General features: G+C 72.9%; 52 protein-coding genes, 1 tRNA gene and 1 pseudogene (1 of these 54 only partly in view). 14 read left to right on the forward strand and 40 right to left on the reverse strand.

Annotated features, from left to right (window positions below; genetic code table 11):
- Positions 1-141: 141 nt before the first annotated feature.
- From ACGFIG_RS07425 to ACGFIG_RS07435, 3 genes are all read right to left on the reverse strand, one after another.
- Positions 142-519 (reverse strand): DUF742 domain-containing protein, encoded by a 378-nt coding sequence (locus tag ACGFIG_RS07425; RefSeq protein WP_393001361.1) that lies wholly within the window; start codon positions 517-519, stop codon positions 142-144.
- 96 nt (positions 520-615) lie between these two features.
- Positions 616-1,020: a roadblock/LC7 domain-containing protein gene (locus tag ACGFIG_RS07430; RefSeq protein ID WP_007455462.1), complete on the reverse strand. Its 405-nt coding sequence runs from the start codon at positions 1,018-1,020 to the stop codon at positions 616-618.
- Positions 1,017-4,550 (reverse strand): nitrate- and nitrite sensing domain-containing protein, encoded by a 3,534-nt coding sequence (locus ACGFIG_RS07435; RefSeq protein WP_393000216.1) that lies wholly within the window; start codon positions 4,548-4,550, stop codon positions 1,017-1,019. The genes ACGFIG_RS07430 and ACGFIG_RS07435 overlap by 4 nt, the downstream gene beginning before the upstream one ends.
- A 502-nt stretch (positions 4,551-5,052) precedes the next feature.
- On the opposite strand from ACGFIG_RS07435, the gene ACGFIG_RS07440 reads away from it, so the two are divergent.
- Positions 5,053-5,349: a hypothetical protein gene (locus ACGFIG_RS07440; RefSeq protein ID WP_393000218.1), complete on the forward strand. Its 297-nt coding sequence runs from the start codon at positions 5,053-5,055 to the stop codon at positions 5,347-5,349.
- Between the two features lie 24 nt (positions 5,350-5,373).
- Here the strand turns inward: ACGFIG_RS07440 and ACGFIG_RS07445 are convergent, their stop codons facing one another.
- The 4 genes from ACGFIG_RS07445 to ACGFIG_RS07460 all read right to left on the reverse strand — a co-directional run bounded on the left by ACGFIG_RS07445 (position 5,374) and on the right by ACGFIG_RS07460 (position 8,114).
- A complete protein-coding gene (locus ACGFIG_RS07445) occupies positions 5,374-6,453 on the reverse strand; it encodes an adenosine deaminase (RefSeq protein WP_393000220.1) in 1,080 nt (359 codons plus the stop codon).
- A gap of 64 nt (positions 6,454-6,517) precedes the next feature.
- Positions 6,518-6,931 carry a PPOX class F420-dependent oxidoreductase gene (locus ACGFIG_RS07450; RefSeq protein WP_393000222.1) on the reverse strand — a complete coding sequence of 138 codons (414 nt, stop codon included), beginning with the start codon at positions 6,929-6,931 and terminating at the stop codon, positions 6,518-6,520.
- A complete protein-coding gene (locus ACGFIG_RS07455; RefSeq protein WP_393000224.1) occupies positions 6,928-7,497 on the reverse strand; it encodes an NADPH-dependent FMN reductase in 570 nt (189 codons plus the stop codon). Before ACGFIG_RS07455 ends, ACGFIG_RS07450 begins: the two co-directional genes overlap by 4 nt.
- Positions 7,485-8,114, reverse strand: a complete 630-nt coding sequence (locus ACGFIG_RS07460) for a YitT family protein (protein ID WP_393000226.1) — start codon at positions 8,112-8,114, stop codon at positions 7,485-7,487. The genes ACGFIG_RS07455 and ACGFIG_RS07460 overlap by 13 nt, the downstream gene beginning before the upstream one ends.
- A gap of 59 nt (positions 8,115-8,173) precedes the next feature.
- Between ACGFIG_RS07460 and ACGFIG_RS07465 the strand changes: the two genes are divergently transcribed.
- From ACGFIG_RS07465 to ACGFIG_RS07485, 5 genes are all read left to right on the forward strand, one after another.
- Entirely contained in the window at positions 8,174-8,647 is a 474-nt protein-coding gene (locus ACGFIG_RS07465) for a MarR family winged helix-turn-helix transcriptional regulator (RefSeq protein WP_393000228.1), read from the forward strand.
- A 116-nt stretch (positions 8,648-8,763) separates the two neighbouring features.
- On the forward strand, positions 8,764-10,953 hold the full coding sequence (locus tag ACGFIG_RS07470) for an MMPL family transporter (protein ID WP_393000230.1): 2,190 nt from the start codon (positions 8,764-8,766) through the stop codon (positions 10,951-10,953).
- The gene (locus tag ACGFIG_RS07475) at positions 10,950-12,167 is read left to right on the forward strand and encodes a sensor histidine kinase (RefSeq protein WP_393000232.1); all 1,218 of its coding nucleotides are present in this window, start codon (positions 10,950-10,952) and stop codon (positions 12,165-12,167) included. Before ACGFIG_RS07470 ends, ACGFIG_RS07475 begins: the two co-directional genes overlap by 4 nt.
- Entirely contained in the window at positions 12,155-12,799 is a 645-nt protein-coding gene (locus ACGFIG_RS07480; RefSeq protein ID WP_393000234.1) for a response regulator, read from the forward strand. The genes ACGFIG_RS07475 and ACGFIG_RS07480 overlap by 13 nt, the downstream gene beginning before the upstream one ends.
- 1 nt (position 12,800) lies before the next feature.
- Positions 12,801-13,664: a putative RNA methyltransferase gene (locus ACGFIG_RS07485; protein WP_393000236.1), complete on the forward strand. Its 864-nt coding sequence runs from the start codon at positions 12,801-12,803 to the stop codon at positions 13,662-13,664.
- 70 nt (positions 13,665-13,734) lie between these two features.
- On the opposite strand, the gene ACGFIG_RS07490 is transcribed toward ACGFIG_RS07485, so the two are convergent.
- The 12 genes from ACGFIG_RS07490 to ACGFIG_RS07545 form a co-directional block, all read right to left on the reverse strand.
- Positions 13,735-14,415: a DUF4272 domain-containing protein gene (locus tag ACGFIG_RS07490; RefSeq protein WP_393000238.1), complete on the reverse strand. Its 681-nt coding sequence runs from the start codon at positions 14,413-14,415 to the stop codon at positions 13,735-13,737.
- A 111-nt stretch (positions 14,416-14,526) separates the two neighbouring features.
- Positions 14,527-15,807 carry a thymidine phosphorylase gene (locus tag ACGFIG_RS07495; RefSeq protein ID WP_393000240.1) on the reverse strand — a complete coding sequence of 427 codons (1,281 nt, stop codon included), beginning with the start codon at positions 15,805-15,807 and terminating at the stop codon, positions 14,527-14,529.
- Between the two features lie 136 nt (positions 15,808-15,943).
- Entirely contained in the window at positions 15,944-16,648 is a 705-nt protein-coding gene (locus ACGFIG_RS07500; protein WP_393000242.1) for a cytidine deaminase, read from the reverse strand.
- A gap of 14 nt (positions 16,649-16,662) precedes the next feature.
- Positions 16,663-17,943: an ABC transporter permease gene (locus tag ACGFIG_RS07505; RefSeq protein WP_393000244.1), complete on the reverse strand. Its 1,281-nt coding sequence runs from the start codon at positions 17,941-17,943 to the stop codon at positions 16,663-16,665.
- A gap of 3 nt (positions 17,944-17,946) precedes the next feature.
- Positions 17,947-19,308 carry an ABC transporter permease gene (locus ACGFIG_RS07510; RefSeq protein WP_393000246.1) on the reverse strand — a complete coding sequence of 454 codons (1,362 nt, stop codon included), beginning with the start codon at positions 19,306-19,308 and terminating at the stop codon, positions 17,947-17,949.
- Positions 19,305-20,948 carry an ABC transporter ATP-binding protein gene (locus ACGFIG_RS07515; RefSeq protein ID WP_393001363.1) on the reverse strand — a complete coding sequence of 548 codons (1,644 nt, stop codon included), beginning with the start codon at positions 20,946-20,948 and terminating at the stop codon, positions 19,305-19,307. Before ACGFIG_RS07515 ends, ACGFIG_RS07510 begins: the two co-directional genes overlap by 4 nt.
- A 171-nt stretch (positions 20,949-21,119) precedes the next feature.
- Positions 21,120-22,184 carry a BMP family protein gene (locus tag ACGFIG_RS07520; protein ID WP_393001365.1) on the reverse strand — a complete coding sequence of 355 codons (1,065 nt, stop codon included), beginning with the start codon at positions 22,182-22,184 and terminating at the stop codon, positions 21,120-21,122.
- A 277-nt stretch (positions 22,185-22,461) separates the two neighbouring features.
- Positions 22,462-22,803 (reverse strand): hypothetical protein, encoded by a 342-nt coding sequence (locus ACGFIG_RS07525; protein ID WP_393000248.1) that lies wholly within the window; start codon positions 22,801-22,803, stop codon positions 22,462-22,464.
- Between the two features lie 53 nt (positions 22,804-22,856).
- Positions 22,857-24,668 carry a glycoside hydrolase family 13 protein gene (locus tag ACGFIG_RS07530; RefSeq protein ID WP_393000250.1) on the reverse strand — a complete coding sequence of 604 codons (1,812 nt, stop codon included), beginning with the start codon at positions 24,666-24,668 and terminating at the stop codon, positions 22,857-22,859.
- A gap of 131 nt (positions 24,669-24,799) precedes the next feature.
- The gene (locus tag ACGFIG_RS07535; protein WP_393001367.1) at positions 24,800-25,717 is read right to left on the reverse strand and encodes a sugar ABC transporter permease; all 918 of its coding nucleotides are present in this window, start codon (positions 25,715-25,717) and stop codon (positions 24,800-24,802) included.
- Positions 25,718-25,722: 5 nt separating this feature from the next.
- Positions 25,723-27,363 (reverse strand): ABC transporter permease subunit, encoded by a 1,641-nt coding sequence (locus ACGFIG_RS07540; RefSeq protein WP_393000252.1) that lies wholly within the window; start codon positions 27,361-27,363, stop codon positions 25,723-25,725.
- Positions 27,363-28,616 (reverse strand): extracellular solute-binding protein, encoded by a 1,254-nt coding sequence (locus ACGFIG_RS07545; RefSeq protein WP_393000254.1) that lies wholly within the window; start codon positions 28,614-28,616, stop codon positions 27,363-27,365. Before ACGFIG_RS07545 ends, ACGFIG_RS07540 begins: the two co-directional genes overlap by 1 nt.
- 202 nt (positions 28,617-28,818) lie before the next feature.
- On the opposite strand from ACGFIG_RS07545, the gene ACGFIG_RS07550 reads away from it, so the two are divergent.
- From ACGFIG_RS07550 to ACGFIG_RS07560, 3 genes and pseudogenes are all read left to right on the forward strand, one after another.
- Positions 28,819-29,907, forward strand: a complete 1,089-nt coding sequence (locus ACGFIG_RS07550) for a LacI family DNA-binding transcriptional regulator (RefSeq protein WP_393000256.1) — start codon at positions 28,819-28,821, stop codon at positions 29,905-29,907.
- 187 nt (positions 29,908-30,094) lie between these two features.
- Positions 30,095-31,729: a glycoside hydrolase family 13 protein gene (locus tag ACGFIG_RS07555; protein ID WP_393000258.1), complete on the forward strand. Its 1,635-nt coding sequence runs from the start codon at positions 30,095-30,097 to the stop codon at positions 31,727-31,729.
- Positions 31,730-31,832: 103 nt separating this feature from the next.
- A pseudogene (locus ACGFIG_RS07560) lies at positions 31,833-31,928 on the forward strand (hypothetical protein); the annotation flags it as partial.
- A 22-nt stretch (positions 31,929-31,950) separates the two neighbouring features.
- Here ACGFIG_RS07560 and ACGFIG_RS07565 read toward each other — a convergent pair.
- The 6 genes from ACGFIG_RS07565 to ACGFIG_RS07590 all read right to left on the reverse strand — a co-directional run bounded on the left by ACGFIG_RS07565 (position 31,951) and on the right by ACGFIG_RS07590 (position 36,563).
- Positions 31,951-32,394, reverse strand: coding sequence for a hypothetical protein (locus ACGFIG_RS07565; protein WP_393000260.1), 444 nt, complete (start codon positions 32,392-32,394; stop codon positions 31,951-31,953).
- A gap of 161 nt (positions 32,395-32,555) precedes the next feature.
- Positions 32,556-32,942, reverse strand: a complete 387-nt coding sequence (locus ACGFIG_RS07570; protein WP_393000263.1) for a GntR family transcriptional regulator — start codon at positions 32,940-32,942, stop codon at positions 32,556-32,558.
- Positions 32,939-33,862 (reverse strand): YihY/virulence factor BrkB family protein, encoded by a 924-nt coding sequence (locus ACGFIG_RS07575; RefSeq protein WP_393000265.1) that lies wholly within the window; start codon positions 33,860-33,862, stop codon positions 32,939-32,941. The genes ACGFIG_RS07570 and ACGFIG_RS07575 overlap by 4 nt, the downstream gene beginning before the upstream one ends.
- An 11-nt stretch (positions 33,863-33,873) precedes the next feature.
- Positions 33,874-34,431: a 2'-5' RNA ligase family protein gene (locus tag ACGFIG_RS07580; protein ID WP_393000267.1), complete on the reverse strand. Its 558-nt coding sequence runs from the start codon at positions 34,429-34,431 to the stop codon at positions 33,874-33,876.
- A 47-nt stretch (positions 34,432-34,478) separates the two neighbouring features.
- On the reverse strand, positions 34,479-35,504 hold the full coding sequence (trpS, locus tag ACGFIG_RS07585; protein WP_393000269.1) for a tryptophan--tRNA ligase: 1,026 nt from the start codon (positions 35,502-35,504) through the stop codon (positions 34,479-34,481).
- 33 nt (positions 35,505-35,537) lie between these two features.
- The gene (locus tag ACGFIG_RS07590) at positions 35,538-36,563 is read right to left on the reverse strand and encodes a hemolysin family protein (protein WP_393000271.1); all 1,026 of its coding nucleotides are present in this window, start codon (positions 36,561-36,563) and stop codon (positions 35,538-35,540) included.
- Between the two features lie 175 nt (positions 36,564-36,738).
- Between ACGFIG_RS07590 and galE the strand changes: the two genes are divergently transcribed.
- Both galE and galK read left to right on the forward strand, forming a co-directional pair.
- Positions 36,739-37,722 carry a UDP-glucose 4-epimerase GalE gene (galE, locus tag ACGFIG_RS07595; protein WP_393000273.1) on the forward strand — a complete coding sequence of 328 codons (984 nt, stop codon included), beginning with the start codon at positions 36,739-36,741 and terminating at the stop codon, positions 37,720-37,722.
- Positions 37,719-38,879 (forward strand): galactokinase, encoded by a 1,161-nt coding sequence (gene galK, locus ACGFIG_RS07600; protein ID WP_393000275.1) that lies wholly within the window; start codon positions 37,719-37,721, stop codon positions 38,877-38,879. The genes galE and galK overlap by 4 nt, the downstream gene beginning before the upstream one ends.
- A gap of 85 nt (positions 38,880-38,964) precedes the next feature.
- On the opposite strand, the gene ACGFIG_RS07605 is transcribed toward galK, so the two are convergent.
- From ACGFIG_RS07605 to ACGFIG_RS07645, 9 genes are all read right to left on the reverse strand, one after another.
- Entirely contained in the window at positions 38,965-40,302 is a 1,338-nt protein-coding gene (locus tag ACGFIG_RS07605) for a sulfate adenylyltransferase subunit 1 (protein ID WP_393000277.1), read from the reverse strand.
- Entirely contained in the window at positions 40,302-41,213 is a 912-nt protein-coding gene (gene cysD, locus ACGFIG_RS07610; protein WP_393000279.1) for a sulfate adenylyltransferase subunit CysD, read from the reverse strand. Before cysD ends, ACGFIG_RS07605 begins: the two co-directional genes overlap by 1 nt.
- An 80-nt stretch (positions 41,214-41,293) precedes the next feature.
- Complete coding sequence (locus ACGFIG_RS07615; RefSeq protein WP_393000281.1) at positions 41,294-42,124, reverse strand: inositol monophosphatase family protein; 831 nt, start codon at positions 42,122-42,124, stop codon at positions 41,294-41,296.
- A gap of 102 nt (positions 42,125-42,226) precedes the next feature.
- Positions 42,227-42,817 carry an aminoacyl-tRNA hydrolase gene (pth, locus tag ACGFIG_RS07620; protein WP_393001369.1) on the reverse strand — a complete coding sequence of 197 codons (591 nt, stop codon included), beginning with the start codon at positions 42,815-42,817 and terminating at the stop codon, positions 42,227-42,229.
- Between the two features lie 105 nt (positions 42,818-42,922).
- A complete protein-coding gene (locus tag ACGFIG_RS07625) occupies positions 42,923-43,612 on the reverse strand; it encodes a 50S ribosomal protein L25/general stress protein Ctc (protein ID WP_366640891.1) in 690 nt (229 codons plus the stop codon).
- Positions 43,613-44,035: 423 nt separating this feature from the next.
- A complete protein-coding gene (locus tag ACGFIG_RS07630) occupies positions 44,036-45,016 on the reverse strand; it encodes a ribose-phosphate diphosphokinase (protein ID WP_334605438.1) in 981 nt (326 codons plus the stop codon).
- Between the two features lie 55 nt (positions 45,017-45,071).
- On the reverse strand, positions 45,072-46,607 hold the full coding sequence (gene glmU / locus ACGFIG_RS07635; protein WP_393000283.1) for a bifunctional UDP-N-acetylglucosamine diphosphorylase/glucosamine-1-phosphate N-acetyltransferase GlmU: 1,536 nt from the start codon (positions 46,605-46,607) through the stop codon (positions 45,072-45,074).
- A gap of 74 nt (positions 46,608-46,681) precedes the next feature.
- Positions 46,682-46,752: transfer RNA gene (locus ACGFIG_RS07640), tRNA-Gln, on the reverse strand.
- 45 nt (positions 46,753-46,797) lie between these two features.
- Positions 46,798-47,553 (reverse strand): helix-turn-helix domain-containing protein, encoded by a 756-nt coding sequence (locus ACGFIG_RS07645; RefSeq protein ID WP_393000285.1) that lies wholly within the window; start codon positions 47,551-47,553, stop codon positions 46,798-46,800.
- Between the two features lie 134 nt (positions 47,554-47,687).
- Here ACGFIG_RS07645 and ACGFIG_RS07650 point away from each other — a divergent pair, with 134 nt between their 5' ends.
- Both ACGFIG_RS07650 and ACGFIG_RS07655 read left to right on the forward strand, forming a co-directional pair.
- A complete protein-coding gene (locus tag ACGFIG_RS07650) occupies positions 47,688-48,644 on the forward strand; it encodes an acyl-CoA desaturase (RefSeq protein ID WP_393001371.1) in 957 nt (318 codons plus the stop codon).
- A gap of 95 nt (positions 48,645-48,739) precedes the next feature.
- Entirely contained in the window at positions 48,740-49,429 is a 690-nt protein-coding gene (locus ACGFIG_RS07655) for a TetR family transcriptional regulator (protein WP_393000287.1), read from the forward strand.
- A gap of 9 nt (positions 49,430-49,438) precedes the next feature.
- On the opposite strand, the gene ACGFIG_RS07660 is transcribed toward ACGFIG_RS07655, so the two are convergent.
- The 6 genes from ACGFIG_RS07660 to ACGFIG_RS07685 form a co-directional block, all read right to left on the reverse strand.
- On the reverse strand, positions 49,439-49,915 hold the full coding sequence (locus ACGFIG_RS07660) for a DUF4383 domain-containing protein (protein ID WP_393000289.1): 477 nt from the start codon (positions 49,913-49,915) through the stop codon (positions 49,439-49,441).
- A gap of 224 nt (positions 49,916-50,139) precedes the next feature.
- The gene (locus tag ACGFIG_RS07665) at positions 50,140-50,595 is read right to left on the reverse strand and encodes a DUF4383 domain-containing protein (protein WP_393000291.1); all 456 of its coding nucleotides are present in this window, start codon (positions 50,593-50,595) and stop codon (positions 50,140-50,142) included.
- A gap of 113 nt (positions 50,596-50,708) precedes the next feature.
- Positions 50,709-52,514 (reverse strand): ABC-F family ATP-binding cassette domain-containing protein, encoded by a 1,806-nt coding sequence (locus tag ACGFIG_RS07670; protein WP_393000293.1) that lies wholly within the window; start codon positions 52,512-52,514, stop codon positions 50,709-50,711.
- A 172-nt stretch (positions 52,515-52,686) separates the two neighbouring features.
- Positions 52,687-53,643, reverse strand: coding sequence for a 4-(cytidine 5'-diphospho)-2-C-methyl-D-erythritol kinase (locus tag ACGFIG_RS07675; RefSeq protein WP_393000295.1), 957 nt, complete (start codon positions 53,641-53,643; stop codon positions 52,687-52,689).
- Positions 53,644-53,652: 9 nt separating this feature from the next.
- Positions 53,653-54,522, reverse strand: a complete 870-nt coding sequence (gene rsmA, locus ACGFIG_RS07680; RefSeq protein WP_393000297.1) for a 16S rRNA (adenine(1518)-N(6)/adenine(1519)-N(6))-dimethyltransferase RsmA — start codon at positions 54,520-54,522, stop codon at positions 53,653-53,655.
- A 51-nt stretch (positions 54,523-54,573) separates the two neighbouring features.
- Positions 54,574-55,491 (reverse strand): TatD family hydrolase, encoded by a 918-nt coding sequence (locus tag ACGFIG_RS07685; RefSeq protein WP_393000299.1) that lies wholly within the window; start codon positions 55,489-55,491, stop codon positions 54,574-54,576.
- Positions 55,492-55,902: 411 nt separating this feature from the next.
- Between ACGFIG_RS07685 and ACGFIG_RS07690 the strand changes: the two genes are divergently transcribed.
- On the forward strand, positions 55,903-56,277 hold the start of the coding sequence (locus ACGFIG_RS07690; RefSeq protein ID WP_393000301.1) for an alpha/beta fold hydrolase. Its footprint extends 477 nt past the window's final position; 375 of the gene's 852 nt are visible here — the first part of the coding sequence; it begins with the start codon at positions 55,903-55,905; its stop codon lies beyond the right edge, outside the window.

A 56,277-nucleotide genomic window follows, 5' to 3' on the forward strand; every position in this document is an offset into this window, starting at 1 on the left:
GTCATGATGGCCTCGGTGGTCAGCGGCGTGATCTCCGAGACCGAGCCGACCAGCGTCGTCTTGCCGACGCCGAATCCCCCGGCGATAACGATCTTCGCCGACGTCACGCGCCCACTCGGGGTCGGCGGGCGGTGCGACATGTCAGAGCCTGCGAAGTCCACTCAGCACCCTCTCCAGCAGTTCAGTGCCCACCGCGTCGTCCGAGTCGTCCAGGATGGTCGGCTCGTGGACCGCGACCAGGCCGTCCGTCGCCATGTCGGCGATGAGCACCCGGGCCACACCGAGCGGGAGCTGCATCCGCGCCGCGATCTCGGCGAGCGACTGCACACGTCCGTCACACAGCGCGGCGATGTACTGGTGCTCGCGACCCTGACCGCCGTTGCCGTTGGCAGCGGCGCGGCCGCGCACCGTCGTCTCGACGAGCGCCTCCAGAGCGATGTCGAGACGAGGGCGGGTACGACCACGGGTCACGGCGTATGGACGGACCAACGCTCCGGTCGGTTCGTCACGATCGAGCATGTCGCCGCTCACCTCCCTCGTACCCGGCACCGGCTCCGGATGGAGCCCGTCGTCGTTGTCAATGTCACCCCGCCGACCTCACGGGTCAACGGGTCGTCAGCCCAGCATTCCCGCAGCCGCGCGTGGCTGCGGGGTCAACGCGTCGCCCACCCGGTCGACCAGCAGGGCCATCTCGTAGCCGACCTGTCCCACGTCGCTGCTGCGGGCGGCGAGCACCGCGAACGACGACCCGTCCGAGATGGACATCAGGAACAGGAAGCCATTGTCCATCTCCACCACTGTCTGCAGCACCGCGCCTCCCTCGAAGCAGCGGGCCGCACCCTGGGTGAGGCTGACCAGCCCGGACGCGATCGCGGCCAACTGGTCGGCCCGGTCACGCGGGAGGTCCCGTGACGACGCGAGGAGCAGTCCGTCCGCGGAGACGGCGACCGCGTGCGCGACACCGGGTACCCGGTCGGCGAAGTTGGCCAGCAGCCAACCGAGATCCTGCGTAGTTGTCATCGTTCTTGCTCCTTCTGCCCGCTCCCGGCCACCGGGCCTGAGCCAGACTGCGAGGATTGCTGCCCTCCCGGAGTCCCCTCCGGGTTGGTCGGGTTGCTGTCCGACGGGTTCGTACGCCCCCGCTGCACGCCCCGATGGTAGGCCGAGAGGAGGCCGCGCACACCCTCCGGCGTACGCCGCTGCACGGAGGTGGTGGGCTTCTCCACCGCGCCGGGCACGAGTTGCGCCATCGGAGTGCGCTTGGGCAGGCCCGTCGAGGTGGTCGCCGCGACGGGCACCTCGGTCGCCGCGGAGGCGGCGCGCCAGCCGTCGTCGGCCGCCGTCTGCCAGCCGCCACCCGCCTGCTGCTGCGCCGACCGTCGGTGACCGAAGCTGTCGGCGAGGCCGGGTCGGGTACCCCCGCCGGCCGTCGGTCCGTTCTCGCGCGGCGCTCCTCCGGCCGCCGGAGTGTCTGCCATCGGTGCGTTACCTGTCGTCCCGGGTGGTGTCGGCTGCACGGCCCGACCACTGGCGTCGACCCGGGCGAACTGCTGGGTCGGTCCGCCGTCGGTCGGCGTATTCGCGGCGGCGGCCGCCGCCTCCTCCGGCCCCGGGCGGCGGGTACGGAACCAGGCCGACTCGAGCTCCCGGAAGATCGGCAGCTCCATCGTCTCGTCCGCGTACCGCTGCCGGGTCTGGGCCGGCGGCGTGGTGGGCCGCGTCTGCGGGGCGGCCGGGGCGGGGGCCTGGGCTGCCGGGGTCGGTGCGGTGGGGCGCGGCACCCGCGGCAGTTCGGTCGTCATGTCCAGCGCGGCGGCCAGCCGCTCGGGCACCGGCGGGGTCGCCGCGTCCCGGTCCGCACCGGGGACCGGCGGCCAGGCCGGCGGCGCCGGCGTGCTCGGACCCGGCACCCCGGGAGCCTGCCGCTGGGGCAGCGGGCCGGTCGGCGGCGCCGAGACCGGCGGACCCGAGTACGGCGCGGCCGACACCGGCGAGCCGGAGTACGGCGGACCCGAGTACGGGTGGCCGGAGACGGGCGACGCCGAGACCGGCATGCCCGACACCGGCGAGCCGGACACCGGCGGCGCGGAGTAGGGCACCGGCGGGGTCGACACGGGCGGGCCCGCGTAGGGCGCCGGCGGGGCCGAGTACGGCCGCTCGGGGCTGCTGGGCAGCTGGCGCGGAACGGCCTGCTGCTGACCCGTGGCGTCCTCGTCGTCGGCCGACCGCCGCTGCGGCAGCGGGTCGACCGACTGGCTGTTCGACGTGCGCGGCTGGAATGCCTCGCCGCCGCTGAACCCGCTGGCGCCGGTCAGGTCGGACCAGGCCGGCATGGACCGGGCCGCAGCGGCCGAGGCCGGCGTGCCGGCGCCGTTGCGCGACGCCGGGTCGAACGGCCGGCCGCCCAGCGTGACCTGGTTGCCGGACTCGCTGGAGCGCTGCGCCGGCACCGGGTTGGCCGGGCCGTTGCCGAGCGCCGGCAGCGCGCCGAAGGCCGGGGCCGGGCCGGACGACTGCGGGCCGGGCGGGGGCAACGCGGGCGACGACTGCGGGCGGCCGGAGAGCGCCCGGGGCACGAGCACCGAGGTCGGCATGACCACCTCGGCGACGGTCCCCCGGTCGGTGCCCGGACGCAGCTCGACCTTGACGCCGTGGCGGGACGCCAGCCGGGCGACCACGACCAGGCCCATCATCCGCGAGACGGCCACGTCCACCTGCGGCGGCGTCGCGAGCCGCTCGTTGAGGTCGTGGAGCTGGTCGGGGCTGATCCCGATGCCCCGGTCCTCCACGTAGAGCGACGCGCGGTCGCCGACGCGCCGGGCCTCCACCATGACGTGCGAGTCCGGCGGCGAGAAGGCGGTGGCGTTGTCGAACAGCTCGGCCACCAGGTGGACCAGGTCGTTGACGGCGTGCGCGGCGACCTCGATGTCCCGGTCGATCACCCCGAACTCGATCCGGGTGTAGTGCTCGACCTCGGACTGGGCCGCCCGGAGCACGTCGATCAGCGCGGCCGGCTCCCGCTGCACGCGGGTGGAGTCGGCGCCGGCCAGCACCAGGAGGTTCTCGTCGTTGCGGCGCATCCGGGTCGCCAGGTGGTCGAGCTGGAACAGCTCGGCCAGCCGGTCCGGGTCCTCCTCGCCGCGCTCCAACCGGTCGAGGTGACCGATCAGGCGGTCGACCAGGATCTGCGACCGACGGGCCAGGTTGACGAACATCGTCGCGACGGACGCGCGCAGCGCGGCCTGCTCGGCGGCGGTACGGACGGCCTCCAGGTGAACCGCGTTGAACGCCTCGGTCACCTGGCCGAACTCGTCCTTGCTGCGCACCGGCAGCGGCTCGGCGATCTGGTTGGCGAGCTGCACCGGGGAGAGCTGACCGGTCACCTTGGGGTCGCGCAGCCGCGCCACGGCCTGGGGCAGCCCGTACTGGGCGATGGAGAGGGCGCCCTGGCGCAGGTCGCGCAGGGACCGCGCCATCGAGCGGGCGACCAGGTAGGCGAAGAGGATCGCCAGCAGCAGCATGCTGAGCAGCAGGCCGGTCTCCAGGAACACCTGGCGCTGCACGTCCGAGCGCAGTTCCTCGGCGAGGCCGACGACGTCGCGGTCGATCTTGGCCTCGACCGTACGGATCAGCTTGGCGTTGGCCACCATGGCCGCGTCCCACTGGTCGGCGTCGAACGGGGCGCCGGCGAGGGTGTCCGCGGTGGTGATGCCGTTGAGCCAGCTGTTGTAGGTGTTCGCCTCCCGCAGGTCGGGGCCGGCGACCACCTGGGCGTAGTACTCCTGGTCCGGCTGGCTGGCCACCACCTGGAAGCTCTGCAGCCACTGGCTGGAGCCGGTGCTGGTGGCGATGTACTCGTTGCGCAGGTTCGGGGTGAGCCGCTGCTGGATGAACGCCCGGTGCACCACGTCACGCCGGCGGGAGAGGAACTCCTTGTTACGGGCGGTGGCGGTGGCGGCGCGCATCCTGTCGCTGAGCTCGTTGTCTCCGGCGAGCTGGGTGGCGGAGTCGCGGATGCTGATCAGGTCGTCGATCAGGCCGTCGTACGCCTGCATGGCCGGGACGAGCCCGAGCTTGCCGTTGAAGACCTGGCTGCGGGTGCCGGGAAGGTCGGTCAGCGTCTGGTCGATCTCGCGGAGCAGGGTGTCGAGGTTCCCCGGGAGGTCCTCGACCTCGGCCCGCTGCTGCGAGTACGGCCCTTTCGCCTTGTCGACGCTGGCGTTGGCCTGCTCGTACGCCTGCTTGTAGCGGGCGTTGTCCTGGCCGCGGGGCACGCCCAGCAGACGCAGCGCGTTGGTCCGCTCGTTCTGCAGGGTGTCGACCAGCTCACCCGAGTAGCCGACGAGGTTGGTCAGGTCGCCGGCCCGGTTGGCGTTGTTGAGGGTCTCCAGGTGGTCGATGAGACCGCTGGTCCCGACGACCACCGTGGCGATGGTCGGCACGATCATGATGAGACCGAGCTTGGACCAGATCGGCATGTCGCGGAGCCGACCGGTCGGCCGGCGCAGACGCGACAGGAAGGAGCCCGCCGCCTTCGGCCGTTTGCTCACGTCACCGCCCTCGCGATTTCTGGAACTGCGTTGCCCCTGGACAACGCCCAGCGGCCGACCTCGTAGGTCGGACCATCCGAGATTCCATCACGCCACCCCTGAAAGAGAAAGCCCAGGCTGGCCGCAGCCGGAGGTGTGATGAGATGTTGATGCCATTTGATAGCAATCCGTCTGGCCGGAGTTACTGAACGTAATGAAGCACCCCCATCGCGTTGTCCTGCTCGCGGGCCCTTCTGGGTCCGGAAAGTCGTATATAGCGCAGCGAACCGGTCTCCCGGTGCTCTGCCTGGACGACTTCTACAAGGACGGTGACGACCCTACGTTGCCACGACAAAACGGCCTGGTGGATTGGGAGTCTCCCCACTCCTGGGACGCCGCGGCAGCCGTGGAGACGATTGTCCGACTGGCCAGGGAAGGCAGGGCCGATGTGCCGGTCTATGCGATCGGTGCGGACCGCCGGGTGGCCACCCGGCCATTCGAGGTCGCCGATTCGCCACTTTTCGTGGCTGAGGGGATCTTCGCGGCCGAGATCGTCGAGGAGTGCCGTCGGCGCGGGGTCCTCGCCGGGGCGTACGCGCTGCGGCGGCCCCGGGGCGCGACCTTCGTCCGCCGGCTGGCCCGCGACCTCGCCGAACAGCGCAAGGCGCCCCGGGTGCTCGTGCGCCGCGGCCTGGCGCTGCTGCGCTCCGAGCCGGCGGTGCTGCGGCGGCAGACCGGGCTGGGCGCCGAGGCCGCCCGGGCGGGTGAGGTGCTGCGTGCGGTGGCCGGCATGCTCGCCGGCCACCCGCACCGCTCCTGAACCCGCCGCGCGGCGGCGTCGAGGTCAGCCCAGCAGCTTGCCGTACGCGGGCTTGATCACTTCGTCGATGATCTTCAGCCGCTCGTCGAACGGGATGAAGGCGCTCTTCATGGCGTTGATGGTGAACCACTGGAGTTCCTTCCAGCCGTAGCCGAAGGCGTCCACCAGCAGGGCCATCTCCCGCGACATCGACGTGCCGCTCATCAGCCGGTTGTCGGTGTTCACCGTCACCCGGAACCGCAGGTCCCGCAGCAGCCCGATCGGGTGCTCGGCGATCGAGGGCGCGGCGCCGGTCTGCACGTTCGAGGACGGGCAGAGCTCCAGCGGGATCCGCTTGTCCCGCACGTACGCGGCCAGCCGGCCGAGCACCGGCTCCGGCCCGGGTGTGATGTCGTCCACGATCCGCACCCCGTGGCCGAGCCGGTCCGCCCCGCACCACTGGATCGCCTGCCAGATCGACGGCAGGCCGAACGCCTCGCCCGCGTGGATGGTGAAGTGGAAGTTCTCCCGCTGGAGGTACTCGAAGGCGTCCAGGTGCCGGGTGGGCGGGAAGCCCGCCTCGGCGCCGGCGATGTCGAAGCCGACCACCCCGGCGTCCCGGTGCCGTACGGCCAGCTCGGCGATCTCCTGCGACCGGGCGGCGTGCCGCATCGCGGTGAGCAGGGTGCCGACCCGGATCCGCCGGCCCGCCTCGGCGGCGAGCGCGCTGCCCTCGGCGAAGCCGGCCAGCACCGCCTCGACCACGTCGTCCAGGGTCAGGTCCCGCTCCAGGTGCTGCTCGGGGGCGAACCGCACCTCGGCGTAGACCACCCCGTCGGCGGCCAGGTCCTGGGCGCACTCCCGGGCCACCCGCCGCAGTGACGACGCGGTCTGCATGACGGCGACGGTGTGCGCGAACGTCTCCAGGTAGCGCTCCAGGGAGCCGGAGTCGGCCGCCTCGACGAACCACCGGCCGAGCGCCTCGGGGTCGGTGGTGGGCAGCTGGTGGCCCACCTCGGCGGCCAGCTCGACGATCGTCGCCGGCCGCAGGCCGCCGTCGAGGTGATCGTGCAGCAGCGCTTTCGGGACCTTGACGATGTCCTCGTAACGGATAGTCGCGACCATGCACAGACCCTAGTCGGCGCCGCCGGGCCCGACCCACGCGACCGGTCCGGGAGCGGCGGGCCGGTCAGGGACGCCAGCCGTACACCCGGTCGACGGCGAGCCGGAGCACCAGCCGGCGGTCCGCGACCATCGCCGCCCGGTAGTCGGCCCAGTCGGGGTGCTCGCCGCGGATCCGCCGGTAGACCTCGACCAGCTCCTCGACGCACGCGTCGTCGGTCGCCGCCGCCGGCGGGGTCAGCGTGACCGTCCCCTCCGCGACCGCGTACGCCCCGCCGTCGGCGGTGCTGACGTGCAGGCTGGCCCGGGGATCGCGGCGCAGGTTGCGTACCTTGGCCCGGTCGGCGGTGGTGGAGCAGCGGATCAGGCCGGGCTCGGCGAGGAAGTCGAGGTTGGACAGCTGGGGCCGCCCGTCGCGCCGGAGGGTCACCAGCACGCCCCGGCCCCGCTCGCCGAACAGCTCCCACAGCCGGGCGTTCACGCCGGCACCCGCAGCGGGGCGAGGGCGGCGGCCAGCCGGGCCAACTCGTCGAGCATCACCTCGGCGGCGGCGTCGCGCGCCGGGTCCGGCACCAGCTCGCCGGCGTCGTCGAGCGCCTGCCGCAGGAACACGGTCACCGCCTCGTTGGCCGGCATCATCCTGAGCGTGGTCACCACCTGCTTGATCATCTGGACGGCGCGCAGGCCGCCGGAGGTCATGCCGTAGCTGACGAAGCCGACCGGCTTGTACTGCCACTCCGCGTAGAGATGGTCGATCGCGTTCTTCAGCGGCGCGCTGAAGCCGTAGTTGTACTCCGGCATGACGAAGACGAAGGCGTCCCCGGCGGCGACCGTGGCGCTCCACCTGCGGGTGTGCGGGTGCAGGTAGCGCCCCTCGGCGGGGTGGTGCGGCTCGTCGTGGAAGGGCAGGGCCACCTCGGCGAGGTCGACGAGGCGTACGTCGTCGAAGGCGTCGGACGCGGTGGCGACGGCGGTGAACCAGTCGCCGATCCGGCGGCCCACCCGGCCGGGCCGGGTGCTGGCGACGATGACGGTCAGGCAGGGCATGGCGAGGTCGCTCCTGTGGTGGCGGGCCGACCCGGGGCCGGCACGGTGAACTTCGGGATGAGGTGCTGCGCCAGCGGCCCGATGCTGACGGCGAAGACGAGGGTGCCGGGGCCGACGGTGCCGCCGAGCGCCCAGCCCAGCGCGAGTACGCCGAGCTCGATGGCCGTACGCACCCGCCCGACCGGCAGGCCGCGGGCGGCCAGCCCGGTCATCAGGCCGTCGCGCGGCCCGGGTCCGAGGCGCGCCCCGAGGTAGAGGGCCGTGGCGAGCCCGTTGAGCAGGATGCCGGCGACCAGCAGGCCGATCCGGCCGGCGGCCGGGGCCACGGGCGGCAGGACGGCGAGCGCGGCGTCGGCGGCGATCCCGACCACGACCGCGTTCGCGAGGGTGCCGAACCCGGGTCGCTGCCGCAGCGGGATCCAGAGCAGCAGCACGGCCACGGCGACCAGGTTCACGACCTGGCCGAGGGGCAGCCCGGTCCGCTCGGCGAGCCCCTGGTGCAGCACGTCCCAGGACGCGAGGCCCAGGTCGGCGCGGACCATCAGGGCCACGCTGACGCCGAACAGCACGAGGCCGCCCAGCAGACGGGCCAGCCGGCCCGGCAATCTGGTTGACATGTCACTCACATTAGGAGGCGAGTTGATGACATGTCAACCAGATCGCTAGGATGGCCGGCATGGAGCAACCACGCTGGCTCGACGAGCGGGAGCAGCGCGCCTGGCGGGGCTACCGGCGGATGCGCCGCCTGCTCGACCTGGAGTTGGCCCGCGAGCTGATGCGCGACGCCGGCCTCTCCGAGCCGGACTACGACGTCCTGTCCGACCTCTCGGAGACACCCGACCAGCGGCTGCGGCTCAGCGAGCTGGCCGACCGGATGCTCTGGTCGCGCAGCCGGCTCTCCCACCACCTGACCCGGATGCAGCAGCGCGGCCTGGTCACCCGAGAGGAGTGCGCGACCGACGGCCGGGGCGCTGTCGTCGTACTCACCGCCGAGGGCCGGCGCGCGGTCGAGGCCGCCGCCCCGGGCCACGTGGCGGCCGTCCGTCGGCACCTGATCGACCTGCTGACCCCCGACGAGGTCGCCGCGCTCGACGCGCTGACCCACCGCGTGGTCGACCACCTCACCGGCCCGGACGGCGCGCGGGGCTGACCCGATGGTGGTGCGGGCACCACCAGCCGACCGGCGTGCGCGCACCATCGAAGTGACCCGTCCGGCTGCCTAGCGTCAGCGGCACACGGAAAAAGCCGACGCGGGGAGAGTTGCACGTGTTCACGACATTGGCCACTGCGGTGGTCCGCCGGCCCGGGCGGGTGATCGCCGGCTGGCTGCTCGCCATCGCCGCGCTGACCGCCGCCACCTTCGCCGTCTACGGGCCGGCGGGACCACGCCCCGCCGACAGCCAGGCCGACTTCCTACCGGCCCGCTACGAGTCCGCGCGGGCCGCCGGCATCGCCGCACGGATCTTCCCCGCGCCTGCCGGCACCAGCGCGGTGCTGGTCGTCCGGCGGGCCGACGGGGCGCCGCTGACCCCCGACGACAGCGCCCGGATCGACCGGCTGCCGCAGGAGCTGCGGGTCGCCGGCGTGACCGGGGTGACCCCCGGCGCGGTCGCCCCGGACGGACGGCTGCGCCTGGCCGAGGCGCGCCTGACCGGCGAGCCGCACGCGGAGACCACCATCCAGGCGGTCGGGCGGCTGCGGGACGCCACCGACGACGCGCTGGCGGGCAGCGGCCTGGTCGCCGGCTGGACCGGGGAGGCGGCCGGCGCCGCCGACGGCTTCCTGCTCGACATGATCGTCAACGGGGCCATGGTGCTGGTGATCCTGGTCCTGCTGCTCGTCGTCTTCCGCAGCCCGACGATCGCGCTGCTCAACCTGTTCCTGGTGCTGCTGGTCGCGCAGGCCGCCACCGGCCTGCTCGCCCTGGGCGCGAAGGTCTTCGGGTACGCCCTGGACGCCTCCACCACGGGCCTGCTCCCGGTCGTGCTGCTCGGCATCGGCACCGACTACGCGGTGTTCCTGCTCTTCCGCTACCGGGAACGGCTCCGGACCGGCGAGGACCGGCGCGCCGCGATGGTGCACGCGGTCGGCCGGATCGGCGGCGCGGTCACCGTGTCCGCGCTGGTCGTGGCGGTGGCGTTCGGCGCGCTGGTGCTCTCCCGGCTCGCCTCGTTCCGGGTGCTCGGGCCGGCCCTCGCCGTCGCCGTCCTGCTCATGGTGGCCGCCGCGCTGACGCTGTTCCCCGCCGTCTACTCGCTGCTCGGCCGCCGGGCGTACTGGCCGGCGAAGCTGGCGGCACCGGACGACGGCGACGCCGCCCCGGCCGGCGCGGCGGCCCGCGCCGGCCGGCTGGTCGCCCGCCGGCCCACCCGGGTCGTGCTGGCCACCCTGGCCGCCCTCGTGCTCCTCGGCCTCGGCGCGCTGCACCACCGGCCGAGCTACGAACTCGACGCGCTGCCGCCCGGCTCCGAGTCGGCCCGGGCCCTCGACTGGCTCCGCTCGGGGCTGCCCGCCGGGACCCTCTCCCCCACCGACGTCTATCTCACCGGCGCCGGGGTGGACGCGGTCGCCGCCGAACGGTTCGCCGAACAGCTCGCCGAGGTGCCGATCGTGGCGGCCCCGGCCGGGGTCGAGATCGTCGACGGCGTGGCCCGGGTGCGGCTGCTGCTCGCCGAGCCGCCGTACTCGCAGCGGGCCATCGACGCCGTGGAGACCGGGCTGCGACCCGCCGCGCACGCCGCGGCGCCGCCCGGCACCCGCGCGTACGTGGGCGGGGAGACCGCGACCTTCGCGGACGTCCGCGCGGTGCTCGACGAGGACCTGCGGCTGGTCCTCCCGGTGGCCGCCGGGCTGATCGGGCTGCTCCTGCTGCTGATGCTGCGCGGGTTGCTCGCCTCGCTCGGCCTGCTCGCCGCCGTCGCGCTCGGTTTCACCGCCACCCTCGGCACCAGCGTGCTGGTGTTCCAGATCCTCGGCGGCCAACCCGGGCTCAACTTCCAGCTGCCGCTGGTCGTGTTCCTCTTCGTCACGGCGATCGGCACCGACTACAACATCCTGATGATCGCCCGGCTGCGGGAGGAGCTCCGGGCGGGGCGCCCGCCCCGCCAGGCCGCCGAGGAGGCGGTACGCCGCGCCGGCCCGGCCGTCGCCGCCGCCGGGGTGATCCTGGCCGGCAGCTTCGGGGTGCTGGTCGCGTCGCCGATGATGGCCCAGATCGGGCTCGCCGTCGCCGTCGGCGTACTGATCGCCACGTTCGGCCTCTCCTGGCTGCTGGTGCCGGCGACGGCCGCGCTCACCGGCCGGGTGGCCTTCTGGCCGGCCCGGATCCGCCCCGAGCCCGCACCGGCGGGCTTCGTGCCGGGCGCCGTGGACACCCCGGCGGGCGTGGACTCCCCGGCCGCCACGTGCACCACGCCCCCGGAGGCCGTCGTGCCGGCTGGGACAATGCCCCGATGAGCGGGGTGCGGCGGGCAGGGCGCGAGCTGAACCAGCTGGCCGTCGCGGCGGGGCTGGCCTGCGCGGGCATCGGGTACGCGCTGGCCACGCTGCTCACCGCCGGGCTCAGCCTGCTCGGCGTCGGCCTGCCCCTGCTCGACCGCACCCTCGCCGGCACCCGGGCGCTGCTGGACCGGCAGCGCCGCCGGCTGCCCGGCCCGCCGGTCCGGTCCCCGTACCGGCCGATGAGCGGGACGCTGACGGCCCGGCTGCGGACGGCGGCCGGCGACCCGGCGACCTACCGGGACCTGGCGTTCCTCTTCGCGCACTTCTGCTTCGCCCCGGCCGCCCTGGTGCTGGCCGTGGGGCTCTGGCTCGGCGCCGCGCAGGGCCTCGCCATGCCGCTGATCCACGCGGTGGCGCCCGGCGCGGTCGACAACTACCTCGGCCTGCCGATCGACTCGCTGCGCAACGCCGCGCTGGCCGTGGTGCCCGCGCTGCTGGTGGGCCTCGGGTCGTACTGGCTGCCCCGGGGGCTGGTCCACCTGGACGACCGGCTGACCCGGGCGCTGCTCGCGCCGACCGCCCGCGCGGCCCTCACCGAGCGGGTGGAGGAGCTGACCGACACCCGGGCGCAGACCGTCGACGCGCAGGCGGCCGAGCTGCGCCGGATCGAGCGGGACCTGCACGACGGCGCGCAGGCGCGGCTGGTGGCGATGGCGATGAACCTCGGCCTCGCCGAGGAGCTGCTGGCCCGCGACCCGGAGGCGGCCCGCGGGCTGGTCACCGAGGCCCGCTCGGCCGCCGGCACGGCCCTGTCCGAGCTGCGCGACGTGGTACGCGGCATCCACCCGCCGGTGCTGGCCGACCGGGGGCTCGCCGGCGGCGTCGCCGCCCTCGCCCTCGGCGCGGCCCTCCCGGTCGACCTGGACGTCGACCTGTCCGAGCGGCTGGCCCCGCCGCTGGAGTCGGCGCTCTACTTCACCGCCGCCGAGCTGATCACCAACGCCGCCCGGCACAGCGGGGCCGACCGGGTGGCGGTGCGGCTGCGCCGCACGGCCGGCACGGTGCGGCTGACCGTCTCCGACGACGGCAGGGGCGGCGCCGACCCGGAGCGGGGCACCGGGCTGGCCGGCATCCGGCGGCGGCTCGCCGCCTTCGACGGAAGGGTCCGGATCGACTCGCCGACCGGTGGGCCTACGGTGGTCGACGTGGAGCTGCCGTGCGAGTCGTGATCGCCGAGGACCTGGCGCTGCTGCGCGACGGGCTGATCCGGCTGCTCACCGCGTACGGCGACGAGGTGGTCGCCGCCGTGGAGACCGGCGACGAACTGCTCGCCGCCCTGCTGGAGCACCGCCCCGACGTGGCCGTGGTGGACGTCCGCCTCCCCCCGACCCACACGGACGAGGGGCTGCGCGCCGCGCTGGCCGCCCGCCAACGGATCCCCGGCCTGCCGGTGCTGGTCCTCTCCCAGTACGTCGAGCAGCTCTACGCCCGGGAGCTGCTCTCCGACGGCGCCGGGTCGGTCGGCTACCTGCTCAAGGACCGGGTGGCCGACGTGACGCAGTTCGTCGACGCGGTGCACCGGGTCGCCGACGGGGGGATGGCGATGGATCCGGAGGTCGTCTCGCAGCTGCTGGCCCGGCCGGCCCGGGCCGCGCCGCTGCGCCGGCTGACCCCGCGTGAGCACGAGGTGCTGGCGCTGATGGCCGAGGGGCGCTCCAACGGCGCGATCGCCCAGCGCATGGTGGTCACCGAGAAGGCCGTGAGCAAGCACATCAACTCGATCTTCGCCAAGCTCGACCTGCGCGACTGCGACGACGACCACCGCCGCGTACGCGCGGTGCTGACCTACCTGGACGCCTGACGTGGACCCCCGCATCGTCGACCGGCTCCGCTGCCCGGTCTGCGCCGAGCCGCTGGCCGAGGTCGACACCGGCGGAGCCCGCGCGCTGCGCTGCGCACGCCGGCACAGCTTCGACGTGGCCCGCCAGGGCTACGTCAACCTGCTCGCCGGCCGCGCCCCGCACGCCGGGGACACCGCCGAGATGGTGGCCGCCCGCGCCGACTTTCTCGCCGCCGGGCACTACGACCTGATCTCGGCCGCCCTCGCCGCCGCCGCGACCGAGGCCGTGGACCGGGCCGCCGGGGCGTACCCCCTGGTGGTGGATGCCGGGGCGGGGACGGGCCGGCACCTCGCGGCGGTGCTGGCGGCGCTGCCGGACGCCACGGGTCTCGCCCTGGACGTGTCGAAACCGGCGCTGCGCCGGGCCGCCCGGGCGCACCCGCGCGCGGCGGCGGCGCTCGCCGACACCTGGCAGCGGCTGCCCCTGGCCGACGGCGCCGCCACCGTGCTGCTGAACGTCTTCGCGCCGCGCAACGGCGCCGAGTTCCACCGGGTCCTCGACCCGGCCGGCTCCCTGCTGGTGGTCACGCCGGCCGCCGACCACCTCACCGAACTGGTCAGCACCCTCGGCCTGCTGCGGGTGGACCCGGCCAAGGCGGACCGGGTCGCCGAGAGCCTGGGCGGGCGCTTCGCCCCCGCCTCGGCCAGCGAGCACCGGCGGGAGCTGGCGCTGACCGGCCCGGAGGTCGCGACGCTGGTCGGGATGGGTCCCAGCGCCTGGCACACCGACCCGGCGGGGCTCGCCGCCCGGGTCACCGCCCTCGCCGAGCCGGTCCGGGTGACCGTCGCGGTCCAGCTGACCGTCTGGCGGCCCGTAGAGGTATGAGGAAGGGGTCCTTCCTCATACCTCCGGCGTCAGGAAGGTGCCCTTCCTTACTCCTCAGGCGAGCGGCCGGTCAGGTGGAGAGGTCGACCTCTTCCCAACCGGGGGGCTCGTCGTGGTACGGCCCGCGCAGCATCACGGCCCACTCCAGGGCCCACCGGCGCTGGCCGATCGCGTTCGCGTCGACCATCCCGGGCGGCGTCCGGCCGGCCCGCTCCGTCTCCAGGTACGCCCAGTCCAGGCAGTAGTGCAGGTCCAGCAGGGCCGCCGCGTCGGCGGGATGCTGCGGGGCGGTGAGGATCCGGGCCCGCCACTGGCCGAAGGTCTCCCCCTCGGGGATGTGCGGCATCCGCTCCACCAGCCGCTCGTCCACCGGCAGCGTCGGGTCGAGCTGCTTGGTCAGGCCGAGCACCCAGGCCAGGGCGAAGAGCGCGTCGTGGTGCAGCACGAACGACCGGTGGTCGCCCTTGCCGCCGGTCACGAACTGGAACTCCGGCGGCGTGACCATCTCCACCAGGTGCGAGGCGAGCAGCCAGCTCATCGCCGCCTGCGGTGGCATCCCGAAGCAGCGGGCCAGGATCAGGTGCAGCACGGCGATGCGGGCCTCGATCTCCACCGTGGGGCGGAGCTCGATCTGGTCGCCGGGCTCCCACACGAGCGGGAACTGGGCGGGCGGCAACGGGAGACCCAGCCGGGACAGTTCGTCCAGGCTCGCCTCACGCACCTCACGTGGGTCGGGGGCAGGTACGGCCACGGCGAAAGTTCCTGTCTGCTCGCGACGACTCGGCGCCGGTTTTCCCCCCTTGGCCAGGGAGGATAGCGGCCCGAGCGGGCCGGCACCATGCCACCCCGGCGGCCGTCGCGCTCAGCCGATCCGCTCGATCACCAGCGGCGTCGCGGCGGGCGCGACCGGCGCGATCCGTACCGCCCGCGCGGCGTCGTCCCGCGCCGCCGGGATCCGGGCGGCGTCCTGCGCGCGCAGCTCGTAGAGCGGGTCGCCCGCCCGCACCGCCTGGCCCGGGCGCTTGTGCAGCACGACCCCCGCCGGCACGCTGACCGGGTCCTCCTTGCGGGCCCGTCCGGCGCCGAGCCGCCAGGCGGCCACCCCCATGGCGTACGCGTCGACCGCGGCGACGAAACCGTCCGCCTCGGCGCGCACCACCTCGACCTCGTCGGCGGTCGGCAGCGGGGCGTCCGGGTCCCCGCCCTGGGCGCGGATCATCGCCCGCCAGGAGTCCATCGCCCGGCCGTCGCGCAGGGCGGCCTCCGGGTCGGCCTCGGGCAGCCCGGCCGCGTCGAGCATCTCGCGGGCCAGGGCCAGGGTCAGCTCGACCACGTCGGCGGGGCCGCCACCGGCCAGCACCTCGACGGACTCGGTCACCTCGACGGCGTTGCCGATGGCCAGGCCGAGCGGGGTGGACATGTCGGTGAGCAGGGCGACGGTCCGCACGCCGTGCGCCCCGCCCAGCTCGACCATCGTCCGGGCCAGCTCGCGGGCCTGTTCGACGGACTTCATGAACGCGCCGGAGCCGACCTTCACGTCGAGCACCAGCGCCCCGGTGCCCTCCGCGATCTTCTTGCTCATGATGGAGCTGGCGATCAGCGGGATGGCCTCGACGGTCCCGGTCACGTCGCGCAGCGCGTACAGCTTGCGGTCGGCGGGGGCGAGGCCCGCCCCGGCCGCGCAGACCACCGCCCCGACGTCCTGGAGCTGGGCGGTGAACTCGTCGTTGCTCAGCGCCGCCCGCCAGCCCGGGATCGACTCCAGCTTGTCCAGCGTGCCGCCGGTGTGCCCGAGGCCCCGGCCGCTGAGCTGCGGCACGGCGGCGCCGCAGGCCGCCACCAGCGGGGTGAGCGGCAGGGTGATCTTGTCGCCGACGCCGCCGGTGGAGTGCTTGTCGACGGTCGGCCGGTCGACGGCGGAGAGGTCGAGCCGCTCCCCGCTGGCGATCATCGCGGCGGTCCACCGGGCGATCTCGGGCGCGGTCATGCCGCGCAGCAGGATCGCCATGGCCAGCGCCGACATCTGCTCGTCGGCCACCACCCCCCGGGTGTACGCGTCCACCACCCAGTCGATCTGCGCGTCGGAGAGCACACCCCCGTCCCGCTTGGTCCGAATGACATCAACCGCCGCAAACCCACTCATCACAAGTTTCTTTCTCGTCGTTATGGCGATACCGGCACGCGGACCACGACCACCGAGGGCTCGGGCCGACCGTGCCCGGCGGAGGGATCAAGCCTGACCGCCCGGAGCCGGGCACGGTCGGCCCGAGCCCCGAAGCTCAACCAACCCAGCGGGCAGGGATCTCCATCGGCGGCTCACCCTCGCCGGCCCAGAAGATCGCGCCCGAGGCGTCCACGACCACCACCCGGGGCGTACGGGCCAGCCCCCAGGCGATCGCCTCCGCCGGGTCGTCCCAGCTCGGGCCCTCCTCCAGCACTCCGGTCTCGGCGCTCTCGTTGTCGCCCGCCGACCGCTCCCAGTAGCCCGTCCAGACCTGCTGGCCGGCCGAGAGGTCGGGGTGCACGAAGACCGTTCCCCGCCCGCGCCAGGACGCCAGCCGGTCCGGCACCACGGGCACCGGGGCCTCCCCGGTCACGGCCTCCAGGTCGGCCACGTCGAAGGCGTGCGGCAGCAGCTCCGCCATCCGCAGCGGGCCGCCCTTCGCCTCGATGAGGCACTCCGGCCCGCCCTGCTCCCAGAGCAACTGGCGGCACCGGCCGCACGGCATCAGCGGCTCGCCGGTCGCGTCGACGCAGGACAGGGCCACGATCCGGCCGCCGCCGGTGGCGTGCAGCGAGGAGACCACCCCGCACTCGGCGCAGAGCACCACGCCGTACGCGGCGTTCTCCACGTTGCAGCCGACCACCACCCGGCCGTCGTCGACCAGCGCGGCCGCCCCGACCGGGAACTTCGAGTACGGCACGTACGCGTGCCGCATCACCTCGGTGGCGGCGGCCCGCAGCCGCTCCCAGTCGATCTCCATGTGGTACTCCCCCGTCAGCCCTTGATGTACGGCTTGCCGTCGGCGGCGGGCGCCCGGACCCGACCGACCAGCCCGGCCACCGCCAGGATCGTCGCCAGGTAGGGCAGCATGGCCAGGAACTGGTTCGGGATCACGCTGTTGATGGCGCCCAGGTAGGTGGCGAGCTGGTCGGCGAAGCCGAAGAAGAGCGCCGCGAGCAGCGCCCCCGTCGGGCTCCACCGGCCGAAGATGAGCGCGGCCAGGGCGATGAAGCCCTTGCCGCCGATCATGTTCTTGGTGAACGAGTAGAGCGCCAGCGTGTAGGAGGCGCCGCCGATGCCGGCCACCACCCCGGCGAGCAGCACGTTGCGGTAGCGCAGCCCGAGCACCTTGACGCCCAGGGTGTCGGCGGCGGTCGGGTGCTCGCCGACCGAGCGGGTGCGCAGGCCCCACCGGGTGTGGAACAGCGCGATGTGGATGACCAGCACCAGCAGCAGGCCGAGGTAGAGGAAGATGTTGCCCCGGAACAGGGCCGGGCCTAGCAGCGGGATGTCCGACAGCCCCGGGATCTCCCAGTTGCTGAACCGGGGAGCGCTGTTGTACTTCTGCGCGTTGGTCTGCATCAGCCGCTCGTAGAGGAAGCCGGTGACGCCGACCGCGAGCAGGTTGAGCACGATACCCATGACCACCTGGTCGACCAGGTAGCGGATCGAGAAGACGGCCAGCAGCAGCGAGATGAACGCGCCGCCGATGGCCGCCGCGACCAGGCCGACCCAGACGCTGCCGGAGAGGCTGCCGAAGAGCGCGCCGCTGAAGGCGCCCATCAGCAGCTGCCCCTCGATGGCCACGTTGACCACGCCGGAGCGCTCGCAGAGCACGCCGGCCAGCGCCCCGAAGACCAGCGGCAGGGCCAGGATGAACGTGCCCCGGATGATGTTGACCAGCGGCATGAAGTTCTGCCCGGTCGGCGCGTCGGAGACCTGCCAGCAGAGGAACGACAGCACGAAGCCGACCAGGCCGACACCGAGCACGAGGGTGAACCAGCGCTTCGGCAGCCCGGCCAGCATGGCGACGCCGGCCGCGACCGCGACGAGGCCGAAGAGGATCGCGCCGACCGTACCGTGGATCTCGAGCGCGGCGCCGGCCGCGTCCTCGCTGAGGGTGAAGCGGGCCTGCTCGCCGGTGGCGAGCGCCCCGAACAGCACCGTCGCCAGCAGGCCGAGGGCGAGCAGCACGGCGCCGACCTTGCGGGTACGCGTCCAGAAGCCCTGGTCGACGGGGGCGACCGCGACGTCTTCGACAGCCATGGTGGACATGAGTTACCAGCCCTTCGCCAGGCTCGTCTGCAACCGGGCGGCGCGGGCGGCCCGGAGCTGGAAGATCGCCTTCACCAGGGCCGGCGCGGCGATGAAGATGACGATCAGCGCCTGGAGCACGGTGACCAGCTCCAGCGAGATCCCCGAGTAGGACTGCATCCGGTTGCCGCCGGCCTGGAGCGCGCCGAAGAGCAGCGCGGCCAGGGCCACGCCCCACGGCTTCACCCGGCCGAGCAGCGCCACCAGGATGCCGTCGAAGCCGATCTGCGCGACCACCAGCGGGGTCAGCGCGCTCGCGGTGGAGCCGAGCACCATGTTGGAGCCGCCGAGGCCGGCCAGGATCCCGGCGAAGACCATGATCAGGACGTACGTCCGGGTGACGCTGATGCCGGCGGTCCGCGCGGCGTCCGGGTTGGCGCCGACGGCGCGCAGCTCGAAGCCGAGCGTGGACCGGTTGAGCAGCCACCAGACCGCCCAGGTCGCCAGCACCGCCAGGATGATGCCGGCGTGCACCCGCAGCCCGTCGCCGAGCAGCCGGGGCAGCTGGGCCGAGCCGTCGACCGGCTTGCTGATCGCGTCCGTACGGTTCGGGTCCTGGATGCCCTTCTGCACGATGATCCAGGTCAGGAAGTACGTGGCGATGTAGTTGAGCATGATCGTGTTGATCACCTCGTGGGCGCCGGCACGCGCCTTGAGGATGCCCGGGATGAAGCCCCAGATGGCACCGCCGAGCGCGCCGGCGAGCACCGCGACGAGCAGGTGCAGGCCGGGCGGGAGCGGCAGCAGGAAGCCGGCCAGCGCGGCCAGGATCACGCCCATGGTGGCCTGCCCCTGGGCACCGATGTTGAACAGGCCGCCCCGGAAGGCCAGCGCCACCGACAGGCCGGTGAAGACCAGCGGCGCGGTGTAGGTGAGCGTCTCCGAGATCGGGCTCATCACCGCCTGGAAGCCGACCGCGTCCGGGTCGAAGACCGCGCCCTTGAAGAGGTTCCCGTACGCCTCGCTGACCAGCGTCCAGCTCGCGTTGAGCGCGTCGGACGGCCGGGCCGTGATGTAGCTGTAGGTGGCGAGCACCTCGGGGTCCGACACGATCATCAGCACCGCGCCGACGACCATCGCCAGCACCAGCGACAGCAGGGTCACGGTGAAGGTGTTCGCCGCCCAGAGGTTGTCCAGGAACAGCCGGCCCAGCGAGGGCTTCGCCTCCGGGGCGGGGACCTTCCGGGTGGTGGCCGTCTCGGCGCGCTCGGTGTTGCCGAGCGCGGTCTGCGCGGCCTGCGCCTCGGTCGCCGGCTCCTTGTCGGGGGAGCCCGACGGCGGGTTCGGGTTACCCGGGGAGCCCGACTCCGGGTTCGGGTTCGTCATGCCTCGTCCTCGCTACCAGGGCTGTCGGCGGCGGGTTCCGCCGCACCGCCGTCGGCCGTCGGCGCGGCCGGGGTCGTGCCGTTCGCCGCGGCGGACGCCGCGTCGGGGCTGATGCCGGCCATCAGCAGGCCGATCTCCTCGCGGGGGGTGTCCGGGCCGACGATGCCGATGATCCGGCCGCGGTACATCACCGCGATCCGGTCGGCCAGGCCGATCACCTCGTCGAGTTCGCTGGAGACCACCATGACGGCGGTGCCGATGTCCCGCTCGCGGATGACCTGGCTGTGGATGAACTCGATCGACCCGACGTCGACGCCGCGGGTCGGCTGGGCGGCGATGAGGAGCTTCAGCGGCCGGGACAGCTCCCGGGCCACGATCACCTTCTGCTGGTTGCCGCCCGAGAGGGTGCCGACGGGCGCGTCGGCCGAGGAGGTACGGACGTCGAACTGCGCGATCCGCTCCTTGGCCGACTTCGCGACGGCCTCCGGCTTGAGCGCCAGGCCCTTGCCGAAGGGCGGCCGGTCGTAGATGTCGAGCACCAGGTTCTCCGCGACGGAGAACTCCTTGACCAGGCCGTCGACGCTGCGGTCCTCCGGCACGTAGCCGACGCCCGCGCGGAGCACCTTCTTGGTCGACCAGCCGTCGACCTGCTGCCCGTCGAGCGTGATGGTGCCGGCGAGCGTCGGGCGCAGGCCCATGATCGCCTCGATCAGCTCCGTCTGGCCGTTGCCCTGCACGCCCGCGACGCCGAGCACCTCGCCCGCGCGTACGGTCAGGTCGACCCCGTCGACCGCGCGGATCTGCCGGTCGTCGTCGACGACCAGGCCGGCGATCTCCAGGACCGGCTTGCCGGGGGTGGCGGGCTCCTTCTCGACGGTGAGCCGCACGCTGCGGCCGACCATGAGCGCGGCCAGCTCGTCGCGGCTCGCCTCGGGGGAGGCGGTTCCGACGGTCTTCCCGCGCCGGATCACGGTGATCCGGTCGGCGATGGCCTTGACCTCGCCCAGCTTGTGGGTGATGAAGACGATCGACTTGCCGGCGGCCTTTAGCGACCGCATCACGGCGAGCAGTTCCTCGGTCTCCTGCGGGGTGAGCACGGCGGTCGGCTCGTCGAGGATGAGCAGGTCGACGTCGCGGGTGAGCGCCTTGACGATCTCCACCCGCTGCTGGATGCCGACCGGCAGGTCCTCGATCACCGCGTCCGGGTCGACCCGCAGGTTGTACCGCTCGGACACCTCGGCTACCTCGCGCCGGGCCTGCCACCGGTCCAGGAAGCCGGCGATGCCGCCCCGGACCCGCTCGGCGCCGAGCATGATGTTCTCGGTGACCGTGAAGACGGGCACCAGCATGAAGTGCTGGTGCACCATGCCGATCCCGGCCGCGATCGCGTCGGACGGCCCGCGCAGCTTCAACGGCTTGCCGTCGACCAGGATCTCGCCCTCGTCGGGTTGGTAGAGCCCATAGAGGACGTTCATCAGGGTCGACTTGCCGGCGCCGTTCTCGCCTAGCAGGGCATGGATCTCTCCAGGCTCCACCGTCAGGTCGATGTGGTCGTTGGCGACCAGATCACCGAACCGTTTGGTGATGCCGCGCAGTTCGAGTCTCAGCGCAACCTCCTGGAGTGCGAAGCGATGGTGCAGCGTAGCTGCCGGGGGACCGCTCGCGGCGCGGGGCCGTCGTCGGGCGGAGCGGATATCGGCCGCCCCGGCGCGCGGGTTCTTCCCGCGACGCCGGGGCGGCCGGATTGTCGTGCTGTTTCCGCTCGCCGGCCTATCCGGGTGATCGTCTCACCGCGGGTGACCGGCGGAGCCTCACTTCGGCTGGGCCGCGGAGGTGACGGTGACGGTGCCGGCGGCGATGTCCGCCTTCAGCTTGTCGACCTCGGCCTTCAGCTCGGCCGGGACCTTGCCGTCGAACTCGTGGTACGGGGCGAGCCCGACGCCGTTGTTCGACAGGTTGCCGAGGTAGCCCGGGGTGGCCGACAGCTTCTCGCCGCCGGCGGCCTTGACGACGGCCTCCTTGACGGCGTCCGGGATGTTCTTCTCGACGGTCGTGATGATCGCCGCGCAGTCCTGGGTGCTCTCGCAGCCGTCGACGTCCACCCAGATGGTGTTGTACTTGCCGCCCGACGCCTTGGCCGCGCCGGTGGTGCCGAGGCCCGCGCCGCCGGCGACCGGCATGACGATGTCGGCGCCCTGGGCGACCAGCGCGTCGCTGACCTTCTTGCCCTCGTCCTGCTTGACGAAGTCGTTGGTGAAGGAGCCCTTCTGGGTGGCCTTGTCCCAGCCGACGACCTTGACCGACTTGCCCTTGGTCTTGTTGTAGTGCGCGACGCCGTCGGCGTAGCCGTCCATGAAGATGGTGACCGGCGGGATCGGCAGGCCGCCGTAGGTGCCCACCGTGCCGCTCTTGGTCATGCCGGCGGCCAGGTACCCGGCGAGGAAGCCGGCCTGGGCGGTGTCGAACTGCATCGGGTAGACGTTGGTCTCCGGGACCTTCGCGTCGACGATGCCGAACTGCTGGTTCGGGTTCGCCTTGGCGATCTTGGAGGTGGCGTCACCCATCAGGCCACCGACGGCCAGGATGAAGTCGCACTTCTGGTTGACGTACTGGGTCAGGTTGACCTCGTAGTCCGCCTCGGCCTTCGACGCGACGTACTTGATGTCGATGTTGTCGTTGGCCTTCTTCGCCTCCTCCAGGCCCTTCCAGGCGGAGGTGTTGAACGACTTGTCGTCGATGCCGCCGACGTCGGTCACCATGCAGGCGCTGTACTTCTTGTCGCCACTGCCGGCGTTGTTGTTCTCCTCGGGGGCCTCGCCGCACGCGGCGGCGCCCAGCACGAGCCCACCCACCGCGAAGGCGGAGGCGATCCGCATCCCACGCATCGAGCGCAAGACGTCTCCTTCCCATTGCACACCGCGTCCTGCACGGTGGCAGCCCTTTGAGCCGGCCTGCGCTACGCCGCCGGCGTCCCACGTTACGGACGGGAGCGTACGCCCGCGCCCACCCACCGGCCGCCAATCGTGCACGACTGTTGAGCGCCTGTTACCCCTACGTAACCCTTAGGTGGGGCAGATCACTCTCGGTGCCGGTGGGTGCGCAGCGAGGCGTCGCGGAACGTCCGGTTCCGCGCGTCGTCTCCCGCCGGTGGCGTTACCGCCAGAAGACGGCCACCGCCGCGTTGACCAGGGTCAACGCGACGATCATCAGGAAGTGCCCCCGGTTGACCACGTCGCGCTTGCGGGAAAAGAAGACCATGACAAAGATCAGTATGGCGAGCACCAACTTGGTAACAAGTTTCGCGGGGTCCGGCTCGTTCCCGTCGCGCAGGGGCGCGGAGAGGCCGATCCCGGTAGCCAGCATGATCACGGATCCCCAGAGCATGGCCGGGTTGATCCGCAGCTTGCCGCTGATGTATTGGACGATCGCGCCGCCGAGCAGCAGGGCGAAACCGATCAGGTGAACGTAGCGAAGTATCAGTCTGAGAGCTTCCACGGGCACCATCCTCCCTCAAAACGACGGATCGTAGTAGTAGGGCGGGGCAGGAGTCAGGAAACCCGCCAGGCCTGGAAGGTGGGGCCGTCCGCCGGGAGGGTGACGGCGCCGTCGGCGTCGGGCCGCAGGGCGGGGGCACCGCCGTACAGGTTCTCGGCCGCCCGCAGGCCGGTCAGGCGCAGCGGCTCGCCGGCGGCGCGACGGGCCAGCACCAGGATCGAGCCGGTCGGGGCCTCGCGCAGGAAGACCAGCGTGTCGGCGTCGGCGTGCAGCCACCGCAGGCCGCCGTGGCGCAGCGCGGGCTCCGCGCGGCGCAGCCCGACCAGCGCCCGGTACGCGGCGAACGTCGCGCCGTCCCAGCTCTCCGGCCGGTGCCACGGCATAGGGGTACGCGACCCCTCCCCGTTGGTGCCGGTGAGGCCCAGCTCGTCACCCGCGAAGATCATCGGGGTGCCGGGCATGGTGGCGAGCAGGCCGGCGGCGACCTCCTGCCGTGCGGCGTCGCCGACCACCGTGCGGATCCGGGCGGAGTCGTGCGACCCGAGCAGCTGCCACGAGTGGGTGTACGACCGCCAGGAGATCAGCGAACGGTAGGCGTCCATGGTGGCGAGCACCGCGTCCGCGTCCCGGCGCACCACCCCGCCCGGGGTGCCGAGGAAGTTCGGCACGCTCTGGTCGCCGTGGCGCAGCCAGGACCAGACCGGGTCGGTGAAGCCGACGTAGTTCATGGTGCCGTGCCAGCCGTTGCGGTCCAGGTCGCCCGTGTGGTCGTGGCCGTGCTCGGCCATCAGCAGAGCGTCGGCCCGGGTCCGGGCGACCACCTCGCGCAGCAGCGCCGCCACCTCGTGGGTGTACGCGTCGGCGCCCCGCCGCCCGGTCATGTTCGCCACGTCCACCCGCCAGCCGTCGAGCGCGTACGGGGGGCGCAGCCAGCGGCGCAGCAGCGAGTCGTCGGCGGTGGCGAAGCGCCGGCGCAGCTCGGCGCTGCCCCAGTTCAGCTTCGGCAGCGACCTGACCCCGTTCCAGGACTCGTAGTCACCGGTCACCTCGTCGAAGTAGTACAGCTCCCGCTCGGGCGCGGACACGTCGGAGGCGGCCCGGGTGAACCACTCGTGCGCGTCGCCGGTGTGGTTGCTGGTGATGTCGCCGAGCAGCCGCCAGCCCCGCGCGCGTACGGCGTCGGCGAGGCGGGCCAGCGCGGCGTCCCCGCCGAGCAGCGGGTCGACGGTGTCGAAGCTGGCCGCGTCGTAGCGGTGGTTGGAGCGGGCCGGGAAGACAGGGGTCAGGTAGACGGTGTTCACGCCGAGGCGGTCCAGGTGGTCCAGCCGCTCGGCGACACCGTCCAGGTCGCCGCCGTAGAACTGCCGGGGCGTCTCGGGCCCGCGCCCGATGACGGGGGTGTCCCAGTCGCACGGGATGGCCCAGTCCGGCAGCTCGCGGCCCACGGCGGCGGCGGAGCGGGCGAACCGGTCGGGGAAGATCTGGTAGATCACCGCGTCGCGGGCCCAGGCGGGCGGCGGGGCGTACGTGACCAGCTTGAAGTCGCCGTGGTCGGGCACGTCGTGGCGCACCACGCCGGCGGCGTTCAGCCAGCGGTGGCCACGGCTGCCGGTGAGCATGAACCGGTAGTTGCTGACCGGGTTGCGGGCCTCGACGGGGACCCGCCACCAGACGTCGCCGCCGTCGGTGCGGTCGACGACCGCCTCGGTGAACCGGGGCTCGCCGTCGCCGGTGGTGCGCACGTGCACCTGCCGGACGTCGGCGCCGGCCGGCACCCGGACGAAGACGTCGACGACGTCGCCGAGCGCGGGCTCCTGCTCGGGGACGTACAGGGCGGATCCGTCGTGGTGCGGCAACAGGGACATGGTGGTGCCTTTCGCGTCGGTCGGACGGGGAGAGAGGGGTCTCCCGCCGCGGTCGGTTCCCCGACCGCGGCGGTCGATCCGTGACTGCTCCGGTGTACGTCGGACGCCGACGCCCTTGCCGCAGCTCTGTTTCAGCCCTTGACGGCTCCGGCGGTCAGGCCGGAGACGATGTAGCGCTGGACCATCTGGAAGACCAGCACCGTGGGGATCGCGGTGAGCAGGGTGCCCGCCGCGAAGATCCCGAAGTTGTTGTTGCGCTCGCCGGCCACCAGGCCGAACATGCCGACCGCGAGCGTCTTCGACTCGCTGTTGGTGAGGAAGACGTTCGCCATCAGGAACTCGTTGATGGTGCCGATGAAGGCGAGCAGGCCGGTCACCGCCAGGATCGGCGCCACCAGCGGCAGCATGATCCGGAAGAAGACCTGGGCGTGGCTGGCGCCGTCCATGGTGGCCGACTCGTCCAGTTCCCGGGGGAGCGTGTCGAAGAAGCCCTTCATCAGCCAGGTGTTCACGCCCAGCGCGCCGCCCAGGTAGAGCAGCAGCAGGCCCCACGGGGTGTTGAAGCCGATCGCCGGCCACAGGTCGGTGACCGTCGTGAAGATCAGGAAGATCGCCACGATGGCCAGGAACTGCGGGAACATCTGGATCAGCAGGAGCGAGAGCAGCCCGACCCGGCGCCCGGCGAAGCGCATCCGGGAGAAGGCGTACGCGGCCAGCGCCGAGAGGAAGACCGACGCGAACGAGGCCACCCCGGCGATGAGCAGCGAGTTGAGGAACCACCAGCCGAACGCCGTACGGTCGAACAGGTTCGTGAAGTTCTCCACCGACGCCCCGGTCGGCACCAGCTCCGTCGAGGAGAGCGTGCCGAGCGGGTTGAGTGCCGCCGAGAGCACGAACAGGATCGGGAAGAGGCTGAACGCGACGGCCAGTACGCCCACCAGGTGCCGCCAGCCGACCTGGGCGAACCACCGGTTGCGGCCCCGGCCCGCGGTGCGGTTGGCGGCCGGGGCGGCGCCGGTCGCGCCGCCCGCGACCGGAGTGCCGTGCAGCGCGGTCACGAGTACACCTCCTCCTGCTTACGGGTGCGCCGGAAGCTCACCGCCGACACCACCGCCACGACGGTGAAGATGAAGATCGACACCGCCGCCGCCAGGCCGAACTGGGCGCCCTGCGCGCCGAAGGCCAGCCGGTACGTGTACGTGATCAGCAGGTCGGTCGCCCCCGCGGTCGGGTTGTCCGCCGGGAAGGGGCCGCCCTCGGTGGTCAGGTAGATCGCGTTGAAGTTGTTGAAGTTGTACGCGAACGACGCGATCAGCAGCGGGGAGAGCGCGACCAGCAGCAGCGGCAGGGTGACCGACCGGAACGACTGCCACGGCGACGCGCCGTCGACCGAGGACGCCTCGGTCAACTCCTTCGGGATGGCCTGGAGCGCGCCCGTGGCGACCAGGAACATGTACGGGTAGCCGAGCCAGAGCTGCACCAGGATCACCGCGGCCCGGGCCGACCACTCCTGGCCGAACCAGTCCACCCCGAGCCCGAACAGGTTGTTGATCAGGCCGAAGTCGGTGTTGAACATGTCCCGCCAGACCAGCAGCATCGCGAAGGACGGCATGGCGTACGGCAGGATCAGCAGGATGCGGTAGAAGTTGGTGCCGCGCATCCGTGGCGAGTGCAGGGCCAGGGCGATGAACATGCCCAGGAGGAACGTGCCGCCGGTGGAGCCGATGGCGAAGGCGAAGTTCCACAGCAGCGTGCCGAAGAACGGCTCCGAGATGGCCGGATCGGTGAGTACCCGGGAGAAGTTCTTCAGCCCGACGGCGACCTTCCAGCCCTGGGCCAGCCGCTCGCCGTCGGCGGCCACGAAGGCGCCGGTCGCCTCGTCCGCCGTCCAGGTCCTGCCGGTCTCGGTGTCCCTGACGCAGTCGCAGCCGGCGTCGTACGCCCGGACCGCCTTGCCCTCGTAGGCGCGGGACAGGCCGGCGGAGCGCAGCGCGCCCCCGGACGTCGGCACGACCAGGTCGGTGATCTCCTGGCTGCGGGCGCTGGCCTGGCCGAAGTTGAGCACCGTGTAGCCGTCGGCGGCGGTGACCTTGCCGCCCGGGGCCACGGTGACGCCGGCCGGGTCGAGCTGGCGCAGCCCGGCGGCGTCGCCGGCCGAGACGGTGCCGGTGCCCGGGTCGCTGACCAGGAAGACGAGCGGTCCGGTCGCCGGGTCGCCCTGGGTGGCGACGGAGAGGGCGTACTCGGTGGAGCCGGGCACCTGCTTGACCGAGGCGGTCTGGATGGCGACGACGGCGTCCTCCTTGGTGCCCCGGTGGCCGTCGCCGAAGTTCGTGAAGGCGGTGCTCGCCGTGTAGAGCACCGGGACGATCTGGAACGCGATCAGGAAGAGCGTGCCGGGGACCAGGTACTTCGCCGGGACGTGCCGGCGGGTCAGGTAGAGGTAGAAGAGCCCGGCGGTGGTGGCGGTCAGCAGGGCCAGCCCGGCCCACTTCTCGGCCTCGATGAGCGGGAAGGCCGCCCAGACCGCGATCCCGGCGGTCAGGCCGAGCAGGAGCACCTTGACGAGCAGACCCGTCACGGTGATCGGCGCGTGGTGCCGCGCGGCGCGGGGCTTGCCCGGGAGCCCGGGATCGACGGGCTCCCGGCCCGGGGGCTGGGTGGCAGCCCCCGGGCCGGACAGCGACGTGCTCATTACTTGATCTGGGCGGAGATCGTCTTGCCGGCCGCGGTGATCGTCTTGGCCGGGTCGGCGCCGCCGATGATGGCGGCCTCGGCCTTGCCGAACGGGTCCCAGATGGTGGCCATGGCCGGGATCGCCGGGAGCACCTGCCCGTTCTTGCCGGCCTCCTGGAACTTGGCCAGGTCCGGGTCGGTGCCCTTGACCTGGTCGAGCGCGGCGGTCAGCGCCGGCGGGCGGGGCTCGGCGTTGTAGAGCGCCACGGCCAGGTCGGTGGTGGTGACGTGGTTGGCCACGAACTCCTGGGCCAGGGCCTTGTTCTTGCCCTTGGAGGCCACGTAGAACGCCTGCACGCCCACGAACGGCTGGGCCTCCTTGCCACCGGCGAAGCCGGGGACCGGGGAGATGTCGTAGGAGATGTTGGCCTTCTTGGCGTCCGCGATGGCCCACGGGCCGGAGACCAGGTAGGCGCACTTCTTGCCGGTGAACGTGGCGATCGAGTTCTCGCCGGTGATCGAGCGCTTCAGCGCGCCGTCGCCCTTCTCACCGAGCTTGGCGATCTTCTGGAAGGCCGCGATCGACTCGGGCTTGCCCACGCCCAGGTCCTTCGGGTCGTAGTCGCCGTTGGGGGCCGTGCCGAAGAGGTACCCGCCGGCGGAGGTGTAGAGCGGGTAGATGTGGTAGGCGTCGCCGTTCTGGCCGGACTGGAGGCAGAGGATCTCGCTGGCCTTCTTCTCGGCCTTGAGCTTCTTGCCGGCGGCCACGAGGTCCTCGATGGTCTTCGGCGCCTCGGGGGCCAGCTCGGTGTTCCGGATCAGCGCCAGGTTCTCCATGGCGTAGGGCACGCCGTAGATCTGACCGTTGAACGTGACGGCCTTGACCGCGGTCTCGTTGAAGCCGCTCTTCTGCTCGGCGGCGAGCTGCACGGGGTCGATGGCGCCGTTCTGGACGAGGTTGCCGATCCAGTCGTGCGCGCCGACGACGACGTCCGGGCCGCTGCCCTGCTGCGAGGCGGTGACGAAGTTGGTCTGGAGGTCCTTGGAGACGGCCTGGACCTCGACCGTGACGCCGTTCTCCTGGCCGAACTTCTCGGCGAACGGCTTGAGGGCGGCGGTGCGCTTGTCGTCGGCCCAGATCACCAGCTTGCCACCGGTGGCGGCCTTGGTGGATTCCTTCGCGGCCGGTTCGTCGCTGCTGTCGCTGCCGCAGCCCGAGGCGGCGAGCGCCAGGCCGAGGACGGCGACCACACCCGCGGTACGGATGCGCATCGGTACTCCTGTCGTCATGGCGGCACGCCGGGGGAAGGGCGTTCCCGCCAGTGGAAACCTCTCGAAAATTTCTTGCCAACCGGCGCCCGGCGTGCTGCGCCGCTGCTCTCGCGTGTTGCGGGGACGTTAGCAAGAGGTTTCAGAGAATGGAAGGGCTTGCAGAAGTGTACGCAAGAAGTTGCCCGTGAGCTAAAGTGCGCCCATGCGCGCTCGACTGTCCGACATCGCCCAACAGGCCGAAGTCAGCGAGGCCACGGTGTCGCGGGTGCTCAACGACCGCCCGGGAGTGGCGCCCGAGACCCGGCAGGCCGTACTCACCGCCCTCGACGTGCTCGGCTACGAGCGCCCGGCCCGGCTGCGCAAGCGCAGCGCCGGGCTCGTGGGCCTGGTGGTGCCCGAGCTCGACAACCCGATCTTCCCCGCCTTCGCCCAGGTGATCGAGTCGACCCTGGCGCAGAGCGGGTTCACCCCCGTGCTCTGCACCCAGACCCCCGGCGGGGTCACCGAGGACGAGTACGTCGAGATGCTGCTGGACCGGCAGGTCTCCGGGATCGTCTTCGTCTCCGGCCTGCACGCCGACACGGCCGCCAACCACGACCGCTACCGGGCCCTGATCGCCCGCCCGCTGCCCGTCGTGATGATCAACGGGTACGCGCCCGGCATCCCCGCGCCCTTCGTCTCCTGCGACGACGGCGAGGCCACCGAGCTGGCCGTGGCCCATCTCGTGGCGCTCGGGCACCGTCGCATCGGCCTGATCACCGGCCCCGACCGGTTCGTGCCGGTGCAGCGCCGGGTGGCCGGCTTCCGGGCCGCCACGGGCCGGCTGCTCGGCGTCAGCGAGGGCGGCCTCGACGAGCTGGCCGAGCTCTCCCTGTTCGGTGTGGAGGGTGGCGAGGCCGCCGCCGCCCGGCTGCTGGAGCGCGGCGTCACCGGCATCGTCTGCGGCTCCGACCTGATGGCGCTCGGCGCGATCCGGGCCGCCCGGCAGCGCGGCATGTCCGTCCCGGGCGAGCTGTCGGTGGTCGGCTACGACGACTCCCCGCTGATGGCCTTCACCGACCCACCGCTGACCACCATGCGCCAGCCGGTCGCCGCGATGGCGGTCGCCGCCGTCCGGGCCCTGGTCGACGAGATCAACGGGCACGCCGCCCCGCACTCGGAGTACGTGTTCCGCCCGGAGCTGGTGGTGCGCGGCTCCACCGCGGTCGCCCCCACCGCCGCCGCGCCGCCGGCCCCGGGCGGCGCCACCCGGCAGCGCCCCACCCCGTCCGCGCTCGTCGTCCCGGCCTGACCGCTCACCCTTCCCCGTGAAACAGGCGGGCGAGGGCCGTCAGTTCGCCGCCCGGCCGATGCCATTTCTTGCGCAAGAACTGCTTGACTCTTGCAGTAGCGAGCGGCATTCTGCTCAGACACCACTCCGCACCCCGCGTCACGCCGGGTGCCGCCCTCCCGCGCCACAGAAACGGGGAACGCCACCGATGACCGTCAGCAACCCCTCGCCGCTGACCTCCGACGACGACTGGTGGCGCTCCGCGGTCGTCTACCAGGTCTACGTACGCAGCTTCGCCGACTCGAACGGCGACGGCGTCGGCGACCTCCAGGGCATCCGCGAGCGCCTGCCGTACCTGCGTGACCTCGGCGTGGACGCGCTCTGGCTGACCCCCTTCTACACCTCCCCGATGATCGACGGCGGCTACGACGTCGCCGACTACCGCGACGTCGACCCGATGTTCGGCACCCTCGCGGACTTCGACCACATGATCACCGACGCGCACGCCCTCGGCCTGCGGATCATCGTCGACCTGGTGCCCAACCACACCTCCAGCGCGCACCCGTGGTTCCAGGCGGCGCTGACCGCCGGGCCCGGCTCCCCCGAGCGCGCGCGCTACCTCTTCGCCGAGGGCAGGGGCGAGAACGGCGAACTGCCCCCGAACGACTGGGAGAGCATCTTCGGCGGCCCCGCCTGGACGCGGATCGACGACGGCCAGTGGTACCTGCACCTGTTCGACCCGGCCCAGCCGGACCTGAACTGGCGGCACCCGGAGGTGCGCGCCGAGTTCGAGGGCGTCCTGCGCTTCTGGCTCGACCGGGGCGTGGACGGCTTCCGGATCGACGTGGCGCACGGCATGATCAAGGCCGAAGGGCTGCCGGACGTCGGGTTCAACTCGATGACCACCGGTCAGCGCCAGGCGGAGCTGCTCGGCAAGGGCCGGCTCCCCTACTTCGACCAGGACGAGGTGCACGAGATCTACCGCGCCTGGCGGCCGATCCTGGACAGCTACCCGGGCGGCCGGATGGCGGTCGCCGAGGCGTGGGCCGAGACCCCGGAGCGCCTCGCCCGCTACATCGGCCCGGACGAGCTGCACCAGGCGTTCAGCTTCGACTTCCTCGACGCGACCTGGTCGGCCGACTCGTTCCGCAAGGTCATCGACACCGCCCTGGCCGAGGCGACCATCGTCGGCGCCCCCACCACCTGGGTGCTCTCCAACCACGACAAGAAGCGGCACGTCACCCGCTACGGCGACGGCGCCGAGGGCCTGCGCCGGGCGCGCGCGGCCAGCCTGCTGATGCTGGCCCTGCCCGGGTGCGCCTACCTCTACCAGGGCGAGGAGCTGGGCCTGCCGGAGGTGCTCGACCTGCCGGACGAGCTGCGCCAGGATCCGGCGTTCCTGCGCACCGGCGAGAGCCGGGACGGTTGCCGCGTACCGATCCCGTGGAGCGGCGAGCTGGCCCCGTACGGCTTCGGGCCGGCCGGCAGCGAACTGAGCTGGCTGCCGGCGCCGGCGACCTGGCGGGACCTCTCGGTCGCCGCCCAGACCGGCGTGCCCGGCTCGACGCTGGAGCTCTACCGCACCGCGCTGCGGATCCGCCGGGAGCACCCGGCGCTGGCCGCCGACGCGGGCGGAGTCACCTGGTTGGAGGCCGGGCCGGGCGTGCTCGCCTTCAGCCGCGCCGCCGGCGACACCGTGCTGACCTGCGTGGTCAACATCAGCGGTGCCCCGGCCCTGATCGACGGGTACGGCACGCCGATCGCCGCCAGCGAGCCGCTCACCGGGCAGGGCTCCGGCCATCTGCTCGGAGTCGACGCGGCAGCCTGGTTCGAACGGCGCTGAGCGGGTAACCCGTCATCGACCTGGTCGTCCGTTGTGCCCCGTGCCGACGGGCGACTGGGCAACGACCCCTTGTGGTGGGGGGTGAGGTGGCGCCGGCGCCTCCGGAGTCCGCTCCGGTGGCGCCGGCGTCCTCGACGTGCTCGCCGACCCGGAGGGCAACGAGTTCTGCGTCCTGCACCGGCCCCCGGTCCGCCCCTGAGCCGTCGCCGGGGGCCGCCGGCTCAGGCCGGCTCTCCGGTCAGCTTCGCGGCGATGCGGCGGAAGCCGGCCCGCAGCTCGGCCTCGGTGGGCGGGGCGACCGGCTCCGCGTGGTCGGCCTCCTCGGCCGCCGCCTCCAGTTCGTCGTCGATGGTGTCCTCGAAGTCGCCGTAGAGGTCGGCCCCCTCGATCTGTGCCGCCTCGTCCTCGGCGGCGATCTGCGCCGCGGCGATCTCGCCCCGGATCTCCTCGGCCGAGACCGCCGGCAACAGCGGCTCGACCACCGCCATCAGCTGTTCCTCGGCCACGATCGCCTCGGCGAGCGCGAGGGCGTGCGGCCGCTCGTAGGGGCCGCACACCACCGGCTCCCACTCGTCGGCGTCGCCGAGCGGGCCGAAGGTGATGATCCACGGCAGGCCGAGCATCGGCGAGTCGTCCGGCAGGTCCAGTGTCACGAGTGCGCCCACGCGCCCATCATGTCCACGGCGCCGGACGCCCGGGAAGCCATTCCCGCCATTCCCCCTCCCGCGCACACGTCGGCACGGGCTCCGTCAGGCCGGTCGCCGTGCCCACGCCGAACCGGCCTCCGCTGGTCGACACCCGCACGGGCAGGTGGCACGGGGCGCCGTCAGGCCGGTCGCGCCGCGTCCAGCGCCGCGCGGACCAGGGCGAGCGCCGCCGACGGCGGCACTCCCAGCCCGGCGGCCTCGGCGGCGTAGTCGGCCGCCATCCGCTGCAACCGGTCCGTCGCATCATCGCGGCCGGGTGCGACGAAGGTGCCGTGCCGGCCCCGGGTCTCCAGCAGACCGGCCGCCTCCAGCTCCCGGTAGGCCCGGGCCACCGTGTTGACCGCCAGCCCGAGGTCGGCCGCGAACTGTCGGACGGTCGGCAGCCGGGTGCCCACCGCCAACCGGCCCGTCCCGATCTGCGCCGCGAGCTGCCCACGCACCTGCTCGTACGGCGGGACCGCCGAATCCGGGTCGACCGAGACGCGTACGCCCGCTCCCCCGCTCATCCGGCCCCGCCCGGAGTGCCGGGGTCCGTGTCCGCGTCCAGGTCGGCCGGCGCCGGGCCCTCCGCCAGGTCCACCACCCGGCCGCGCGGGCTGGTCGCGGCCAGTGCCGCGCCGAAGAGCACCAACTGGTTGAGCAGGTAGAGGTAGAGCAGCAGCCCCACGGCGCCCGCCACCACCGTGTACGCCGGGTTCCGCTCGGTGCGCACCACGTAGAAGCGCCCGACGGTGTTCAGCAGCGTGATGCCGACCGCGACCAGCAGTACCACCGGGCGCAGCCGGGACCGGCTCATCCGCAACCTCGGCACCGCCACCAGCAGCAGGGTGGCCAGCACCGCGTTGACCAGCACGCTGAGCACCGCGCTGATCGTGGTCAGGCCGACCGAGCCGGTGCTGCGCAGCAGGAAGCGCAGCAGCGACTCCAGGGCGTCCACCGCCGCCACCGAGACGCCGAGCAGCACGAAGATGGCCACCAGTACGCCGAGGTCGACCAGGCGGCGGACCACCAGGTTGCCGGGCTGCTGGTTGAGCCCGTACATGAGCCGCTGGGAGGAGCGGATGGCCTCCACCCAGCCGATCCCGGTGAACGCCAGGATGATCAGACCGACCACCCCGACCGTGCCGCTGCTGTCGGCGATCTGCACCGGGTCGAGGAACGGCAGGTTCTCCCGGAGGAAGTCCGCAGCGGCCGCGCTGACCTCGTCGTTGTCCTCCAGGATGGCCCCGAAGATCGAGTACCCGACCAGCGCCAGCGCGAACACCGCGAAGAAGCCGTAGTAGGCGATCGCGGCGGCCAGCCGCCCACCCAGCACGTCGGTGTAGAGCACGCCGGCCCGCCACAGGTGGTCGGCCGCGCCCCACCGGCGGCGGGCGGCGCTGATCCGGCTCTCGATTCCCGCCTCGACACGGCCCAGCACGTTCACGCCGGGACCGCTCAGCCGCCCAGCCGGAAGTCCCGGCGCGGCTGCAACCGGGTCTGTCCGCTGTGCGAGAAGAGGGTGAACGCCTCCACCTCGAACAGCGCCGAGAAGTCCGCCAGGTCCTCGTACGCCCGGTCCAGCGCCTCCGGCGCGACGTCCTGGGCGACCGTGACGTGCGGGTGGTACGGGAAACGCGTCTCGCGGCGCAGTTCGGGGGCGGCCTGGATCGCGGCGGCGAGCAGCTCGCACTCGCTGATCCCGGCGGCCACCGCCACGAAGACGACCTGGGTCACCGGCCGGAACGTGCCGGTGCCCCGCAGGTGCAGGGTGAACGGCAGGTGGGCGGCGGCGACCGCGTCCAGGTGCCGTTCCACGGCCGGCAGCGCCGCCACCGGGATCTCGGTCGGCCCGAGCAGGGTCACGTGCGCGGGCACGGCCCTCGGGTCGCCGGCCTCGACCCGCCGCCGGGTGAGCATCCCGCCCCACGGCTCGGGGATGTCCACCGCGATGCCGATCTCGATGGTGTCACCGGCGTCCGGCGCCCCGTCCCTGCGATCCACGCTGTGCGTCATCCCTCCGGCCACCGACCCGTCCGCCCTTCACCCGCCGTGCCGGGGCGCTACTCGCCGCGCACCGGCGGGAAGAAGCCCACCCGCTCGTACACGGTGCGCAGCGTCGCGCCGGCGAGCACGCGGGCCTTCTCCGCGCCGGCGGCGAGCAGCTTGTCCAGCTGTGCCGGATCGTCGAGGTAGGCCCGGGTGCGTTCCTGGATCGGGCCGACGAACTCCCGCACCACCTCGCCGAGGTCCTTCTTCAGGTCGCCGTAGCCCTTGCCGGCGTACGCGGCGACCAGGTCGTCGACGCTCCGCCCGCTCAGCGCGGAGTAGATCGTCAGCAGGTTGGAGATGCCGGGCTTGGTCTCGGTGTCGAAGACGATCTCCCGCCCGGTGTCCGTGACCGCGGAGCGGATCTTCTTGGCCGAGCGGGCCGGATCCTCCAGCAGGTTGATGATGCCGGCCGGCGACGAGGACGACTTCGACATCTTCGCCGTCGGGTCCTGCAGGTCGGTGATCTTCGCGGTGTCCTTGACGATGTGCGGCGCGGGCACCGTCAGGGTCTGCCCGAACAGCGAGTTGAACCGCTGGGCCAGGTCGCGGGAGAGCTCCAGGTGCTGGCGCTGGTCCTCGCCCACCGGCACGGCGTTCGCCTGGTAGAGCAGGATGTCGGCGGCCTGCAGGATCGGGTAGGTGAACAGGCCGACGCTCGCCCGCTCGCCGCCCTGCTTCTGCGACTTGTCCTTGAACTGCGTCATCCGGCTCGCCTCACCGAACCCGGTGATGCAGCCCAGCACCCAGGCGAGCTGCGAGTGCTCGGGCACCTGCGACTGCACGAAGAGCGTGCTGCGCTCCGGGTCGAGGCCGACGGCGAAGAGCTGGGCGGCGGCCATCCGGGAGCGCTGCATGAGCGTCTTCGGGTCGTGCCCGGCGGTGATCGCGTGCAGGTCGACGACGCAGTAGTAGGCGTCGTGGGTGTCCTGCAACGCCACCCAGTGCCGCACGGCGCCCAGGTAGTTGCCGAGGTGGAACGAGTCGGCCGTCGGCTGGATGCCGGAGAAGACGCGGGGGCGGGCGGGAACGTCGGGCATGGCGGCAATTCTGTCAGCAAGACCCGGTGCGCGTCATGACGGGCCGGCGGGTCGGCTCCGCCCGACCGGCGACGGGGCGGCGACCTCGCGTCGCGGCTCCGGCAGGCGTACGGCGGAGACCGTGAGCCGGGCCACCCGTCGCCCCTCGATCGTGAGCACCCGCAGCAGCCAGCCGCCGGCCGGGTCGTCGGGTTCCGCGCCGCCGTCGCCGGGCGGGCCGGGGGTCACCGCCACCTCGTCGCCGGCGACCGGCAGCCGGCCCAGCGCGGCCATCACGAAACCGCCGACCGTCTCGTACGGGCCGGGCGGCAGGCGGACCCCGGTGTGCTCGGCGAAGTCGGCGAGGTTGAGCCGGCCGTCCACCACGGCGGGCAGGCCCGCGTGCACCAGGTCGGGGTCGGTGTCGTACTCGTCGTGGATCTCCCCGATCAGTTCCTCGATGAGGTCCTCCAGGGTGACGATGCCGGCGGTGCCGCCGTACTCGTCGACGACCACGGCCAGGTGGTGGCGCTCCCGGCGCATCTCGCTGAGCGCGGCGAGCACCCGTTTGCTGCCGGGCAGCCGCTTCACCTCCCGGGTCAGCTCACCGACGGTGGTGCAGGGGTCGAGGTCGGGGCGGAGCAGCACGTCGCGCAGGTGCACGAAGCCGACCACGTCGTCGTGGGTCCCGTCCACCACCGGGTAGCGCGTGTGGGTCTCGGCCCGGACCAGCCGCTCCGCCTCGGCGATGGTGAGCCGGGCGGAGAGGAAGACGACCTCGGTGCGCGGCATCATCACCTCCCGGATCAGGCTCGCGCCCGCGACGAGCACCTCGTCGATGATCCGGCGCTCGACCGGGTCCAGCAGCGTGTTGGCGGCGACCAGGTCGCGCAGCTCCGCCTCGCTGATCCGCTCCCGGCCGGCCGCCGGGCTGGCGCCGAGCAGGGCCGTCACCGCCCGGGTGGCGGCGTCGGCGGCGCGCACCACCATCCGGGCGACGGCCCGGGGCAGCGGCCCCGGTTCGCGGCGTGGCCGGCTCGGGGCGCGTCGCCGCTGCCCGGGAGCACCCGCTTCCCGCATGACATCGATGGTAGACAGTGTCGGGCCGGCCGGCTGCCCATGTGCGACTCTGTTCGGACATGAGGGATCATGATGGGACGGCAAGCCGCCGGAGGGCGGTCACCACGCGACGGCCGGCCGTAGGGTGATCACGGGCACGGGCCGCGACCGGGCGGCCGGGCGGGAGGAGACCGACGTGAAACTGCTCGTCACCGGCGGCGCCGGTTTCATCGGCAGCGTGGTGACCCGGATGCTGCTGGACGCCGGCCACGAGGTGGTGGTTCTCGACGACCTGCGCACCGGCCACCGGGAGGCGCTCGCCCCCGACGCGACGTACGTCGACGCGCCCGTCCACGACGCCGCGCGGGTGCTCACCCCCGGCGCGGGATTCGACGGGGTGCTGCACTTCGCCGCGCTGATCGCCGCCGGCGAGTCGATGGTCCGGCCCGAGCTGTACTGGCGGGTCAACACCGTCGGCTCGATCGCCCTCATCGACGCCGTCCGCGCCGCCGGGGTGCCCCGCCTGGTCTTCTCCTCCACCGCCGCCGTCTACGGCAACCCCACCGAGCTGCCCATCCCGGAGACCGCCGTCAAGGCCCCCACCAACACGTACGGCGCCACCAAGCTCGCCGTCGACATGGCCCTCACCTCGGAGGCGATCGGGCACGGCCTGGCCGCCGTCTCGCTGCGCTACTTCAACGTGGCCGGCGCGTACCTCGACGGCGACGTCGCGCTCGGCGAGCGGCACGACCCCGAGACCCACCTGATCCCCATCGCGTTGGAGGTGGCCGCCGGCCGGCGGGAGAAGCTCCAGCTCTTCGGCGACGACTACCCGACCGTCGACGGCACCTGCGTGCGCGACTACATCCACGTCGCCGACCTGGCCCGCGCCCACCTGCTGGCGCTCGGCGCGGCGACGGCCGGCCAGCACCGGATCTACAACCTGGGCAACGGCAACGGCTTCAGCAACCGGCAGGTGGTCGACGTGGTCCGCGAGGTCACCGGGCACCCCGTGCCGGTCGAGGTCGCGCCACGCCGCGAGGGCGACCCCGCCGAGCTGGTCGCGTCGTCCGCGCTCGCCCGCGAGGAACTGGGCTGGGAGCCGCGGAAGCCGACCCTGTCCGACATCGTCACCGACGCCTGGGCCTTCTACCGCACGCACGTCGCGGGGCCGCGGTGAGCGACGACGTCGCGGCCCGCGCCACCGCCGTCTTCCGCTCGGCGTACGGCGAGGCGCCCGCCGGCCGCTGGGCGGCTCCCGGCCGGGCGAACCTCATCGGCGAGCACACCGACTACAACGACGGCTTCGTCCTGCCCTTCGCCCTGCCGCTGCGCACGGTGGTGGCCGCCGCCCCGCAGCCCGGCGCCACCTGGACGGTCCGCTCCGAACTCACCGGCGAGACGGTCACCTTCGGCGCCGACGAGGTCGCCGAATCTGGCCGGGTCACCGGCTGGGGCGCGTACGTGGCCGGGGTCCTCTGGGCGCTGCGGGAGGCCGGGCACCCCGTGCCCGGGGCGCGGCTGGCGATCGCCTCCGACGTGCCGCTCGGCGCGGGGCTGTCCTCCTCGGCCGCGCTGGAGGCCGCGGTGCTGGCCGCCCTGGCCGACCTGGGCGGGCTCGAGCTGCCCGCCGCGCGGCGGCCCCGGCTGGCCCAGCGGGCCGAGAACGACTACGTGGGCGCGCCAACCGGGATCATGGACCAGTCGGCGGTGATCCGCTGCCGCGCCGGGCACGCCCTCTTCCTGGACTGCCGCGACGAGTCCGTCGAGCACGTCCCGTTCGACCTGGACGCCGCCGGCCTGGCCGTGCTGGTGGTCGACAGCCGGGCTCCGCACCGGCACGCCGACGGCGAGTACGCCGCCCGCCGCGCGTCCTGCGAACGGGCCGCCCGGCTGCTCGGCGCCGCGGCGCTGCGCGACGTCCCCGCCGACGGGCTGGCCGACGCCCTGACCCGGCTCGACGACCAGGAGACCCGCCGCCGGGTGCGGCACGTCGTCACCGAGAACCAACGGGTCCTCGACACCGTCGCGTTGCTGCGCGCCGGCCGGGTACGTGAGATCGGCCCGCTGCTGACCGCCTCGCACGCCTCGATGCGCGACGACTTCGAGATCACCGTCCCGGAGGTCGACACCGCCGTCGAGGCGGCCCTCGCCGCTGGCGCGCTCGGTGCCCGGATGACCGGCGGCGGCTTCGGCGGCTGCGTCCTCGCCCTGGTCGACGCGGAACGGGCCGACGCGGTCGCCGCCGCCGTCACGGCCGCCTACGCCGAGCGGGGCTTCGCCGCACCCGGCCACGTCACCGTCCGGCCCGCCCCGGGTGCCACCCGGCTGGACTGAGCCGGGACTCCCTCCGCCGGGCCGGGCGCGGGACGCGAGACGGCTGGGCCGCATGCCGCGGGCGGGCCGGCGCCCGCCCGCGGGATCACTGGGCTTCGACGATCATCCCCGCGCCGACGGTACGGTTGGTGGTCTCGTCGATGATCACGAAGCCGCCGGTGGTGCGGTTGCGGCGGTACTCGTCGGCGAGCAGCGGCACGGTGGTCCGCAGCCGTACCCGGCCGATCTCGTTGAGCCCCAGCCCGCCCGCGGACTCGTCGCGGTGCAGCGAGTTGATGTCCAGCCGGTAGTGCAGCGCCCGCACGATCGCCCGCGCCGAGCGGGTGGTGTGCTTGATCGCGTACTTCCCGCCGACCTGGAGCGGACGGGTCTCGTCCATCCAGCAGACCATCGCCTCGATGTCCTGCGACACCGTCGGGGCGTTGTTCGGGCGGCAGATCATGTCGCCCCGGGAGATGTCGATCTCGTCTTCGAGGCGTACGGTCACCGACATCGGCGGGAACGCCTCCGCGACCGGCCCGTCGGCGGTCTCCACCGCGGCGATCCGGCTGGTGAACCCGGACGGCAGCACCATCACCTCGTCGCCCGGCTTGAGCACCCCGGAGGCGACCTGCCCGGCGTAGCCCCGGTAGTCGGTGACGGTGGTCGACTGCGGGCGGATCACGTACTGCACCGGGAAGCGCACGTCGACCAGGTTGCGGTCGCTGGCGATGTGCACCCGCTCCAGGTGGTGCAGCAGCGACGGGCCCTCGTACCAGGGCATGTTCTCCGACCGGGCGACGATGTTGTCGCCGCGCAGCGCGGAGACCGGCACCACGGTCAGGTCGGGCACGTCGAGCTTCGCGGCGAAGGCCGTGAACTCGTCCGCGATCCGCTCGAAGACCTCCTGCGAGAAGTCGACCAGGTCCATCTTGTTGACGCAGAGGACCAGGTGCGGCACCCGCAGCAGCGAGCAGAGGAACGCGTGCCGGCGGGACTGCTCGACCAGGCCCTTGCGGGCGTCCACCAGGATCAGCGCCAGGTCGGCCGTCGACGCCCCGGTGACCATGTTCCGTGTGTACTGGATGTGCCCCGGGGTGTCCGCGATGATGAACTTCCGCCGGGGGGTGGCGAAGTAGCGGTAGGCCACGTCGATCGTGATGCCCTGCTCGCGTTCGGCCCGCAGGCCGTCGGTGAGCAGCGCCAGGTTCGTGTACTCGTCGCCCCGCGCGGCGCTGACCGCCTCGACGGCGGCGAGCTGGTCGGTGAAGAGCGACTTCGTGTCGTAGAGCAGCCGGCCGATCAGGGTCGACTTGCCGTCGTCCACGCTGCCCGCGGTGGCGAAGCGCAGCAGGTCCATCGGCCGGATCTCCGGCCCGGCCCCGGCGGCGGCCCGGCCGTCCGTCGTGTTCGCGCCGTCCGGGGCGACGGTCTCGGTGCTCATCAGAAGTAGCCCTCCCGCTTGCGGTCCTCCATGGCGGCCTCGCTGACCCGGTCGTCGCCGCGGGTCGCGCCGCGCTCGGTGATCCGGGTGGCGGCGACCTCCTCGATGACCTTCTCGACCGTGTCGGCGTCGGAACGGACCGCCGCGGTGCAGGACGCGTCGCCCACCGTGCGGTAGCGCACCCGCGCCTTGAACCGGTCCTCGCCGGCCCGGGGACGGAAGAACTCGTTGACCGCGTAGAGCATCCCGTCGCGCTCGACCACCTCGCGCTCGTGCGCGTAGTAGATCGACGGCAGGGCGATGCGCTCACGGGCGATGTAGTGCCAGACGTCCAGCTCGGTCCAGTTGGACAGGGGGAAGACGCGGATCGACTCGCCCGGGTGGTGGCGGCCGTTGTACAGCGCCCACAGCTCCGGGCGCTGGTTCTTCGGGTCCCACTGGCCGAACTCGTCGCGGAAGCTGAACACCCGCTCCTTGGCGCGGGCCTTCTCCTCGTCGCGCCGGGCGCCGCCGAAGAGCGCGTCGAAGCGGTGCTTCTCGACCGCCTCCAGCAGCACCGGCGTCTGGATCCGGTTGCGCATCCCGTCGGCCGACTCGCGCACCAGCCCGCTGGCCAGCGCCTCCGGCACACTCGCCACCACCAGTTGCAGCCCCAGCTCGGCGACCCGCTGGTCGCGGTATTCGAGCACCTCGGGGAAGTTGTGCCCGGTGTCCACGTGCATGACCGGGAACGGGATGTTGGCCGGGGCGAACGCCTTCTGGGCCAGCCGGAGCATCACGATCGAGTCCTTGCCGCCCGAGAAGAGCAGCACCGGCCGCTCCATCTCGGCGACCACCTCGCGCATCACGAAGATGCTCTCGGCCTCCAACGCGTCGAGGTGCGACACCTGGTAGGCGGCGGGGGCGGTCATGACACGGGCTCGTTTCGCTCGAATCCGCTCATCGTATTCCAGACCTTTCCGGTCGGGCATGCCAAGAAGTGCCGCTCAGGCTACCCGGAATGCCGCTGCAGCGCTGCAAGCAACCGACTGGCGAGATCCGCACGGCAGACCAGCAGGTCCGGCAGGCGCGGATCCGCCTCGTTGTATCTCAGCGCAGAACCGTCGATCCGGGAAGCGTGCAGCCCCGTGGCCGTCGCCACAGCGACCGGCGCGGCCGAGTCCCACTCGTACTGGCCGCCCGCGTGGATGTAGGCGTCCACCTCACCGGTGACGACCGCCGCGATCTTCGCCCCGGCCGACCCCATCGGCACCAGGTGCGCCCCGACATCCTCCGCCAGGTCGGTCAGGAACACCGGCGGCCGGCTCCGGCTCGCCGCCAGGCGGATCGTCCGTCCGCCGGGTGCCGCCGCCTCCACCGTCGCCTGCGGGTACGCCGGCGGATAGTCGGTGCCCAGCACCCGTTGCTGCGCCGGCAGCCCGACCGCGCCCGCGACCAGCCCGTGCGGCGTCGGCGCCGTACGCGACCAGAGCGCCACGTGCACCGCCCAGTCCGAACGGCCCTCCTCGGAGAACTCCCGGGTACCGTCCAACGGGTCGATGATCCACACCCGGTCGGCGGTCAGCCGGGACACCGCCTCGGCGTTCACCTCAGCCGCCCACGCCAGCCGCGAGCCCTCGTCCTCCTCGGAGAGGACCGCGTCGTCCGGCCGCCACTTCGCCAGCTCCGTACGGATGAGGTCGTGCGAGACCTTGTCGCCGGCCGAACGCAACGCCCCCGCGTCCGCGAAGCCCATCTCGGCGCGCAGGCCGAGCAGCGCCTGACCGGCCCGGGCCGCCAGCCACCGGGCGAAAGCCCCGTCGATCGTCGGAGGACTGCCCATGCTCCTGCTCCCGTCGCCTCGCCACGCCGCGGCACGCCGCGCCGACGATCCGCCCCGGCGGTCGCCGCGCGCCGAAAGGCGAAGACTACCTGGCCCCGGCGCTCACACCCCGTGGTAGAGGTTCTGCGTCGGCTCCACGCCCCTGGTGATCACCGACTCCACCACGTCCGCGACCCGGTCCACCAGGAACTCCAGCTCCTTGCGCTCCGCCGCGCCGAAATCCGACAGTACGTAGTCCGCCGGGTCCTGCCGCCCCGGCGGCCGGCCGATGCCGAACCGCACCCGGACGTAATCCTTCGTGCCCAGCGACTTCGACATCGACCGCAGGCCGTTGTGTCCGCCCTCGCCGCCGCCGCACTTCACCCGGACCTGCCCGTAGCCGATGTCCAACTCGTCGTGCACCGCGATCACCCGGCCCGGCGGCACCTTGTGGAACTGGGCCAGGCCGGCCACCGGCCCGCCGGAGAGGTTCATGTACGTCAGCGGCTTGACCAGCACCAGCTTCGGCCCGCCGAACCCGAGCCGCCCCTCGGCGACCTCCGCCACCGCCCGCTTGTGCCGGCCGAACCTCGCGCCGAGCCGACCCGCCAGCAGGTCGGCCACCATGAAACCGACGTTGTGCCGGTTGCCGGCGTACTCCCGACCCGGGTTGCCCAGGCCGACCACCAGCCACGGCCCCGCCTCGTCCGTCACGCCCCGCCCCTCCCGCTGCTCGCCCTCGCTCATCCGCCCGGACACCGATACGCCGACAGGCGCCCCCGACCGCGCGGGGACGCCTGTCACGACGATGCGAACCGATCAGGCCTCGGTCTTGGCCTCGGCGTTCTCCTCGCCCTCGGCGGCCGGAGCCTCGGCGCCCTCGGCGGTCTCCTCGCCCACACCGGCCTCGGCCTCCTCGGCGGCCTCCTCGACCTCGGGGAGGGTGGCCTCGAGCTGCTCGGCGGTCGGCGCGGCGGTCACCGAGGCGACGGTCTGCTCCGCGTCGGCGGCCAGCTCGACGCCGGCCGGCAGCTCCACGTCGGCGGCGGTGACCTGCGTGCCGGCCTCCAGGCCCTCAATCGAGGCCTCCAGGTGGTCCGGCACCTTGGTCGCGTCGGCGGTGACCGACAGGGTGTCGTGGTCGTGCACGATCAGGGTGTCCTTCGCGGCCTCACCGGTCAGCTGGACCGGGACCTCGACGGTGACCTTCTCGCCCCGGCGGACCAGCAGCAGGTCCACGTGCTCGAAGGTGTCCTTGATCGGGTCACGCTGGATCGCCTTCGGCAGCGCGAGCACCTGGGTGCCGTCGCTGACCTCGATCGCGAAGAGCTGGTTGGCGCCACCCTTGCGGATCGCGGCGGCGAACTCGCGGGACGGCAACGCGATGTGCTTCGGCTTCTCGCCGTGGCCGTACAGCACGGCGGGCACCTTGCCGGCCCGGCGGGTACGACGGGCACCACCCTTGCCGAACTCGGTACGGGGCTCGGCGCTGATCTTTACCTCGGACACGGGGAAACTCCTGATGCTTTCGCTGCTGGCGGCTTGTCGTCTGGCGGTGCTGGGGCGAGGGGCTCGCTGGGGCTCATGCGTCGAGAACGACTGCCCGGAGCACCGCGTCGATGACGGTGCCTCCGTGCGGCGCTTCTCAGCGGCCCGCCGGGCACCCTCGCCGTGGCAACCGCACCAGTCTACCCGAGCTGATTCCGCGCGTTGCGGCAGTCCCCTTATCACCGTTCCCGCCGGCCCGCAGGGCGAACCGGGCCCTCCCGGCGGCACCCTCCCACGGGCGCCGCACCACGCGCCGGAGGGCGGACGCCCGGTCGCGGGGCTGGTCTCCGCGTCGGCGTCGGCCCACGCGGCGACACGGCTGACGCCCGGACCGCCGACGCCCGGACCGGGGGCGGTCACGCCGCCCGGCCCGGCGTCAGACGGTCAGCTCAGGCCACCGAAGAGGGTGGTCACCGAACCGTCGTCGAAGACCTCGCGGATCGCCCGCGCCAGCAGCGGCGCGATCGACAGTACGGTGATCTTGTCGAGCTGCTTCTCGGGCGGCAACGGCAGCGTGTTGGTCACCACGACCTCGCTGATCGGGCTGTTCTTCAACCGCTCGGTCGCCGGGTCGGAGAGCAGCGCGTGGGTCGACGCCACGATCACGTCGGCCGCGCCGGACTCCCGGAGGATGTCCGCCGCCTTGCAGATCGTCCCACCCGTGTCGATCATGTCGTCGACGATGAGGCAGACCCGCCCCTCGACCTCGCCGACCACCCGGTTCGCCACCACCTGGTTCGGCTTCAGCGGGTCCCGCGTCTTGTGGATGAAGGCCAGCGGGCAGCCGCCCAACCGGTCCGTCCACCGCTCGGCCACCCGCACCCGGCCCGAGTCGGGCGCGACCACCGTCATCGGGCGGCCGTCGTACTTGTGCTGGACGTACTCGGCGAGGATGTCCATCGCGAAGAGGTGGTCGACGGGGCCGTCGAAGAAGCCCTGGATCTGGGCGGTGTGCAGGTCGACGGTGAGGATCCGGTTCGCCCCGGCCGTCTTCAGCAGGTCCGCCACCAGCCGGGCCGAGATCGGCTCCCGGCCGCGGTGCTTCTTGTCCTGCCGGGCGTACGGGTAGAACGGCAGGACCACCGTGATCCGCTTCGCCGAACCGCGCTTCAGCGCGTCGATCATGATGAGGGTCTCCATGACCCACGTGTTGACCCCGTGCGTGACGGACTGCACCACGAAGGCGTCCGAACCGCGTACCGAGTCCTTGAACCGTACGAAGATCTCACCGTTGGCGAACTCGTACGCGTCGGCCGGCGTCGGCGCGACGCCGAGCACCTCACCGATCTCCTTGGCCAACTCCGGAAAGCCACGTCCGGAAAAAAGCATCAGGCTCTTGCGGTTTTCGGCGACGATGCTGCCCATGGGCCCGTCTGCTCCCGTTGGTCGGTGGTACCCGGCGGTGGTGGTGGGCCGGGGACTATTCGGTTGCAGTATCCCCCGCCCCCGAGGCCGACCTGACCGGCTCGGCATCCCCGTGGATTGCCTCACCTTCACTTGCCCCGGACCCCGGCGCCGACGCACCCTCATCAGCCGTTCGAGCCCGCTCGGCCGCCTCCGCGGAGGCCGTACCGGCCCGCTTGCGGGCCACCCAGCCCTCGATGTTGCGCTGCGGCGCCCGGGTCACCCCCAGCGCTCCCGGCGGCACGTCCTGCGCGATCGCGCTGCCCGCCGCCACGTACGCCCCGGCACCCACCTCGACGGGGGCGATCAGGCTGGTGTCGCAACCGACGAACGCGGCCTCGCCGACCGTGGTGCGGTGCTTGTTCACCCCGTCGTAGTTCACGAAGATCGTCGCCGCGCCGATGTTCGCCTTCGCGCCGATCGTCGCGTCCCCCACGTACGACAGGTGCGGCACCTTCGCGCCCGCGCCCACCTCCGAGTTCTTCACCTCGACGAACGTGCCGACCTTGGCCTTTTCCGCCAGCCGGGCGTCCGGGCGCAGGTACGCGTACGGCCCGACGCTGGCGCCCGGGCCGACCTCCGCGCCCACCGCGTGGCTGCGCAGCACCGTGGCGCCCGGACCGACGACCGTGTCGATCAGCGTCACGTCCGGCCCGACCACCGCGCCCGTGCCGACCACCGTGCCGCCGCGCAGCTGGGTGTTCTGGTCGACCACGGCGTCCCGGTCCAGGGCGACCGTCACGTCGATCCAGGTGGTCTCCGGGTCGAGCAGGCTGACCCCGGTACGCATCCAGGCCTCGTTGACCCGGTCGCGCAGCAGCCGGCGCAGTGCGGCCAGCTCGACCCGGTCGTTGCAGCCCAGCGTCTCCACATGGTCCGCCGCCACGTGCACCGCCACCGGCTCACCGGCCGAGCCCAGCAGGGCGAAGACGTCGGTCAGGTACTCCTCGCCCTGGTCGTTGTCGGTCGACAGCTTGCCCAGCGCGTCGCGCAGCCGGGCGGCGTCGAACGCGTAGATGCCGGCGTTGATCTCCCGGATCGCCCGCTGCGCGCTGGTGGCGTCGCGCTCCTCGACGATCTGTTCGAGCCGCCCGTCGGCGTCGCGCACGATACGGCCCAGGCCGGTCGGGTCGGGCACCTCGGCGGCGAGCACGGTCGCCGCCGCCCCCGCACCCTCGTGCGCCTCGACCAGCGCGGCCACCGTCTCGGGGCGCAGCAGCGGCACGTCGCCGTTGATGACGACCACGGTGCCGGTGGCGTCCGGCGCGGCGTCCAGCGCGATCCGGACGGCGTGCCCGGTGCCGAGCTGCTCGGCCTGGAGCACCGGGGTGGCCCCGGGGGCGATCTCCGCCAGGTGCGCGCGGACCTGGTCGGCACCGTGCCCCACCACGACCACCGTGCGGTCCGCCGCCAGGGGCGCGGCGGCGGCGAGCACGTGACCGACGAGGGTACGGCCGAGCAGCGGATGCAGCACCTTGGGCAGCGCCGACTTCATCCGCTTGCCCTCACCGGCGGCGAGCACGACAACGGTGCGGAGGTGGGGCTGGGACACGACACGGGCTCCCGTCGGGACGGCGAACAGTCTCGCGGCCATGCTAACCAGACATCGCCTGGGACGAGCGGAAGCTCCCGGGAGAGGACTCGAACCCCTACAATCAGGACCAAAACCTGACGTCCTGCCATTAGACGACCCGGGAAGGCCTAAAGCGGGCAAGAAGGACAGCCTCCCCGCCCTCTACACCTTAGCGCCCCTCGCCCGTGACGCCATCACTCATTCCCTTCATGATCCCTTCGACCTTCCAGTAGAGGCGGCTCGATCGCGGGACGTAGACCGTGAGGCAACCTCGATAGCCAGCACCGACGTTCTGCCGTTTCGTCGCCGGCCGGTGCCGCTTCAGCGAAGAACGCTGAAACTCCGCAGCCGGCACCCCGACCAGGTCGGCCCACCAACGAACAGCCTCTGCCTCATCCGCGCTCTCGTGAATGCTGACGCGGAACCGGAGGGCAGTTCGCGCGACCCCGAGCGCCTCGACGAACCGGAGGAACAGCAACACCAGCGCCGGATCACTGTTGACGAATTTCAACCGGCAGTCGTTCGGACGCCAAGGCTTCGCCTTGCTTCCCTCGCACCAGTAGATCGCCGCGCCCACCAGAACCAGCTCCCGGTAGCGCAGGCGTTTCACCCAGGCTGCGACCTTCGCCACCGTCTCCGCCCGAGCGGCATCACGGACCGCGCGATACTCACCCCACTGGGCGTCCGTCATCGCCTTGGAGTGCGCTCGCCGACGAGCCCGAGCCTCCTCGGAGTCAAGATCAATCGGCAGGTGCCGCACCCACTGATAGGCGGTAGAACGAGCGACACCGACCCGCTTCGCGATCTCAGGGACAGTGCAGCCTCGACGGCGCAGACGAAGTGCCTCCTCATGCAGATGCGGCGTCGGTCCGCGGTAGCCACGGGCGGACAGTGGACGTGAATCCTCAGCCGGTGGATCGGTCATGAGCAGCACCTTAGAACAGGCGTACGACATCGCGGATATTCATCCCCGACGCTGTCCCGTGCGCCCTGCGGGCGCCTAAGTTACGGTGACGTAGGCGTAACTTCGTGATCACTCCGTCCCTCTGCGAGGTGCCCATGTCCGCCACGTCCCTCGACCCTGCCGCCGGACCGAAGCCCCTCACCCAGGGCGCCCAGTCCCGGGGGATCCTCGTCGCCCTCTGGGCGTTCGTGGTGATCCCCTTCCTGGCCCTCGTCGCCGCCGTACCGGTCGCCTGGGGCGGCTGGCTGAGCTGGACCGACGTGGCCGTCGCCGCGCTCTGGTACGTCGTCTCCGGGCTGGGCATCACGGTCGGCTACCACCGGTACTTCACCCACGGGTCGTTCAAGGCGAAGCGCTGGCTGCGCATCGCGCTGGCGGTGTCCGGTTCGCTGGCGGTGCAGGGCGAGATCATCCAGTGGGTGGCGGACCACCGGCGCCACCACGCCTTCTCGGATCTGGACGGCGACCCGCACTCGCCGTGGCGGTACGGGGAGAGCGTCCGCGGCCTGGCCAAGGGCCTGTTCCACGCGCACGTGGGCTGGCTCTTCGGCCGCGAGCTGTCCAACCGGCGGCGGTTCGCCCCGGACCTGCTCGCCGACCGGGACATCACCCGGGTGGACCGCCTCTTCCCGTTGCTGGTCGTGGTCTCGGTGCTCGGTCCCGCGCTGATGGGCGGCCTGCTCACCTGGTCGTGGCAGGGGGCGCTGTCCGCGTTCTTCTGGGCCGGGCTGGTGCGCATCGCGCTGCTGCACCACGTGACCTGGTCCATCAACTCGGTCTGCCACGTCTACGGGGAGCGGCCGTTCGCGCTGCGCCAGGGCGACCGGGCGTCGAACTTCTGGCCGCTGGCGGTCCTGTCGTTCGGCGAGAGCTGGCACAACCTGCACCACGCCGACCCGACCAGTGCCCGGCACGGCGTCCTGCGCGGTCAGGTGGACATCTCGGCCCGGGTGATCTGGCTGTTCGAGAAGGCCGGCGCCGCCTGGGACGTGCGCTGGCCGAAGCCCGAGCGCATCACGGCCAAGCTCGTCGAACCGGCCGCCGAGCGGTAACGCGGGCGGTGGGCGCGCGGATCGCCTGGCAGTATGGGGCCACGTGCACCATCGGACGACAGGGCGTCACCGAGCGCCGGCGGAGTGACGAGAACATGGCGGATGTCCCTGGCAGCGACGGCACGACCGGCCGGCGGCGGGCGGTTCCCGCCGCGGCCCCCAAGCCCTCCTCACGCGTACGCATGTCGGCCGGCCAGCGCCGTGAGCAGCTGATCTCGATCGCCCGGCAGATCTTCGCCGAGCGCGGCTTCGACGCCACGTCCATCGAGGAGGTGGCGTCCCGCGCGAAGGTCTCCAAGCCGGTGGTCTACGAGCACTTCGGCGGCAAGGAGGGGCTCTACGCGGTGGTGGTGGACCGGGAGGTCCGCGCCCTGCTGGACCGGATCACCACGGCCCTGACGGCCGGCCATCCGCGCGAGTTGCTGGAGCAGGCGGCGCTGGCCCTGCTGACGTACATCGAGGAGGAGACCAGCGGCTTCCGGGTGCTGGTACGGGACTCGCCGGTGTTGTCGGCGGCGGGCAACTTCAGCAGCGTGATGAACGACGTGGCGCACCAGGTGGAGCACATCCTGGGTGCGGAGTTCAAGAGCCGGGGCTACGACCCGAAGCTGGCCGAGCTCTATTCGCAGGCGCTGGTGGGGATGGTGGCGCTGACCGGCCGCTGGTGGCTGGAGGTGCGCAAGCCGCGCAAGGAGACGGTGGCCGCGCACCTGGTCAACCTGGCCTGGAGTGGGCTGTCGCACCTGGAGGCGAAGCCGGGCCTGATCACGGCGCGGGGGCGCTGAGCCCGGTCGTCAGCGGCCGTGCGCCTCGGAGATCGGGTGGTGCCGGCGCCGGCGCTCCTCCTCGGCGTGCTCGTCGGTGCCGACCTTGTCGTACAGGCCGGTGCCGAGCAGGAGCAGGCCGAAGAGCATCGAGACGACGACCGTGGACATCGAGAAGTTGAGGAAGTTGGCGTCGGTCTGGAGCACGGCCATCATGAGGATGCTGGTGACCAGGAAGACGATCCCGGCGGAGAGGTTCATGTAGTGGCCGAGGTTGCCGCGCCGTGACGCCCCGACGATGAGCACGATCCCGAAGACGACGGAGGCCAGCGAGAAGGCCAGGTTGGTGCGGAGTCCGAGGGCCCAGGCGTCGCCCCGGTCGAAGAGCGGGTCGCCCGCCGTCAGGACGACGCCCCAGACCCCGAAGACCAGGATGTAGAGCCCCACCAGGCCGGCGAGGACCCGGTAGACCGGCCGCGCCGGATGGTTCACGGGAAAGTGCGGCATGACCCCTCCACCAGTCAGGACATTCGCCCCGATTGTCCCCTGGAAGAGGTCGCCCGTCCGCCGAACGCCCGACGACAGGCACAACTACGAAGGTCCCGCCCCACCGGGCAGCAACGGCCGGGCGGAGCGGGACCACGACAGGTTTTCGCCGGAGCCCGACCTGCGCAGGGATCAAGCCTGACCGCCCGGAGCGGGTCGGGCTCCGGCGAAAACCCCACAACCACTCAGAGCACGAGCCGGGCCTTCTGCCAGGCCTCCTGCTCCTCGTCCGTGCCGACCTTGCCGTACATGCCGACCATCAGCAGGACCAGGCTGAGCACCATCAGCACGATGACGGTGAAGATGCTGAAGTTGAAGATGTTGGCCTCGGTCTGGATGAACGCGAGACCGGCGAGGCTGATCACCATCATGGCGTACGCCACCCACTGGTTGATCATGACGTCGATGTTGCGGCCGATCGCGGTGCCGGCCAGCACCGCGACCCCCAGCAGGGCGCTGAGCAGCGAGAAGCCGAGGTTCGTGCCCTGGCCGAGGACCTGGGTGTCATCCTGGGCGAGGACCTCGTTGCCGGCGCTCGCGACGATGCCGAGCACGCCGAAGGCCACCAGGTACAGACCGGTCAGCCCGCCGATCGCCCGGTAGACCGGCCGCGCGGGGTGGTTGACGGGGGTGTGGGCCATGTCTGAGTCTCCAACGCCGTTCGGGTGAGGGGTCGGGGACGATTGTCCCGCACGCCGAGGTGTGACGCCGCACACGGGGGCCTCCCGGTGCGACGCCGCGACCGCGACGTGACTCAGATCGCCGGAATCTCGTCGGCCAGGGCCAGCCAGGACTCCTCGGTGCGCTCCCGTTCGGCACGCAGTTCCTTGAGCTGGGCGTCGAGTTCGGCGACCTTGGCGTAGTCGGTGGCGTGCGCGGCGAGCTGATCGAGCAGCGTCGCTTCCTTCTGTTCCAGCTTGGCGACCTGCCGTTCCAGCCGGGCCAGTTCCTTGCGGGCCTGCCGCGCCTCGGCGGCGGACATGCCGGCCGCGGCGGGGGCGGCGGCACCGCCCGCGGGGGCAGCCTCCGGCACCGTCGGCTCGGGCCGACCGGCGGCCCGGGCGAGGTACTCGTCGACGCCGCCGGGCAGGTGCACCAGCCGGCCGTCGCCGAACATCCCGTACGCGACGTCGGTGACCCGCTCGATCAGGTACCGGTCGTGGCTGGCCACGATGACGGTGCCGGGCCAGGAGTCGAGCAGGTCCTCCAGCGCGGCGAGGGTGTCGGTGTCCAGGTCGTTGGTGGGCTCGTCGAACAGGAGCACGTTCGGCTCGCCCGCGAGCAGCCGGAGCATCTGCAAGCGGCGGCGTTCGCCACCCGAGAGGTCGCTGACCGGCGTCCAGAGGCGCCGGTCGTCGAAGCCGAAGACCTCGGCGAGCTGGGCGGCGGAGACCTCCCGGTCGCCGAGCTGCACCCGCCGGGCGACCTCCTCGACCGCTTCGAGCACGCGCAGGTGGCCGGGCAGCTCGGCCAACTCCTGGGAGAGGAAGGCCGGCCGGACGGTCGAGCCGGTGGCGAAGCGCCCGCCGTCGGGGCGGGTGACACCGGCCAGCATCCGCAGCAGGGTGGTCTTGCCGGCCCCGTTGCGCCCGAGGATGGCGATCCGGTCGCCGGGGCCGACCTGCCAGGTGACGTCGCGCAGGATCTCCTTCGGGCCGGCGTGCAGGGTGACCTCGGCGAGGTCGTACACCTGCTTGCCGAGCCGGGCGGTGGCGAGCCGTTGCAGCGACATGGTGTCGCGCGGCGGCGGGACGTCGGCGATGAGGGCGTTGGCGGCCTCGATGCGGAACCGCGGCTTGGAGGTGCGGGCGGGCGGGCCCCGCCGCAGCCAGGCGATCTCCTTGCGGAGCAGGTTCTGCCGGCGGGCCTCGGTGGCCGCCGCGACCCGCTCCCGCTCGGCGCGGGCGAGGGTCCACGCGGCGAAGCCGCCCTCGTACGCCCGGACGGTCTGGTCCGCGACCTCCCACGTGGTGGTGCAGACGGCGTCGAGGAACCACCGGTCGTGGGTGACCACGACCAGCGCGCCCTTGCGGCCGACGAGGTACTTCGCGAGCCAGTCGACACCGCCGACGTCGAGGTGGTTGGTGGGCTCGTCGAGGATGAGCAGGTCGGACTCGCGGACCAGCAACGCGGCCAGCGCCACCCGCCGGCGCTCGCCGCCGGACATCGGGCCGACGGGCTGGTCGAGGCCGAGGTGGGGCATGCCGAGGCCGTCGAGGATGGCCCGGACACCGGCGTCGCCGGCCCACTCGTGCTCGGCGCCCATGCTCTCGCCGAGCCAGGCGGTGCCGAGCACCACGTCCCGGACGGTGGCCTCGGGGGCGAGCTGGAGCGTCTGCGGGAGCCAGGCGACCCGCAGGTCGCGGCGGTGGGTGACCCGCCCGTCGTCCGGCTCCTCGATGCGGGTGAGCAGCCGCAGCAGGGTGGACTTGCCGGCGCCGTTGAGGCCGACCACGCCGATCCGGTCGGCGTCGTCGAGGCCGAGCGAGACGTCGGTGAGCAGCGGCCCGGCGGCGCCATAGCCCTTGGACACCCGGTCCAGGTTGACGATGTTGGCCACGACCTCACCTCCCACGGTCAAGGCGTCCCGGTGCCGGTCGGCACCTGGGACGCCTGAGCCTCCCAGCGTACGCGGACCGTCCCGCCGGCCGCCGGGCGCGGGCTCCCGCCTGTTCGCGCCGACCGCGCCGGCGGAGCCGGGTCGGGGCCGGACGTGCGGGTGATCGGGCAGGTCAGGTGATCCGCGCGCCGGGGACCGGACCGTGGGCCGTACGCGCCTCGCGGCACACGTCGGCGGTGGTCAGCTCCGCGGCGATCCGCGCGGCGTCGGCGGCGTCGGCGGCGAGGAAGACGCAGGTCGGTCCCGAACCGGAGACGATGCCGGCCAGCGCGCCGGCCGCCTCGCCGGCCTTCAGCGTCTCCGCCAGCGACGGGCGCATGGCCAGGGCGGCGTCCTGGAGGTCGTTGCCGAGCGCCGCGGCGAGGACCCGGGGGTCGCGTTGGCGCAGCGCGGCGAAGAGCGCGTCGGTGCTGCCCAGCGGCTCGCCGGCGGCGCCGGCCGCGCGCAGCCGGTCCAGTTCCCGGTAGGCGACCGGGGTGGAGAGGCCGCTGTCGGCCACGGCGACCACCCAGTGCCAGGTGGTGGGGCGGGCCAGCACGGGGCTGACCGTCTCGCCCCGGCCGGTGCCGAGCGCGGTGCCGCCGTGGATCAGGAACGGCACGTCGGAGCCGAGGTCGGCGGCGATCCGGGCCAGTTCGTCCCGGGACAGCCCGGTCCCCCAGAGCGTGTCGCAGGCGACCAGCGCCGCGGCCGCGTCGGCGCTGCCTCCGGCCAGCCCACCGGCCAGCGGGATCTGCTTGCGCAGGTGCAGCCGGGCGTGCGGCGGCACCCCCGCGTAGCCGGCGAGGGCGCGGGCCGCCCGGATGGCCAGGTTGGTGTCGTCCAGGGCCAGTACGCCGGCGCCCTCGCCCTCCATGGTCAGGGTGAGCGTGTCGCCCCGGCGGGCGGTCAGCTCGTCGTGGATGGAGATGGCGTGGTAGACGGTGTTCAGCTCGTGGTAGCCGTCGGGGCGCAGCGGTCCCACCCCGAGGTGCAGGTTGACCTTGGCGGGCACCCGTACCCGCACCGGTCCGCTGGCTCCGCGCCGCCGCTGCTCGTCCTCGTCGTCCGGTCCCCAGGCCTCGGTCACGGCGTCAGCCTACTGGGCGGCGGATGGGGCGGCCGGGGCCGACGCGGCGATGGCGGCGAACTGCTCGACGGTGAGCGACTCGCCGCGCGCGCCGGGGTCGACACCGGCGGCGGTGAGCGCGTCGGCCGCCCGGTCCGCGCCGCCGGCCCAGCCGGCCAGCGCGGCGCGCAGGGTCTTGCGGCGCTGCGCGAAGGCCGCGTCCACCACGGCGAAGACCCGTTCCCGGGGTACGTCGACGCGGGGCGGCTCGCGGCGGGTGAAGGCGACCAGCCCCGAGTCGACGTTCGGCACCGGCCAGAAGACGTTCGGCGGGACCTTCCCGGCGGCGCGGGACGAGGCGTACCAGGCGAGCTTGACCGACGGCACGCCGTACACCTTGGAGCCGGGGCCGGCGACGAGCCGGTCGGCGACCTCCTTCTGCACCATCACCAGCCCGTGTCGCAGGCTGGGCAGTTCGGCGAGCAGGTGCAGCACCACCGGCACGGCCACGTTGTAGGGCAGGTTCGCCACCAGCGCGGTCGGCGCCGGGTCGGCCAGTTCGGCGGCGCGGACGCGCAGCGCGTCGGCGTGGTGCACGGTCAGCCGCGCGGCGTCGGCCCCGGCGTGCCGGGCGGCGGTGTCCGGCAGCGCGCCGGCCAGCGCCGGGTCCAGCTCCACGGCGTGTACGTGCGCGGCGGCGGGCAGCAGGGCGAGGGTGAGCGAGCCGAGCCCGGGGCCGACCTCCAGCGCCACGTCGTCCGGGGTGAGCCCGGCGGCGGTGACGATGCGCCGGACGGTGTTCGGGTCGTGCACGAAGTTCTGGCCGAGCCTCTTGGTGGGGGTGACGCCCAGCCGGGCGGCCAGTTCCCGGATCTCCGCCGGGCCGAGGAGACCGGTCACGCCCCGTAGCCTATGCGGGCCTGCGTGGGTGGGCGGAAGGGACCCTGCCTGTCACCACGGGCCGAAGACGCGGTCGCCGGTGGCGGAGATGGTGGCGCACAGCTCGTCCAGGTCCGTGCCGGTCGTCTCCGCCAGCGACCGTACGGTCAGCGGGATCAGGTACGAGGCGTTCGGTCGGCCCCGGTGCGGCATCGGCGTCAGGTAGGGCGCGTCGGTCTCCACCAGGATCTGCTCGACCGGGGTCAGCACGGCGGCCTCGCGCAGGGCGGCCGCGCTGCCGAAGGTCACCGTGCCGGCGAAGCTGAGCAGGTAGCCCCGGCGGACGCACTCGCGGGCGAAGTCGGCGTCGCCGGAGAAGCAGTGCAGCACCACGGTCTCCGGCGCGCCCTCGTCGTCGAGGATCCGCAGCACGTCGGCGTGCGCGTCCCGGTCGTGGACGACCAGTGCCTTGCCGTACCGCTTGGCGATGGCGATGTGCGCGCGGAAGCTCTCCTCCTGGACGGCGCGGCCCTCCTCGCCGGTGCGGAAGAAGTCCATCCCGGTCTCGCCGATGCCGCGTACCCGGTCCCGGGCGGCGAGCGCCTCGATCCCGCGCAGCGCCTCGTCCAGGTCGGGCAGGCGGGGCGCCTCGTTCGGGTGCAGCGCCACGGTGGCCAGCACGGCCGGGTGTTCGTCGGCCACGTCGGCGCCCCAGCGGGAGGAGGCGACGTCCACCCCGACCTGCACCAGCCGGTCGACGCCCACCGAGGCGGCGACGGCCACGGCCACGGCGACCGGATCCCTGTCGGCCGGATCACCGTCCGCCGGCGACCACGGGGGTACGCCGGCCTCGCTGACGGTGATGTCGAGGTGCGTGTGGCTGTCCAGCACGGGGCGGGGCAGCGGCTCGGGCACGGGCGGGAACTCCCCGGCCCGGCGGGCGGCGCGCTGCTTGCGGGTTTCGGTGGGCTCGCTCATCGCGGCCAGCATCACACACCGCCGGTGGCCCGTGTTCCGGGGACGCCACCGGCCGTTCACCGCAACGGCACGTCTCGCGCCCAGCGTCGTCGGCGTGACCGTCACCCCGCGGAGCAGCGCACACGGCCCGCGCGTGACGTACGGGGGCGTGGTGTACCCGGCGGAGGAGATCGCCCGGGGCGCGGCGTACGAGCTGTTCAGTGCCGAGCGGGCACCCGGTTTCGAGTGGGTGACCCGGCCCGGGGCCACGCGAGTACGAGGCGGTGGCCGAGACGGTGGCGCCCGCGGCCGAGGTCACCGGCGACCGGGTGGTGGACCTGCCGTACGCGCTCTGAACAGGTTCGGCACGCTCCCACGGCGGCATAACACCGGTAGGGGCGGGAACGCGCGGTCGTCCGGACGTCACGTGGCGAGGAGACGCGCATGCCTTTCATCACCGTGGGGATGGAGAACTCCGCCCCCGTCGACCTGTACTACGAGGATCACGGCGCCGGCCAGCCGATCGTGCTGATCCACGGCTTCCCGTTCGACGGGTCGACCTGGGAGAAGCAGGTCGGGCCGCTGCTGGCCGCCGGATACCGGACGATCACGTACGACCGGCGGGGTTTCGGCAATTCCGCCCGGCCGGCGTCCGGATACGAGTACGACACCTTCGCCGCGGACCTCGACGTGCTGATGACCGAGCTGGACCTGCGCGACGCCATCCTGGTCGGCCACTCGATGGGCACCGGCGAGGTGACCCGCTACCTGGGCGTGTACGGCTCGCAGCGGGTGGACCGGGCGGTGCTGCTGGCCCCG

It is taken from the genome of Micromonospora sp. NPDC049048 (assembly GCF_043197615.1).
Classification (GTDB): Bacteria; Actinomycetota; Actinomycetes; order Mycobacteriales; family Micromonosporaceae; genus Micromonospora.

What these genes read in the sequence shown, in the direction of transcription:
- ACGFIG_RS07455 (WP_393000224.1), bottom strand. Translation starts at nt 7,497, where the DNA reads ATGCCCTGCCTGACCGTCATCGTCGCCAGCACCCGGCCCGGCCGGGTG.
- ACGFIG_RS07580 (WP_393000267.1), bottom strand. Translation starts at nt 34,431, where the DNA reads ATGACGCACAGCGTGGATCGCAGGGACGGGGCGCCGGACGCCGGTGAC.
- ACGFIG_RS07500 (WP_393000242.1), bottom strand. Translation starts at nt 16,648, where the DNA reads ATGGAGATCGACTGGGAGCGGCTGCGGGCCGCCGCCACCGAGGTGATG.
- ACGFIG_RS07475 (WP_393000232.1), top strand. Translation starts at nt 10,950, where the DNA reads ATGAGCGGGGTGCGGCGGGCAGGGCGCGAGCTGAACCAGCTGGCCGTC.
- ACGFIG_RS07590 (WP_393000271.1), bottom strand. Translation starts at nt 36,563, where the DNA reads ATGCGGGAAGCGGGTGCTCCCGGGCAGCGGCGACGCGCCCCGAGCCGG.
- ACGFIG_RS07630 (WP_334605438.1), bottom strand. Translation starts at nt 45,016, where the DNA reads ATGGGCAGCATCGTCGCCGAAAACCGCAAGAGCCTGATGCTTTTTTCC.
- ACGFIG_RS07615 (WP_393000281.1), bottom strand. Translation starts at nt 42,124, where the DNA reads ATGGGCAGTCCTCCGACGATCGACGGGGCTTTCGCCCGGTGGCTGGCG.
- ACGFIG_RS07460 (WP_393000226.1), bottom strand. Translation starts at nt 8,114, where the DNA reads ATGTCAACCAGATTGCCGGGCCGGCTGGCCCGTCTGCTGGGCGGCCTC.
- ACGFIG_RS07510 (WP_393000246.1), bottom strand. Translation starts at nt 19,308, where the DNA reads ATGACGAACCCGAACCCGGAGTCGGGCTCCCCGGGTAACCCGAACCCG.
- ACGFIG_RS07425 (WP_393001361.1), bottom strand. Translation starts at nt 519, where the DNA reads ATGCTCGATCGTGACGAACCGACCGGAGCGTTGGTCCGTCCATACGCC.
- ACGFIG_RS07655 (WP_393000287.1), top strand. Translation starts at nt 48,740, where the DNA reads ATGGCGGATGTCCCTGGCAGCGACGGCACGACCGGCCGGCGGCGGGCG.
- ACGFIG_RS07530 (WP_393000250.1), bottom strand. Translation starts at nt 24,668, where the DNA reads ATGTCCCTGTTGCCGCACCACGACGGATCCGCCCTGTACGTCCCCGAG.
- ACGFIG_RS07495 (WP_393000240.1), bottom strand. Translation starts at nt 15,807, where the DNA reads ATGAGTGGGTTTGCGGCGGTTGATGTCATTCGGACCAAGCGGGACGGG.
- ACGFIG_RS07520 (WP_393001365.1), bottom strand. Translation starts at nt 22,184, where the DNA reads ATGCGGATCGCCTCCGCCTTCGCGGTGGGTGGGCTCGTGCTGGGCGCC.
- ACGFIG_RS07505 (WP_393000244.1), bottom strand. Translation starts at nt 17,943, where the DNA reads ATGTCCACCATGGCTGTCGAAGACGTCGCGGTCGCCCCCGTCGACCAG.
- ACGFIG_RS07445 (WP_393000220.1), bottom strand. Translation starts at nt 6,453, where the DNA reads ATGGTCGCGACTATCCGTTACGAGGACATCGTCAAGGTCCCGAAAGCG.
- ACGFIG_RS07555 (WP_393000258.1), top strand. Translation starts at nt 30,095, where the DNA reads ATGACCGTCAGCAACCCCTCGCCGCTGACCTCCGACGACGACTGGTGG.
- ACGFIG_RS07660 (WP_393000289.1), bottom strand. Translation starts at nt 49,915, where the DNA reads ATGCCGCACTTTCCCGTGAACCATCCGGCGCGGCCGGTCTACCGGGTC.
- ACGFIG_RS07465 (WP_393000228.1), top strand. Translation starts at nt 8,174, where the DNA reads ATGGAGCAACCACGCTGGCTCGACGAGCGGGAGCAGCGCGCCTGGCGG.
- cysD (WP_393000279.1), bottom strand. Translation starts at nt 41,213, where the DNA reads ATGACCGCCCCCGCCGCCTACCAGGTGTCGCACCTCGACGCGTTGGAG.
- ACGFIG_RS07550 (WP_393000256.1), top strand. Translation starts at nt 28,819, where the DNA reads ATGCGCGCTCGACTGTCCGACATCGCCCAACAGGCCGAAGTCAGCGAG.
- ACGFIG_RS07605 (WP_393000277.1), bottom strand. Translation starts at nt 40,302, where the DNA reads ATGAGCACCGAGACCGTCGCCCCGGACGGCGCGAACACGACGGACGGC.
- ACGFIG_RS07430 (WP_007455462.1), bottom strand. Translation starts at nt 1,020, where the DNA reads ATGACAACTACGCAGGATCTCGGTTGGCTGCTGGCCAACTTCGCCGAC.
- ACGFIG_RS07685 (WP_393000299.1), bottom strand. Translation starts at nt 55,491, where the DNA reads ATGCTGGCCGCGATGAGCGAGCCCACCGAAACCCGCAAGCAGCGCGCC.
- ACGFIG_RS07665 (WP_393000291.1), bottom strand. Translation starts at nt 50,595, where the DNA reads ATGGCCCACACCCCCGTCAACCACCCCGCGCGGCCGGTCTACCGGGCG.
- ACGFIG_RS07540 (WP_393000252.1), bottom strand. Translation starts at nt 27,363, where the DNA reads ATGAGCACGTCGCTGTCCGGCCCGGGGGCTGCCACCCAGCCCCCGGGC.
- trpS (WP_393000269.1), bottom strand. Translation starts at nt 35,504, where the DNA reads ATGCCCGACGTTCCCGCCCGCCCCCGCGTCTTCTCCGGCATCCAGCCG.
- ACGFIG_RS07650 (WP_393001371.1), top strand. Translation starts at nt 47,688, where the DNA reads ATGTCCGCCACGTCCCTCGACCCTGCCGCCGGACCGAAGCCCCTCACC.
- ACGFIG_RS07570 (WP_393000263.1), bottom strand. Translation starts at nt 32,942, where the DNA reads ATGAGCGGGGGAGCGGGCGTACGCGTCTCGGTCGACCCGGATTCGGCG.
- ACGFIG_RS07545 (WP_393000254.1), bottom strand. Translation starts at nt 28,616, where the DNA reads ATGCGCATCCGTACCGCGGGTGTGGTCGCCGTCCTCGGCCTGGCGCTC.
- ACGFIG_RS07645 (WP_393000285.1), bottom strand. Translation starts at nt 47,553, where the DNA reads ATGACCGATCCACCGGCTGAGGATTCACGTCCACTGTCCGCCCGTGGC.